Raw genomic sequence first — 44605 nt, 5'->3', positions numbered from 1 at the left:
GCTTGGGGGAGAGCGGCTTTCCGGTGTTCCAAGCAGGGCACTGGGACTGGCAACGCCCGCACTCGGTGCAGGTGGTGAAGTCCAGCCAGCCCTTCCAGGAGAAGTCTTCGATGTTTCCGGCGCCGAGAGTGTCGGTGTCGGGGTCGACGTTCTCCATCGTCAGGACTTTGCCCTTGGACATCATGGGCTTTGCCGCGCCGAGCGCGACGGTGCCGTCGTCTTCACGCTTGAAGTAGATGTTGAAGAACGCCGAGAAGCGGTGCCACGCGACGCCCCAGGTGATGTTGCGGCTGACTACGACCACCCACACCAGTGCCGCCATGAGTTTGAAGAAGGCGAATACCGACACCAGTGTTGCACTCGCGGGCAAGAGATTTGCGAGGTGCATGCTGACGAAGTCACTGGTTGCATGGTGTTCACCGGTGTATGCCAGTACCAGTGCTTTCGCACCCAGCATGCTGATGCCCTCGACAAGAACGATGGTTTCGACGAAGTAGGCAGCGGTGAAGTTGGAGCCGCCGAACCGGGACAGGCGCGCAGGCAGACGCGGGTGGTTGAGCTGACGGATGGTGATCAACGTCAGAGCACCAATAATCGTTCCGAGGGCCAACAGTTCGTCGAAGAGGTGATAGACGAAGGTGTTTCCGACCCACGGCCAGGTGAAGGTGGGGCTGAAGATCTGCCCCTGGGCTTGGAAGACGGTGACGAAGCCGATCATGAAGCCGACCATGACCAGCCAGTGCGCCCACCCGACAGTTCGGAACTTCACCATGCGGGTATGGGCGACGAATTCTTTGACCATGGTGGCCAGGCGCGGCAGGAATGGCCAGAACCGGTCCGGTGCAGGCTGCCCCAACCTGATGGTGCGCACGATAGAGCGCACTGCCAGTACGAATCCGGTCCAGGCGAAAAGGCCGACCACGACGGAGATGATGCCCAATGTCATCGAAACGGCCTGTGCGCTCACGCAATTCCCTCGTGGTGTCGTGCACTGTCTTCGGTGCCGTGTGATTGCGATGGCGGAGTATCGGATTCATGCCCGTCGCCGTGTGGAGAAGTGTCACCTGCATTCGACTGGGACAGCAGCCACACCATTGCCTTGTCCAAAACCTTTTCTCCGGTGGTGATTTCGGCGAATTGCAGACCGGCCAACACGGCGACGAACTCGCGCGCCGTGAACCTGATTCCAGTACTGGACCCTGCGGATTGAGCCAAATCCACAAACCCTGCAGATTCGGCCAATTTCGCAAATCTTGACCTATGTTCGTCCAACACCTCAGCAATCTCCGGCGAACGTACCGACTCGATCATCAACTCGAAGCGAACCAATGTCTGCGCGAGTCCGTCGCCCGACCATTGTCCGAAAACGCCTCGCGCAGCCGAATGGTCTCCCGCAGTCGACGCCAGATCGTCTAACTCGAGGTCCGCCATCCGCTGTACCACGCCGCCAATCAACTCGCCTCGTGTCCGAAAGCAGTTCGAGGTGGAACCTGGTGGCAAGCACGCCTCTGTGTCGACCGCGCGAAATGTCAAACCCCGCAATCCAGCTGCTGCGATCACGCGGATCGCCGCATCTGTCAAAACCTTCACCCGTTCACTCACACTACAAACATAGTGCCCACTACACCTGTAGTCGAGTCATTCAAGAGGGAAGCTCCAGAATTGAAGACCAACAGTGCTTCCAGTTCTGTCCGGATTTTCTCGGGGCGGGGATCGCGGCAAACCGGACCAATCTGAGCCCTTTGGGTCAAGGCCGAATGAGGGTCTTGATATTCGTTTCTAGTCAAGATGGGCGATCGTGGGCATTCCGAGGGCGGTTTGTGCTCCGCTTGTTCGTGCCGTTGAACGGTCGAGTGAGACCAGCTTCATGGTTGCCGAGGTGAGGCTGGTTTCGAGTCCGTGCACTTCGCCGAGCCATCCGTTAGTTCGCGACTCTTGAATTCGGTCGTTCAGATTCGCGATGATAGCGACAAGTCGTGGTCTGGCGCCGGGGTCGACGCGCAGCATGGGGCAACGGATGCAGGCATGTTCGTGGTTGCACGGTGTTCCGTAGGGGCGCCCGCAGGTGCCGAGTTCGAGTTTGCGGGCAGCGAAATGTTGCTCGAACTCGGTCCACTCCGCTGAGGTCGGTTCTCGATATTCCTCTACTGGGCGTAGCGCTCGACGGTCGTCGAGGTAGCGGCGGTAGGCCCGGATCACATCGTTTTGGAAGACTGCCAGGTAGGTCTGAGTGGTGGTGATACTGGAGTGTCCGAGGATTTTTGCCGCGATATGGATCGGAAGTCCGCCAGTGACGGCGTTGGTGGCAAATATTCGCCGGAAATCGTGTGGCCTGAAGTGTATGAGTTCCCCTGCCGCATCGCGAAGACCGAGTCGTTCGACTGCATTTCGGATGAGTCGGTTGACGGCGCTGGTGCCGATGACTTCGTTGCGGTGGCCGGTGCGTCTTTGGAACAGGTGTGGGAGTGTCGGTCCGGTGGTGCGTTCGTGGGTGTCGTAGCGGGCTACGAGGGGAATTTGGCCGTCTGTTCCACGAAGCCTGGAGACGACCGTGGCCAGGACACTGGCCAGTTCCGGGGTGACAAGCAGCAGACGTTCTTCGTTGCTTTTGGATGGAACGATCTGCATCAGTGGAATGGACTCACCAGTCTCGGGTACGCGGTAGGTCACGATCGCGAGGTGCGTGAGTTCGGCGAGTTCTTCGATTCGGATGCCGCTGTGATGCAGAGTTTCGATGATTGCCCACGACCAGAACGCCTCGTCCTCGTTGCGGGAGAGGTTAATTCGCTCACCGATTTGATTCTCGATGTGCACAGCCTGCGTGAGACTGGCCGCAGATCCGGTCCCATAGGTGACACGCTTGTAGCCGACCTCGTTGTGGTCGAAACGAGTTCCCGCTGCCACTGCAGATGCTTGGGTGAGCAACGTGGCTTGTTCGATTCGATACACGTCCGCACTGTCGACAAGGTCCTGGACATGCGGCAATCGTTCGCGGATCCGTTGATGCATGTTGGCTGTTCGCCGCTTGATTTTCTTGTGATAGCCAGCGGTTTCGGACTTTCGGACCGGGCTCGGGACTGCCCACTGCGCCCAACTCGGATCCGAGTGAGCCCACTCCTGCAGGTCGAGATAGAACGATCGAACGAGCATCAGCCCGTCGAGATAGTTCGCTCGCTCACGCGTAGAACCATCGCGTGCGGTCACTACCCGTAGTCGCTGCTTCCATGCTCGGGCAGTGTCCTCAGGTAGATGCAACGAATCTATTCCGGCGTTGTGTTTTTCGATGTCCGACCAAAAGGTTGCGAGCTGGTAGGCAGTGGAGTTGAAGGAGCTGTAGTCGAGGGCTGGCCGACGCTCCTCGAGGTACCGAATCAAGACGGTTCGGACGGAATCACTTTTCAGATTGAAGCGTTCGACGATTTCGGTGGCGGTGAGTTGGCCCCTGCGGGTCGCTGTTTTGAAATCGGTGTCACCGATCGAAGCGATTCCACGCACCATGTCCCAGGCGCCGTGGACTCCTCCTGGAGTCTGACCTTTGCCGGTTCGGTTGAGTTCGAGGTAGTCCTCGAAATCGTCGACCGTTAACTCGTCCAGGTTTCGTCCCGTTACGAGGACGGTTTTGCTGAGAACGATGAGGGCTGTTGTCGTCTGTTTCTCGCTCATGCCGAGATCGGCAGCCTTCAGGTTCGCTCGTTCCCACAGATCTGGGCGAAATGTTTGCCGAACCCAGCCGTAGAGATGTCGGGCGCGATATTCCCTCAAGAACGGATAGCTGACGGTGACAATGCGTCCCAGGATCAGGAGTCCGATCCCGTCGATCGCCGCTCGGTGTGAGTAGAGCGGTGCTGCGTTTTCGTCGATGTTGATGACGGAGATCCAGGAATGAAAGTTATCGCCCGCAGCTACATCCCACAATTGCTGCCAGCCTTCGCCAGGGTGGCCAGATAGCCATCGAAGGATCAGGTCGAGGGACTCGTGCGCACGACGATATTTGCAGGCGTTCGCGGGCCAGGGCCTGATTGTTTTTGCATGGAGCAATATCTCTTCGGCGGACAATGCGTCGAGAGAACCGACCCTGCCTGCTCGTTTCATGACGTAGGAGTGCGGTGTGGTTGCGTTGATGTCGTGGGTGACGGTCATGAACGATTTCTCCCGAACAGGATGTCTAGGTCGTCTGGGGCATAGCGCGATGGGGCTGTCGGCGTTGTGGCCGTCGGTGGGGGCCCGTAGGTGCTGAGGTGTTCGAGAACCTTGACCGCAGTGGCTGTATCAGCTTCGTGCAGATAGACCTCGATTGTGGTTTGGAGATTGCGGTGGCCAAGGATGGTCTGCAGATCCTGCAGGGTCAGATTCTTGTCGCGGGACATTCTCAAGGCTGCGGTGTGGCGCAGATCGTGCATAGACCAGTTGGTGCCCAATATGGTGTTTAGTCGCCGGAACACCGCTCTCAGTGCCTCGTAGGAAAGTGGGCGATGCGTCAAAGTGCTTCCACGACTGCGCTTCCGGACCGTCTGCCATACGGCATCACCCGGGGTGACGTGGTCGCGTTCATTCAGGTACAGGCGAAGCCAGATCATGGATTCAGCACTGATCGGTAGCCATTGCTCATCCCGGGATCCCTTTCGAATTACTCGAACAAGCTGTTCACCCCAGTCGATGTCTGCTCCCTTGATGCCGAGTATTTCGCTGGCACGCGCTCCATTGCTGAGTGCGATCGCGAGTATCGCTCGATCTCGATTCGAGCCGAGAGCGGCGAAAACGTCTCTCCACTGCTTGTCGTTCATTGTTCGGGGACGACGTTTGGGGAGGGGTGGGTTGTATCGGATCCGTCCCGATGGGCGGAAGTCTTCGAGCACATTGTGATGTGCGTTGGACCGGGTTCCGCTGCGTGCCAGTTGAACCGGGTTGAGTAGTGGACCCGTTCCCGTCTCTATGGTGTAGGTGTAGAAGGATCGGATGACGGCGTTGCTGTGGCGGATTGTTCGCGGGTGGTAACCGTCGCCTAGGTGCATTTTTCCTGTCACTGAATTGATAGATCCGGCGGTGTCCTTCGACAGGGTCCGTGCAGAAGATTGTGGCTTCTTCGCGGTCATCAGCCAGAGAACAAAGTTGCACAGGAGGGTGGGGTTTGCTTGATTCCATTCGCATTGGTGCAATCGAAGCCACCTCCACCAGCGCAGAAGGGCGTAGGCGTAGCTGCGGACCGTTCCGTCGCTGAAGTCTCGGGCAACCAAGTCCTCGAGATAGGACTGAATCGGCGCGATAGGGACATCATCAGCTGACATGACACACCACCGTGTGGCGCCAGTGCATGAAGCAACCCGTCCCCAGTCTGGAAGCAAAACCGGGTCGGCTGTCGGAAATTCGTCGGCCATACAGATCCTTTGCGTAGACCACAGAGAATTGCCTACGGCGCAGTTATGTCGGGGACATGCGCGGTGTGTCGTCAGTTAGTCCGGTCAACAGTCCGTACTTTCTTCACGGAGAAGGGGACCTGATCGCTATGACTGGACTCCACGATTTGTGGCCCGATCCCGAACTGCCCGAAGATGATCCGAACAAATGGGTATGGACCTGCACAGTCTTGACCCGGCCAGCTACGGACGCCACGGGACACATGCGCGACAGGTCCCCGCTGATTCTGCTCGAATCGTTCTGGGAACACTGGCTCGATCCGACACTCACCGACAAAGGTGAAGTCCAGGCCATGATCAACTCCGTTCCGGAGCCGCACCTCGAACCCTACGAAGTCTCGACCGCTGTGAACTCTCCGAGGAACAACGATCCGAGCTTGCTCGAGCCAGTGGCCGGACCGGCGTAAAGCCCAGCCGCTCTCAAACCTGTTTTTGTCGAACCTATGTTCGAGTGCCCCGGGTGTGCGGGACGTGCGCGCGGATCCAGGAAAGCGGGGCGACGATGAGCCAGCAGCCCCACTCATCAGCAACAACGGTGCTGACCAAGGCGGAAAAGCTCGAACAGCTACGCCGCAAGATGGCCTCGATCCCGGCCCGCTCGGACGGCCCGGCGGTCATGACCGCACCGCTTCCGGGGTAGCGCGGTCCTCGAGTGCCGAGTGATGCGGTTGTTGCAGGTGTCGGTCCATGTCGGCGCCAGTCTTTGCGATCGAGAGCAGCTCGGTCACGGGCGATTCGTTTCCGGCTTGGGCAGCGACAGTGAGGGCTCGATGCGCAGCATCAGGATCGCAGTGCGGCGGGACGACGAGTATCACGACTTCTCGCCCGTCGACACCGGTGACGTACACGGTGCCGTGTGGTTGAAATCTGTAGCCGTCCAACCGGACCGAACGACCTGCGAAAGGAATTCGAGTGGGGCGCGAACCCCATCCGTTCAGATCGTAGGCAACCCGATCGATCGGCCCCAGGCGTGTGATGACTGCGGTGAGCAGTTCAGGAAGCTCGGCTTCGAGGTCGGTGGAATACGGCCACCAGGCGCCGTCGACGCTACCGATCGGCACCGAGGTGGACTGACGCACCGTCGCTTGCAATTTGGGGAATACAAGTTCAGGTTGATCGCCCTCGACAAAGATCGGCGACCACCCCTGGCTCGTGAGAAACCTCGAAATATTTTCGTCATCCGTGCGGCCGAGTACGGTCGGTCCTGAAATCTTCGCCCCGTTGAGATGAAGTATCGGGAGCACCGCTCCATCGCGGCGTGCGTTCAGGAAAGCCGGCAACTTCCACGAGCCGGCGAGCGGAGCAGTTTCTGCCTCGCCATCGCCGATCACGCACGCCACTGTCAGGTCTGGATGATCGAATGCAGCCCCGGCTGCGTGCATCAACGCGTATCCGAGCTCGCCTCCCTCATGCACACTCCCTGGTGTCTGAACACTGACGTGGCTCGGTATTCCTCCGGGCGTGGAGAACTGACGGCACAGCAGGCGTATGCCTGCGCTATCGGACGAAATGCGCGGATAGACCTCGCTGTACGTGCCCTTGAGATAAATCGATGCCACAATGGCGGGCCCTCCGTGGCCAGGACCGGTCACCAAAAGCCAGTTCGAATCAGTGTTCTTGATCTGACGATTCAAAATCGCATAGATCATGGACAAGCCAGGGCTGGTGCCCCAATGCCCAAGAAGTCGCGGCTTGATGTGTTCGACTTGCAGCGGCTCCTGAAGAAGTGCATTCTCTTGCAGATAGATCTGTGCGACCGTCAAATAGTTGGCTGCAGACCACCACCGAAGATCCAAGTCCAACTCGTCAGCTGTGTACGCGAGATCTGTCGACACCGAGGTCATTCGCCGTCACCGCCGATGCCACCGGTGGTCGTACTGGGGCGATGCCCTTGCCGACACCCGCGGCTCGGGGCGGATGACCCCTTGAGGCGCGGAAACCCCTTGAATACCAAGAGGTTGAACGAAACGGTGCGCATGAGAGTCCTTTGAGTCCGAGGCGTGTGGCGTTGATTCAGCTTGGCCTGTTTTCTTCGCGGCGGTAAGGGGAGGAAGTCACCGAGATTTTCCGAAAGACCATTCGTCCGGCCATGTTCATTCACCACGAGTTTAATATCGGCCGTCGCCAGGGTGGAATGCCAGCGGCGCAGTCGCCACCTGGCGTCGATACTGGAAGACAGTTCTCACCGATATGGATGACTTCGGACCCTGCATACCAGCACGATCTGCGCATACCGTGGTGCTGAAGTGTTCATCCATCGATGAGGCGCTGCAGTGCATGATGACGAGAGCAGGACCAATGTCCATCAGATTCGCCGATCCGCAGACGCCGATTCAGGACACGGCACATACAGGCATCGATTCTGTTAGTAGAGTGCGCCTTTCGGTCCTCGATTGGAGAGGCCGTCCAGGAAACGTGGATGGCGGGTGGTGGCCCCGCACAGCGGATCTGGCGGTAGATGCAGGCCCGTTACTGTCGACGCTCCTCGTCGCCACCGGGCCCATCGAGCGGGTTATCTACAACAGTGCCGAATGGGAACCGTCGACAAACCGGCTTTCGTGTCACCAACGGCGAGTAAAGCTGGACGGCTACCACTTTCATCCCAGGCATACGATCTCGTTGATCGGATTGGATCGCACGCGATGGGTGTTCCTCGTCGTTCCCCCATCAACCGATTCCGCCATTGCGGCAGTACTGCTGGACGCTGCCTCGAACCCTTACTGCCATGGTGAGACGGTCCCCGAACTTCTAGGCCTTGTCCTTGGGGATGCAGCTCCCTTCACCGATCCACGCCGAGCCCTGCAACGATGGGACACCGACGGCGGCGCGTAAATCCCGCCACGATCTCGAAGGAAACGCGTTGTTTGTCGGAGATCGCCTACGATCAGCGCCACGGACGATTTAGCAGTGAACACGTGACCGATCGAGAGCGTAACAATTCATCTCTGGGAATTACTGTTGCAAATGAGGGGTGCGTGTTCGAGAAAATCGCATTTCACGGAATCCGTGAGCACTGTGCCCGTCGTCGTGACCGAACCTGGACGTGACTGTGTCCAGGGCGGCTGTCGGCTTTTGATCACCGTGCTCGAAAGCGGCATATCGATTGCTCGACCAGAGCATGCACCCGATGAAGGTTCTTGCGCAGAGCCACCGCGTCGGTGCGCGCCGCCGACGCCAATGCGGGAGCGACCGGACGCGGACCCCGCACCAGTCGCGACGCGGATTCGATACGCGCCGACAGTTCGTCGATCTTTGAATTCGACAGGGTCAGAAACACTCTCGGCTGCACTACATTGGACTCGTCCGCCGTTGACGTGGCCTGAGATTCTATCGGTCCGGCCTCGAGATAATCCGCAATGAGGCTTTGGGGCAGAGTTTGACGGCGCGTTGGGCGTCCGTTTCGAGTTCGGTGGGGATGTGTGGCTCGCGTCGGTGATCGTGTGGGAGTGGATATCCCCATTCGTCACGCGTCAGCAGTGTCGGCAGCAATTCTGTGCAGAGTCCTCGACCTTCACATGTAGTCCAATCGATGTGTAGGACTTTGGGCGTTCTTGCGCTCATGATGCCGCTCCCATCCGTGTGCCGACCTCGCAGGCTCCTGCAGCGTGCATTCGGAGATCGTGCTGGAAAACGCGAAGGGAACTCTTCACGAATCTCACTGTCCCGTCCGGATGTTTGCATGCCCCACGCCCTTCGATCAGATCCGCCAGATATCGGATCGACTCCTGGGTGTGGGCCGCCCCTGAGTGATAGGCAATATCGGACAACGCGCGTGCCATTCGGGGCATTCCGTTGATGCACGGTCCACACTGACGAGCGCTTTGATCGGCGAGATACTCAACGATGTCGGCTGAAGTCTTCAGACCACACCTTGCGTGACCCAGTACGTGAATGACTCCGGCGCCGGGCGAAGCACCGACCGTCGCCAAAGCCGTTGTTGTCATGTTTGTGGTCGGCAAGTCTTGCGCATCGACCCACCCTCCGTGAAACCCGCCGACGAGGACTGCTCTGATCGACGCAGTATCAGTACGCGAATACTGGGTCACCAACTGATCCAATGGAATTCCCATCGGGATCTCGACGACACCACTCACGGTCACATCGCCTGACAGGGTGATCAGGGTCGTCCCCGACGCGTCGCCCAGCCCTCGCGTGCGAAACCACTCGGGTCCGTATCGGGCGATGAGTGCGATGTGTGCCAGTGTCTCGACATTGTGAACCACGGTGGGTCGTCCGTTCAGCCCGGCCACGGTGCCGTGTACCGAGCGGTCTCGAGGAATGGGTGCTCGGCCTTCGATCGTTCCGACTACCGCGGATGTCTCGCCGCTGATAAATGTCTTCGGTGAAGCCACGAGTGTGACCGAGGACTCGGTCAGCCCGGCAGTCCTTCTTTCTTTCAACGCATTCCGTACGAATTGAAGCTGCTGAGATCCTGCGTACAGGTATGTTTCTCCGCTTCCGCACTCGTGTGCGACGAGTTGTAAGCCGTCGAGGACGAGGTGCGGCGCACGTTCGAGAAGAACTGCATCCTTGTCACTGAGCGGTTCGCCTTCGCTGCCGTTTGCGATCACCACGACACGCCGTCCAGTTACGGAACCGATTTTTCGCGCAGTGGAAAATGCCGCCCCGCCTTTCCCATGGAGACCGGCATCGGCGAGTAGGCGACTCAAGGTACCTGGTGACGAGCGTGGGTTGTGGCCGTGGAGGGCCGTGTGGGTGGCTAGATCGGATGAGCATGCGGCGAGAAGGCCGACACGGGTGGCTTCGATTGTCACGTCATGTCCTTACTGTGAGGCGCAGGGTCGAGAATTCGACGAAGTCTGTCCGGAGTCGCCAGAGAACTGCTCCGGCCACCGCGACAGCTGATCCGATGGCGATGGCGAGAAACCACGTGTGTCCTGAGTCCGTTCCGATTCCCAGTCCGTGCGCGAACGCGATCGGCCACAGGGCGTACGCGCTCCAATGAACGATTCGAAAAGTTTTGTTTCCTATGCGATTTCGCAGTAGTCCTGTCAAGGACACTGCGAACAGAACATCGAACGCGAGGGTGCCCAGTCCGAGCCAGAACGCACGATAGTTACCCAGGAAGGGGAAGACGAAGTCGACGAGTTTCAATTGTGCGTACGGATCGGCCAACAGTGCCAGCATGTGTACGACTACGAGGATCACCCCGATCAAGGCGGCGGCCCTGTGGACGTTCTGTACGCCGAATCGAGGTAGTCCCGCTAGAGCTCTCCCCGACCGTGTGACGATTCCGAGAACCATCGACATCGTCAGGAACACGAGAGCGGTGATACCTGTCCCTCGACCCAATGCCCACAGTGCTTCGTCCACGACTAAGGTTCCCTTCTGCCAGTGGCGACCGCATCTTCGGTCGGCCATCCGTTCAGTAGGCGGATCTCACCAGCACGGTCCACCAGTCGCGCCGGTAGGCCCGTGTTCAGGAGGTCCCGTGCCCCTTCGAAACCTCGGACGATGCAGGCGGTGCTCGCGAGGTTTGCCGACACACAACTGTCTGCGCCGACGGTGACCGTCTGCCATGCGGCATCAACGCTGGTGCCACTCCACGGATCGACGATGTGGTGCACGTGTCTACCGTTTTGCGACCATCGACGCTTCCGGGTGCTGGATGTAGCGATGGCTGTCCCGCCTGGAATGGCGACCGTATCGGCCGGGGCGTCGTCGCCGTCTTGGACGAGAACGATCCACCCACCGTCCGGCGCCGGTCCGGCGGTAGCGATGTCTCCGCCGAGGCACACCAGGACACCGCAGTCGAGTGACATGCTGACGGCGTGCGCACATTCGTCTGCTGCAAGTGCTTTTGCCGTTGCCCCGAGGTCGAGTTGGACGCCCGAGGGAACTGTGACCTTTTGTCCGTCGAGTTTGACCGACGTCCACTGCGGAGTAGAGACGAACGACGTCTTGATCGGTACGTCCCTGCCTTCGATCAGGGCGAAATCGCGGTCGTATCCGAGCGCGACGACAGCTGTACCGATTGTCGGGTCGACGGCTCCGTCAGTGCGCTCGGCGCCATCGAGTGCTGTCTGGATCAGCCGGGCAAGGGTGCTGCTCACTTCGACCGGTAGGCCTGTCGACTTTTCGAGAGCTCGAATCTCTGAATCGTCACGAAATCGACTGCATGCCAATTCTATTTCGAGAAGGCGCTCGTCGATGATCGACCTGGCCGATTGAATCGCCTCGGGTTTTGTCACCACGACCGTGGCTTCGAGGCCCCACACCCTCCACATGGAACTCGCGACTATCGGGGAGGTGGTCACGATCCGGCCGATCGAGCGTGGGGAGTGGAACTTCCGCTCGAGGTCTTTGGTGCCGCCGCGGGTGAGGTAGTTGTCGATTGCGAGTTCGGAGTCGAACTGCCGCCGGACGGACTGCTCGATTGCTTGGTTTCGTCTGTGGTCGCTGTGATTGCCGTGGCCTGCGTATCCGAATAGGCAAGTACTGTTCCGCCGACAACGCCCACGACTCCGAATGCCACGAGGGTCCCGGTGACGATTCGGGTGCGTCGAAATCCGTCTTCCGGTGTATCCATATGATGCCTGCTCTCGAAGATTCGATTGAGAACTCAACAATCGGCCGAGGTGCTTGTCCAGGGCTGCATGTCTGCTGTGAAGCTGCTGGGAATCGGTCGTGCCGTTGGAGAGCTCCGAGTTCCACGATCGCGCTGCAATCTTGGAGAGTTCTCAGAATAGACGTGGCAGGCTCGCAGGCATGGGCACGAAACCACGAATTCTCCTTGTCGAGGACGACCGGCAATTGGCTGGCATGCTCGCGGACCTCCTCGAGGAGGAAGGGCACGAGGTCGACGTGGCGCACGACGGACAAGTCGGTCTGCATCTGGCGTTGACTCGCACCTACGATGCTTTCGTCTTCGATCGTGGAGTACCGGTCATCGACGGCGTGGAATTGCTCAAAACCCTCCGGGCGAGGGATTGCTCAGTACCGTCGTTGATCCTCACTGCTCGCGGTTCCGTTGCCGATCGAGTGGAGGGACTCGATGCCGGTGCCGAGGACTACTTGGTCAAACCCTTCGAGATCCCCGAGTTGTTGGCTCGAATGCGTGCACTGTTGCGTCGCCGAACCTCCATAGTGCCCATCGTGGTCGGAAGGTGGGAAATCGATCGAGCGAACCGAACGGCTACCGACACCGAATCCGGATCGGTGACCTCGTTATCCGAACGCGAGAGCGAACTGCTCGGATTTCTGTGCGCATCGCCTGGGCAAGTCTTTTCTCGGACTCAGCTTCTGGGGCGTGTCTTCGGAAGTGCAGATACTCCAGGCACCGTTGACACCTATGTCCACTATCTCAGGCGGAAACTGGGCAGGAACGTCGTAGCCACCGTCCACGGCCTCGGATACCGGCTCGGATCATGATTGACCGCAGCAAAAACAAGGACAGGCAGTCATCTGGGATCGGGTTCGGTGACGAGGTGCGCCTACGGCGAGCCGGACGTTCAGCTGCAGTCCAAGCCGCCATTGCTCTCGGTGCCGTGTTGCTGATCGTCGGAGCGGTGTCCTACGTGGGGTACGCGCGGGCACAGGATCGTCAGATTCGTTCTGCACTGACCGAGGTCGCAGCCACAGCAGACGATGCGGACGATCCTCCACCCGGTATGTCGCTGGCCTTTCGTTCCAATGGTGGCGTGGAGACCGTGAGCGTGCATGCCCCCACCGGGACCGCAGAACTTTTGGATTCGCCTGCTGGGTACTCGGATTTCACCGATGGTGACAGTAACTTCAGGGCCCTCGTCTCCGACGGTGCGGAAGGTCGCGTTGTCGTGATCGCGGCACTCGAGCCCTATGAATCAGGAAGGCAGCGATTACTTCTCGCACTCGGATTTGCCGAACTCACCGGAATTGCCGCATCTGTGGGCGTGGTGGTGTTGTTGTCCCGACGTGCGATTCAGCCGCTGACGCAGGCGCTCGAGCTGCAACGTCGTTTTGTCGCCGATGCGTCGCACGAACTACGTGCGCCGTTGACCGTACTGCACACCCGTGCACAACTTTTGGCTCGACGCGGAGACTCGCTCGAGTCTTCTGAGCTTGTTTCGCAGCTCAACGGGCTGGTGGACGACACTCGGGCCCTCGGCGAAGTCATCGAGGACCTGTTGATGGCCGCATCAATGGACGACAGCGGACAACCCCGGAATCGAGTGGACATGGCGGCAGTGTGTGAGAAGGTCCGTGACAGTGTGGCCGATCATGCTCAGAAATCTGGCATTGCTGTCGACGTGAGCAAGGCCGGAACTGGAGAGCCAATGGTCTTGGGAATCGAATCGGCTTTGCGCCGAGCGGTTCTCGCACTTGTCGACAATGCGCTTGCTCACGAGCGTCCAGGAGGCCACGTCCTTCTCCGCGTCGAGCGAGATCGCGACCACGTCAGAATCCGCGTGAGCGATACGGGAATCGGAATCGAACCTGAAGCGGTTCCGATTCTGTTCGACCGATTCTCACATGGCCCGACTCAACCCGCCGGTAGCCGGCGATATGGCATCGGATTGTCCTTGGTTCGCGAGATCGCGCACGCGCACCGAGGGAAAGTCTTCGTCGAATCGACACCGGATGTCGGCTCGTCCTTCGAGATTGTGCTGCCGGTAGCTCGTTGACACCGAGCACGTTCGAGCAGGGTCCCCAGAACTCTCCAAGAAATCCTGCCTACGTTGATCGACATGGGCCTGACCACGATCGGCGGACTACCCGCTCACCCACTCCTCGTTCATTTCGTTGTCGTGTTGGTTCCGCTCTCGGCGGTTCTGGTTCTCTGCTCCGTTCTGTGGCCGAGTGCTCGGCGCAGGCTCGGGATCTTCCCACCGGCCATCGCCCTCGTCACGTTGATACTCGTACCGATCACCACCGATGCAGGTGAATGGCTCGAACACAATACGCCTCACAGCGAGTTGATCGAGATTCACGCCGAACTCGGGGATCAACTTCTGATCTGGTCCATCGCGGTGTTCGTGTTCGCGGCGACATGGTGGGTCCTGCATACCAATAGATTCACCGAGTGGCGAAGCACGCGAACTTCACTGTCCGACAGTTCGACGCTGCTCCGAGTCGTGATAGTCGCGATAGCGGCGATCGCAGTTGTCGCGGCAGTGGGTTCGATGGTCCAGGTCTATCGCATCGGTGCGAGCGGAGCGAAGGCAGTCTGGCAGGAGCAGTCGTAGACATCCACCGAGCAAGTCCACGGCAGGAGCGCAATGTGATGATTCGATTTCCCGGTGTCTATGCGCCTCAGAGCGATACCCGTCTTATTTCCGACGCAGTACGCGCCGAGAAGTTGGATGCGTCTTCTCAGGTTCTCGATCTGTGCTCCGGTAGTGGTGCGCTGAGTGTGTGTGCGGCCAAGGCCGGGGCGGGAACGGTTTTCGCCGTGGATATCTCACGACGCGCCGCGGTGTGCACCTGGATGAACGGGCGACTCCGCGGTCACAGAATCCACGCCCGTCACGGAGATCTCCTGACCCCGTTTCACGGTCGTCGATTCGACCTCGTCGTCTCGAACCCGCCTTATGTTCCTTCCGTGGACGACCGTGCGCCGCGCACCGGCCGTGCTCGTAGTTGGGACGGAGGCAACGACGGACGCCTGTTGCTCGATCGCATATGTGCGACGGCACCGGGTGTGCTGCAGAAGGAGGGCACGATATTGCTGATCCAGTCCGCACTCAGCGGCATCGATCGCACCGTCGAACTGCTCGCCGACAACGAACTCGAGCCATCGGTGGTCTCGAGGACCTCGATTCCTTTCGGCCCGGTCTTGCTGTCGCGCAGGCGATACCTGGAGTCGATCGGCGTCATCGACCCTGACCAGGTCACCGAGGAGATCGTCGTGATCCGAGCGAGACGATGACGCCGTTGACAGCCGCACAACGCTCGTTGTGGTTCGCTCAGTCCCTTGACCCGGCCTCGCCGTTTGTCATAGCTCAGTTCGTTGATCTGAACGGTGAACTGGACGCATCTCGGCTGGAATCATCGACAGTCGCCGCGCACCGTGAGTTCGGCGTTGCGGGCCTTCGTCTACGTGTGACGGAGGGAGTGCCCGAATTGGATGAAGACCCTGATCTGACACTGGTCGGCGGAAGGCTGGATTTCCGTCGATACGACGATCCCGTCCGGGCAGCGAAGACGTGGATGAATCGAGAGTGGAGCACGGCAACTCTCGATCCGGATACTGCCCTCACCGTCGCAAATCTGTTGCAGGTCGGCCCTCATCGCTGGTTCTGGTACTACCGTGCGCATCACATCGCACTCGACGGTTACTCCGCTGCACTTCTGATGCGCCGCACCACCGAGATCTATCTGTCCGCTGGTCCGGTGAGGCCGGATCAGGTCGACTCGGTTGTGGCGGATCGCGCGGCGGCGGTTGCCCGCCAGGAAAGCCGATACCGAGAATCACAACGCTGTGTCCGCGATCGAGAATTCTGGCACGAGAAACTCCGGTCAGTTCCTTCACCTCCGTCCTTGGGCACGAGTGTGATGGGCACTTCTTGGGGAAGTACGCTGCGAGCGAGTGGCACAGTGCCACTGTCCGATCTCTCGGCAGCAACCGTGATATCGGCGTTCGCGTCATACGTCGCACTGATGTGTGGTGTCGACGACCTGTGTTTGTCTCTGCCGGTATCCGGACGAGTGACTGCTGCGTCGAGATCGTTGCCAGGCGCGATGTCGAACGTGGTTCCTCTGGTACTTCACGGAGTGGGTGCATCGACCCCATCCTCGGCGGTACGCGTTGTCGAAAGCGCACTGAGCGAGGCACTTCGGCACCAACGTTACCGCCGGGAGGACATGTCCGCTCTGACTGACGGTCGACGGCAGTCAAGAGTGCAATCGTTCGGTCCGGTCGTCAACATCATGTTGTTCGACAGGACCCTGACCTTGGGCGCGGTACGAGGGCACGTCGAGATACTCACGACCGGACCGGTCGACGATATCGCGCTCAACGTCTACCCCGGTTACACAGGGAACATTCGTGTCGATCTCGAGGCCAACGGTGCGCTGTACAGCTCTGCCGAACTTTCTGCGCATCATGATCGATTCGTTCGGTTCCTCGAGGCATTCGTCGACACACCGCCGGATCATCCTGCTCCGCCCCTGTGGACGGATGCCGAGCTGGGAGCCACGACGCCGGCGCGTGGCGAGCCTTCGATCGAGCCCAGAAGTCTTGATTCTCTTCTGCGTTCCGCAGTGAACCACGCTGCCGATTCGGTTGCCATCACCGACGGTGACAGATCGTGGACCTACGGGCACCTCGATCGGATGGCGGGACTCTGGAGTCGGCATTTGAAGTCCGTCGATGTAGGCCCCGATGATGTTGTCGTCGTGACGATCCCGCGATCCATCGAATCGGTCCTGGCAATGTGGGTTGCGGCGCGTGTAGGAGCCACATACGTACCGATCGATCCGGCCCACCCCGCCGAACGGGTCGTGGACATGCTGGGTGTATGCAAACCGAAGATCGGGCTCACGACTTTCGGGCTGCGAAATTCGTTGCCGTACGACCTCGAGTGGCTGTTTTTGGACCGTGACCCCGATGCTTTCGGGCCGTCCTTCGACGCCGAGCCCTCACATGCCGATCATCGGGCTTACATGATCTTCACCTCCGGCTCCACGGGCCGGCCCAAAGCGGTGTCGGTCACTCACCGTGGCCTGGCCAATTTGGCTACCGACATTCGCAAGAAATACGAGCTCGATTCACGCTCTGTCGTAATGCATTGTGCTTCAACCAGTTTTGACACGTCTGTCGTAGAGATGCTCGCTCCCGCTCTGTTCGGCGCCTCGTCGGTGATCTGCCCACCCGAGACCGTTGGTGGTTTCGAGCTGGAAGACCTCATCTGCCGTCATGCCGTGACACATCTACTCGTAACACCTTCGGCGCTCGCAACATTGGCTCCGGAACGGGTGCCGTGTTTGAAATTCCTGATAGTCGGTGGCGAGAAATTACCGCACGAACTGATGCGCCGGTGGGCGCCGTTCGTGCGTGTTCGAAGCGCGTACGGTCCTACCGAGGCGACATGCAGTGTCACCATCACCGACGTCTTGAACGTCGACGATCGTGTGACACTCGGGCGGCTGATGCACGGAGTCGAGGCGGTGGTTCTCGACGCATCGCTCGAGCCGTTGTCCACCGGGGCCGCGGGGGAGCTCTACCTGTCGGGGCCTGGTTTGGCCAGAGGATACGAGGGCAGAGCGGGGGAGACGGCTGCGCGTTTCGTTGCGTCCACTCTTTCAGCGGGCCAGCGTATGTTCCTAAGCGGCGATCGGGTCCGATGGACAGACGACGCCCAACTCGAATTCCTCGGCCGCACAGACGATCAGGTGAAGGTGCGTGGGCGCCGAATCGAACTCGGTGAGATCGATTCCGTCCTGTACGGCCACCCGTCGGTCGAGTTCGCCACGACGTTGGTCCGCGATCTGGCCAACGGTTCGCCGGCGCTGGTGAGTTACGTGAAACTACACTCGGGAATCCTGGACTCGGATGCGAGTATCGAACGCCTTCTGACACAGAAGTTGCCGGAATACATGGTCCCGGTCGTCGTGATTCGCATCGACGCGGTTCCGCTCACCACGAACAAGAAAGTCGATCGGGGCGCGCTCCCCGCTCCTACCTTCGAGCGGAGAGAAGCGGTACGGGTCGCAACACCGATCGAGTCCCGCATCATCCGTACATTCGAGGAAGTGCTCACGGCCACCGAGATCGGCCACAGCGATTCGTTCTTCGATCTCGGGGGAGACTCATTGTCTGCAACTCGAGTGATCGGCCGCCTCAACGCTGATTTCGGCATAAACCTTGGTGTTCGTGATCTGTTCGACTCGCCGAGCGCCGCCGCGCTCGCGAGTTCCTTCGGCCAACACGGCGGACGGGTGCCACCATTGGAACAGGCCGTCGACGCCTCGCCGCCGCTGCTTTCACCCGCACAGGAATACATCGGTCGAGAACTCACCTCTCCTGCTCTGTACAACCTGCCCTTCACAATTCGCGTGCGTGGCAGACTCGACCACGACGCATTGGCTTCGGCCGTACATGACGTAATGGTCAGGCATGAAACACTTCGAACCGTATATCCGGATGTCGCGGGTTCGCCCAGCCCGCTAGTAGTGAATCCGGACCGGATTCCGCGCGGACTTACAGTGGTCGAAGGGAATTCGAGCGATGCAGAATCGATCGTTCACCAGACGCTCTCTCGGGGGTTCGATGTGCGTTCCGAGATCCCCATTCGCTTGATCGTGTGTGCATACGGTCGGGACGATCATCTGTTTGCGGCGGTTGTCCATCACATCGCGGCAGATGGATGGTCTCTCGCCATCCTCGCGCGCGACTTGTCCATCGCGTACGAGGCTCGCGCGCGGAACACGCACCCGACGTGGCCGGAGACCGCGGTGCGGTACTCGGACTACGCCATGTGGCGCACGGAAATTCTGGGAGCGCAGGAGGCGCCTACCGACCTCGCTGTCGGTCAACTCGAACATTGGGCGACGGTTCTCGACGGGGCACCGAGCGAGATTTCTCTGCCACTCGACCACACTCGACCCTCGATGTGGACATTCGGGGCCGGGCGAGTCGAATTCTTGCTTGATCCCGAGACTCATCGCGGGTTGACGACGTCTGCAAAGCGAGCCGAGACCGGGTTGTTCACCGTCGTTCACGCCGTCTTAGCGGCGACACTGAGTGCTCTGTCCGGTGACCACGACATCATCGTCGGTAGCCCGGTCGCAGGCCGCGGCCATCCGAAACTCAACGACCTCGTGGGCATGTTCGTGAACACACTCGTGCTTCGCACATACGTCGACGTTACGGCGGACTTCGACTTTCTTGTAGCCGAGTGCCGCCGAGTAGAACTGTTGGCGCACGGTCACAGTGATGTGCAGTTCGAGCGACTTGTCGACTACCTTGATCCTCCTCGTCATGCGTCGCTGCATCCGTTCTTCCAGGTGGCAATGTCGTTCGAGAATTTCCCTGCCGCAGTGCTCGAATCCGACGGGCTCACCTTCGAGGTCACGCCGCGGCCACTCGACATCGCCAAGTGTGACCTTCATTTTCACTTCGCCGAAGTGTTCGACGAAACCGGTGAACCCGCCGGGATCGAGGCGGCACTCGTCTACTCCGCCGATCTCTTCGACGCAGCCACCGCCACCCTCTTCGCCAAGACCCTGTCCGCAACCGCAGATGCTCTCGTGAAGAGTCCGGATGCGCCGCTGCTCGCGCTGGACACGAGATCGTGACGGTCAGCGTGCGGTGTGTTCCGGAATGCAGACATGCTTGTGGATCTCCCGCGAGAGTTCCGCGACGGTCTCGGTCAGTGCCGTGTTCGCCTCGATCAACTGTCGGAGCTGATTGGTGTTGTCGAGAGTGTGAACCGCAACTTCACTACTGATGGCATCCGCCCGTTTCGCCGAGATCAACAGAATTGCTCCCTGCATGCCGGCAAGCATCGACAAAAATAGATTCAGCAGAATGAAAGGGTAGGGATCGAAACCGCCATCGCCGACGGCGAACTCACCGACACTCCCACCACACACCGACACGCATGGAATCTGTGTGCCGGCACCATCGGAGCCGCTCACGCATCAGAGACCTTGCGAGAAGACGTCGACGTCGCAACCCGCATCGAAGACACAGTCACAGCGCATCTGCGCAACGCGATCACGCAAGCCTGACCCACGACCTCACACGGAGCGCAACTCCAATCCGAGCGGCATCGGCAGACCCGCCTGCTCTGATGCAATGCCGGCCGACTGGGTATTGTCGGCAATCAACTAAATTCGCAGCTTCCATCATAATTCCAGCTCAGGGCCTGTTCAGTTCCCTGTGTGGGCAAGCAATTCAATCGCGTTGCTTTCAAGGGCATCTAGAGCTGCCTTCATAGCATTGATGGACTGGTAAGAGACCACGCGATCGTCTGCCTCACTCGGACCATTGCGGTGCACAGGATCGAAGATCTTACCGGTCTCAAAACACTGCTGCGCCTCCATCGCTGGACCCACCAGCAGCGGATTGACGGTACTGAGCCGAAGTTTACGCACGTTGCGTTTTATCACCTGCGCGTCCGCAGTCATCTCTCGCCCGCTGTCGGTATTCACCCACTCGGCCATGTCGTTCTTGGTCCACGACGGGCTTGCGCTCGTTATGAGGAGGATTTGCGCCGTGGACGTCCAGCGTTTACCCGCATGTACAAGGTCCGCGATCAACTCCCTGAGCTCACTCTTCTGAGTCGCCTCACGTAAGGCCGCCGCCTCTGCCTCGGACCCACTGAGCAATCGATCCTGCAACATGTCCAACTCGATACGTGCGGCACGCTCGGTTGCCCCAACCTGCCGCACGAAAATCGCCCCCTCTGGTACCAAAGACCCTTTGGGTGCCTGATACCCCTTCTGCAGCAACCAGATACGGTCGCCATCACGAGGGGGCTCGACCACGATCACCAATATGGACTCACCGTGAAGCTCCACGGTGTGCGCGTCCCAGTACGGCCGGCCATGTCCGGTGTAACGCTGCACAGCGTTGAAGAGCTCGGCACTATCCGGAACTTTTTGTCCGGCCACAGCACCGGGTTCGACACCGACCAAAACATAACCGACACCTTCGAAGGCCGATCCGGCAACCGCCACAGCACGATTCGCCAAGCCAAGGATCGCGCGCCCGATAGCGAAAGACGCCGATGCACTGGTTATGTCGTCGTATGCAGACTTCCATTCTATGCATCGGCTTTCGTCCTCCGGTGAGGCTTCATGCACCGCCCGCGCGAGCGTGAGCAGTTGGGCCGGCGTCCGCAGCGCGCGAGAGTTGTCAATAGTCAGGGCCATGCCGCAATCCTGCCATCGGACAACAACTTCGCCAGGCGCGCTCTAAGGATCGAGCCAAATGGCTTCGGGTCAGGTCCGCTCGCGGCTCGCGATCTCATCGGATTTACCCACGACAGTGCCCAGAATCAGTTCGGTTCCTCAGAGGCTCGCAGCGACGGAGGTGTCGGTGGGCGCGGATATAGTCGGCGGCGTGTCTGTACAAATTGGTGTCCACGTGGAAATCTCCGGGTTGCGCGACGACCGGGAGCAGGTTGGCATGACGATGCTGCTGACCAAGGTCATGCGGGAACATCGAATGGATGACGAAGTATTCGTCAGCATGCGGGGCAAGGGGGCGGACCTGTCCGTGCACGCCGATTCCGGCGATCACAAGCTGATCTTCAGCGGGTTCTACCGCTGGGCGCCCGACTTCGAGAAAATGCTGACGGCGCGGGCTACCCAGCTGGTGTCGCACGCGCAGGTGCACTACGGCTGGGAGTACGAAGATGAGTTCTGATCCGCGCTTCGCCGGACCGTGGGACGACCGTCTGCCGGATCCGGTGCCTGTCGTCCACCGCGATCTCGACGTGAGCGTGGGCGGCCTAGAGCTGACGACACTGACCCGTGAGCACCTCGAGTACTGGGTGCGTTGTATCCAACTGCAGTGGGGCAACACCTTCATGGTCGTGGCCCGAGCTGACGAACCCGGTCACATCCAGACCTATCGCAACAGCGCCACCGACTTCTACCTCGAATGGTCCGACGCGCCGCCGCCAGCTCCGAGCAGACGGACTGTCGTCAACGACGAAGCACAGATCGTGGCCCTGCTGTGGGCCTGGCTCGAAGGCGATTACACCGAGCTTGACGCACCGGATTGGGAGTCGGTCGACCGCAACTGACAAGCCACGTGATCGTGCAGAGTCATTGAAGTAACGGATGTGGGAAGCCGGATTAGGACCGAATACGTCTCTGAGGTACCGACGGCAGTGCCTCAGAATCGTTCATTGGTGAGGCAGCGTCCCACCGAGACACCACAAGATAATCGGGGTCAGTCAGCACCTTTATGACAGGCTCGGATCATGCAGACCGAAGATTCCGATGAGTTGGCAGCTGGCAGCCGCCCGACCGCCGAGGATGGGCCGTTCACGCTGACAGTCGACGGAGAGATTTTCACCGTGACAATCCGCCCAGAGGCACCCGGCGACTGCGACTACGACTGGGAATCCGGGCCGAACGAAGGCTATGGGTATTCTAGTTTTCAACTCGCCTGCAGCCCATCCACAGTATTCCGGCCGAGCACGATTGGCGAGCATCGCGAGTCGATCCGCGACTTCCTCAGCCAGATCGACCCAGAGACTGGACATCTCGGAGACTAGCCATCCATAACGAAGCTGACCGAGAGTCGATCTGTGCGAGTCTCGCATATGGTCCGCTTCCGATATTTCAGTTTCACTGGCGTCTCAGTAACGTCCTTGGTCTCAACAGGTCAACGCATCACCGACGATAACGGATCAACCCCAGAAGATCGGATCGCCACCGTTTTCGATGTGATCGAGTAAATCCTGAATATGAGGGCTCGGCTCCAAGAACTGGTAGCGGTGAAATTTGAGGTCCCGGTCCCGCCAATACAACGCCCACAACCCGGTTTTCTTCGTGTAATACAGCCGGGCGATCGGGAAACGCGTCCACTCAGGGCCGAGGTCCTCCCGCCACGGCGGCCGGCATTCGCAGATCGTCAGATGACGGGGTGCGATGTCGCATTCGACCCGAATCTCATGACGCAGACGGTCGGGAACCCTACCGGCGCAATACTTCACGACCCGCGCGACATCGAGTTCGGGAAGTCCGGTGGCAGCCATGCCCCCATCATGCCAACCGTCATCGGCGGCCGGCTTCGCTATCCGGTTGCGCAGGAACCGAGCACTCGTTCTTCTCGTTGGCGTGGACTGTCCCAGCCGAGCACACGCCGAGGACGATCGTTGAGTCTGGTCGCGACCCTATTCAGGTCATCTTGGGTGAAACTGCGCAGGTCAGCGTTCCTATGCAGGTACTGCCGCAGCAACCCGTTTGCGTTTTCGTTCGTCCCTCGTTGCCACGGATGGTGCGGGGCGCAAAAGTAGACGGGTATGTCGAGCGCTGCGGTGATGCGCTCGTGTTCGGCCATTTCCCGTCCCCGATCCCAGGTCAGCGAACGACGTAGGTGCGCAGGCAACCTGCTCAGGTAAGTGATCAAAGCGTCCGCTACCGTCTCAGCCCGGTACCCGTCCGGCAATGCCACCACATGCACCGCGCGTGATTGCCGATCTACCAGCGTCGCGACCGCTGACGGGCGGATTCCGAACACGAGGTCACCCTCCAGGTGCCCGGGCTCACTACGATCGTTTGCCGCAGCTCCTCGAAGATCGATCGAGACCATATTTCGTATCCGCCCACGACCGTGGGAGCGTTTCTTCCCGCGTGGTCGACGTATCGGTCGATCGGTACGCAGTTCGTGAAATGCAGTGCTGTCGAATACTTTCCGTGACGGTATGTAGAGGCATCGGTAGATCGTTTCGTGTGAGACCCACATCTGTGGATCGCCTGGGTGCTCGCGCCGAAGCCAGACGGAGATCTGTTGCGGTGACCACTGCTCATGGAGTTTGTCCGTGATGACTGTCCGCAGAATCGGCCGCACACTCAGGGTCGACATTTTGGGGCGGCGAGCGCGGACATAAGCGGCGGTATCGGCGTCTATCGCCCGGTAGTTCTCGCGCCCACCGTTGCGGGCGATTTCGCGTGCAATCGTGGACGGTGATCTTCCGAGTTTCTCGGCGATCGTCCGAGCACTGTCACCGGCGGCGATTCCTCGCGAAACTTCTTCTCGTTCACCTGCGGTGATGTGGCCGGCCCGCCGTGCTCGTGGGACCGGACGGATACCTCCGGACTCCCGTAGGAAACGACGAATTCAGGGCATCGTTTCCCCGAGGACCCGCTCGATTTCTCGTATCGATTCTCCACGGCGATGCAGATCCCAGATCAGGTTCTCCTGCTCCACAGTGAATCCCAATGCCTTACTGCCCATCCATGCCTCCACGATCGCGCATCATCTCATCAGTAGTGATGCGTTGACCTGTTGAGACCAAGAACGATTAGGAGACAGGGCTGCAGAGGGAAGTCTGTCCCGTCCTGGTCGCAACTGCAGAGCGCGTTTGTCGTCAAGACCCGCGGCGGCAAACTCGAAACATTGCGGTGTACGTATGAGCGATTCGAAACTTACCCGGTTACGCAAGTCCACCGCAGCAAAACATCTAGAGTGCTGACGGCCGCCAAAACGATTCACAAAGGAACATAGGAAACGATGAACCTAGTCGTCGATCCGATATTGCAGTCCTAGGTCGGCAATCAATCGAAAGTATGAGTTTCCAAATACAACCACCTAAAGGTTGAAAGATTGTCGATCCAACGCTTGGAATTGACTCAAACACGTCAACTGTATTTCGTTATCGAAATGTTACGGACTTTTCTCGATTTAGTATGAGACCATTCAGTACGTTAGCAATCCATCGAGAACATGAAACCTCGAAGACGTGACTGATTCGCCACAGAGGGATTTCAGATCGCCGCCGAATTCGTAGGCGCGCTATTTTCAGCGCCGCGCATATAGTTCCATGTTTGATTTCCAGCGCCTGAACGTGAAAAGGCATGTCAATCGATACCCTTTTGAGGAGACACCGTGAACAAACTGAATCGAAAGATGACTCTGTGGACCAAGGGGATGGTGATCTCGGCGGCCACGATTCTCGCGGTAGGTACCGGTACCGTTATCGCCGCCGCAGCACCACAAGTACCAGTAAAGCCCACTGATTCCTCGCAAATTTCGGAGGCACCACCGATTCCCACCGACCCTGCCGAGATGGAAATCGAAACGACAGTATCCATCGACCCCGAGGTCGAAGCGACGGAGCCGGCAGACCCCACAGATCCGACTGTGATCGCGCCACGAGCGGGCGGGCGCAACGGATGCACGAACCTCGATGTGCTCGGCGGTCCGCAGAGTTGGTCGGCCTCGGCATATGTTTACGAATGCAAGGGTTTCTTCGGGCATATTCATATCTGGGGGCCAGGAATCGACATCAACTCCCCGACATTGGGAGCACCCTACCTGGCAGTATCCGGCCGAGGAGCCGGCGTTGTCTGCGCCGAAGCGTGGGCTCACGTCAACGGCGGTTATCAATCCTGGGGGCGTCCCTGCCTGACCGTGCACGTCTAGCGGTCATGTCCATTAGACATAACACGAACTAGCGTAGAACCATGTTCGTGACCAGGCTTTTCGAAGTCTGCCTTGACTGCGCAGAACATTGGCCGTCCCGGGAGCGGAAGTCACCCCGCTCTTCGGGACGTGTCACTGGCGAAACACGCCTGGACGAAGTTCAGCGCAAAATTGTCGAACTGGTGACCGCTGCTGGATCTATCCCCGTATATATAGGTGCTGATGCCTCCACTATCGACGGATCATCGGTGGAAGTTATTGCGAGGTATGCAAACATTTCCACTGTTGAATCCGCGCGAGAAGCGCTCGACATTCTTCTGATAGAACATCGTTTACAGCTCCAACCCGTCACTGCGGAAAAGTGGATCGAATTCTCCCAACTAGGGATCCCACGCCAAGCCGTATGCGAATTGCGTGCCAGTGAGGTCTAATGCCTAGAGGCAAAAGTATTTTAGGTACCACTCGTTATCCGATTGCGGCGGCACTTTCAATCGAATTGCTCCAAATTTCAATCAGATGGGCTCCGACCATTTGAAACCAGGCACTGAACTATGCACTGTGTTCAATCCCCGTCCGCAACACGTCAACAGCGATCGCCGCGGATAAGCTTCCGCCAGCGGGACGGCGTGATGGCGATGCTGCACGTTTTGAATGAGGCCGATACGTTCTGCGACGTTACGCCCACGGTAAATGGCGGGCGGTCGTTCTCTGCGTGGATCAGACGCTTGCGGCGGCGAGGAATCGTATGAAGATGAAGTAAGCGGGCGGCGCTACGTTCAGTCACTCTGCTCCGACGGCGACTTTCACCCAACGTCACCGATGCGGGCGGAACCAACAGCGTCGAAATCGGCATGCTCGTCACTGCAGACGCCATCACCGAAGCGCCGGCCACCTAGACCGGGAACATGTACGAATCTCCGAGCTGCCGGTTCCGTCACTGAAACAGTGGGGTGGTGACGAGCTTCAACTTGTAGTCCTGGACCTGTTGAATATCGCCGTAATCGTCCTGGGCCATGATTGTGAAGGACTTCGCCCGTCCACCTTCCATCCGCGAGTAGATGGCGAAGGTCATGAAGAGGTGCCGGGGGTCCACGCCAGGATCCTTGAGGGTCCAGGTCGCAGTTCCCACCGTCGCGTCCCATCCGCTGGCGTTGGTCTTCTTCTTCTCGACCAGTGTGAAGTCGTTCAGCCGAGTCAGGCTCTGGTACGCCTGTACGGTGGCCTGCTCCTCGTCCTTGGCGTACTTTTTCTCCCAGTTGTCGAAAGCGATTGCTCCGGTAGCGATGCTGCCCTCAGGAAGACCTGTCAGGTTGGAGAGAACGGGTCCCTCTGCGTCATCGGTTTCCTCATCCATATTGGAGAGGAATTGCCAACCGTCCACGAGGGGCATGAGGATCTGGGTGTCGGTTCCGGGCCATTCGAACCGCTGATAGTCCACTCCAGGAAGCGGAACCAGGGTGGTCTTGTACTCGGTTGACGTGGGGGCAACGGTCGTGGCGACCGGAGCGCCGGAGACCGTCTCGGTGCAGCCCGAAAGGAGCAGCACGGAGGCCAGCGCTGCCGATGCAACCAGTTGGCTGTTTTTTGGCTTCATGTCGGCGGTTTTCCCTTGTCAGTGCAGGGCGGGAAGCAACGCGCTCACCCCGCCCTGGACGTACAAAATGGACCTGGTCACCACTCCTGGACGATGTCGACGGTGCTCGTCCAGATCGCGGGGTTGTTCACGCTGAACGAGACCTGACCTTGGTGGTTGGCGGTCTCGTCGACCAGCTGACCGATAGTGGCGCGGACGATGGTTCCGTTGTTGTAGATCGAGCCATCGCCGGAATACACGCCCCAGTATTCGCCGGGGATGGCGTTGAGGAAATCAGCGGCGTTGGTGTCGGCGAGGAAACGCGTCTCGTTCTGATCGAACCGAACACCGACATAACCATCTCCGGAATACGGCGTAGCGGCAGAAGCGGCACCCGCCCCGAGGAGAGCGACAGCACCGGCCGCGACCGGTACCAACAGCGCAGCTACTGCCATACGTGAACGGGACATGGAAACCTCCTGTGACGCGAAGGCTGCATCGGCCGCAACCAACTTTGATGTAACTGACGGTATCGCAAAAAGTGGTAACCGAACATTTGCGACAAGATGACCTCGATCACGTTCGAGCGGAGGGGAACTGCCACCGAAGGTTGCGCTAGTGCGAATTGACTAGGCCAAAGGTCACAGGTGCGGCGAAAATCCGCGATGCATCCGTGCGGCCCCCGCTGGATTGGTTGCTCTCCAGTGAATGCTGGGCACTCAATCCGGCCGGTCGGGTCGTGCCTCGTCTGGCGATGACACTTATTGTCGAGGTGCTGCGGAATAGCGCGCAGGTGACTGCGTGAAACTTACCTCTGAACTGCAGAAACAAAAGTGTGTACCCCCCTTTGCTTGATTCGTGTAGGGGGGTACACATATTCTTTTGGCGAAGCGAACGGAACTTCTCAAAGAGATACGAGCATTCGCCAAGGAGGCGGGGCTCGGGATCGATGAGACCGAAGCGGAAATCACACCTAAGTGGTGGTCGGGGGACGGCGCACCGTTGTCGCCCGGCACTCGGAAATCCCCGAGTTGACCGTCAAGGCAATTCGCAAGCAGCTCGGGATGACCGAGGCACGGAAGGGGAAGAAATGAAGGTCACAGCACACGCAGTCCGATCCGGAGACTGGTGGTCGGTGGACGTTCCCGAGGTCGACGGGCTGTTTACCCAGGCCCGGCGTCTCGATCAAATCCCGGCGATGGTCGCAGACGCAGGAGAGTTGCTCACCGACATTCCTGCAGCCGAGTTCGAGGTCACCCTCGACTACGACTTCGATCCGGCCGCACGCCGCGAGATCGAGGAAGTCAAGCAGCTCAACGCAGCCGCTCAGCGAGCGGTCGACGAAGCCTCGCGCCAGTCGCGTGCAGTCGTTCACGACCTTCGGCAGCGGGGTCTGTCTGTCCGCGAGATCGGCGTCATGCTGGGCATCACCCCCTCGCGGGTCTCGCAGCTCGGTAAGGACAAGGCCACGGCCTGAACCATCCATGTGTGGCGTTGCTCGCGCAGGTTGTCGAAGTGGGTGGTTTCACGGGTTCGTGAGAGTGGCAGGGACCTGCGCCCAGACAGCTCTGTGTCGTCGCGGAGTGCGGGCTTTCCTTGCTGCGTTGATCCATTCGATGGCGTCAACAGGCACTGCGCGTGTTCGAGTGGGTCGCGGCGGGGCGTCTGCCTGTCTTCTGTGCCGCCAACAAAGGGCCGTGATGACTGCTGTTGCGACGAGGATGACGGTGGGTGCAGTCAGGTCCTCGGACCTGGCCGTGGCGATCATGGCGGCTATAACGCCGGCCAGCGTTGCGATGAGCGCGGCCGTTGCCCAGTGATTCTTTACTCGGGCGGTGCCGCTGGCGTGTAGTTCGTTGAGGAAGGCGCCGCGCCATTCCTTCGCGTGTGAGGAGTTCACCGCGTTCATTTGTTCGAGTTCGCGGCAGCGTTCACGTTGCGCGTCGAGTTGTGTTTGTGCGCTTGCGGTTTGTGAGGCGGGCGCAGGCACTGTTGCGGCGCGTGGCTTTCGCGCCCCGTTCCTTGCGAACAGCTTGCGGACGAGTTCGTGTCCGAAAGCTGTTGGAGTCGAGAAGTGATCTACTGCAAGACGTTCCGCGTTGCTTGTGTGATCGGCGGCGTGTCCGATCGCAACCATGACCGGTACCGGGCATTGGTGTATGGCACGAGCGAGTTCCGGATCGTTGAATGACCAGAGATCGGTCCAGTGGCCTCCGCCGCGAGTGATCAGGATGAGGTCGGCGCTTCCTTGGTCTATAGCTGCGAGGGCCTTGACGAGCTTTTCTGCAACAGTGTGGCGGTTCATCGAGACGGGTACATGCGTGAACTTTGGGAGTTGGATGGTTCCTTTGCCCTTGTTTTCGATGACCGCTTGAATGTCGGTGACTGCTTTAGAGTTGTCGGGAGACAGGACTGTGACACGTTCGAGCTTCTCGGGCCATGAACCCTTGGGAATGTCGCCGCGATGGGTCAGCTGTTGCACGGCGGTGAGGTGCAGCGTCTCGGCGGCACTCACTGGGCCTTGAATTGTTTTCTCGGGTTGAGCCTGCCGTGCCTGCAACACCAGTCTGTGAGTTGCGGGATGGTAAGTGAGGTCGCCGGCGATGGTTACTCCGGCTCCTACGGTGAAGTGCTGGAGAAAGTTTCGCTGTCTGTGACGGTATAAGGTACTTGCCTACGGCGTCTGTCGTTGGGCGGTCGAACTGAACGGGGATGCTGACTACGGCTCAGTCAACGGGGACTGCGAGTTCCATGGTCCACCCGGACTTTAGTGGCTTCAGTTCGCGGCACTCGCCGGTGATGACCACCCTCATTTTCGAGCTCGAGGCGAGATGTGAACGTACGAGTTCGCCTGCCTCTGTAATGGCAATCAAGGGCCCACGCTTTTCGGCCCACTGCTCCAAGTTTTCCATCCCCCGCCTACTTCCCCTGTGAATTCGATCTTGGGTACGAGCCTGTCAGAGGCCTCCGACAGGTTCGCCGTCGAGGTGCAGGAGGCAGACAGAGCGCGAGGTAGCGAGACGAATCTCGAACATTGCCGCTCAGTTCGTGCGTCCACCAAGGGAGATCGAGCGGTCGGTCGTTGTGGGTACTCGACGGACAGGTGTCTGAGCTGCTCGGAAGGTTCGAACGATTTCGATTCGCGTTGTTTCCGTCGCTCTGCTCGCATCGCGCTTGCGGAATTCTGCGCGTCGTTGGGATTGTTCCGAGCGTCGAAAGTGATCGTGTTCGAGCCTTCGTTCCGTCGGCGAGATGACGGTCCAATCTAGTTGGGTCATTCGCCAGCGTAGGAATTCGCTTGGTCGTGGGATGTGGTTGGGCCATGTCCAGCCTCGTTGTTGGGTGTCTGTGGTGAGTTGGTGTGCGATGTCGCGGCCGGTCCATCGGGTGGTGTCGATTCCGGTTTGTTGGAGGGTGTCGCAGATTGTTCCGATGTGGCCGGCTGGTTTCAGTGTTGGTGCGTGGGCGATGAGTTCGGCTGCTGCGCGTTGGAGGTGGAGGGGTCGGGGTGTGGTTGTTGGTTGGTGTGTTGTCTTGCCCGCGTGCGTTTGTGCGCGCGTTGGTGAGATCTTGAAAGCAAGAGCTTTAAGTGCAAATCCCCCGGAGGGGGATAGGGGGTCACGGTGACCGGATTGTGGATGGTTCCGTGTGGTAGTTCTGAATCGGTATGCGTTGGTGCGCAGTGTGGCTCGGGAGGGTTTTCTGGGTTTTGTGAAGGGAGGGGTGACGGTCGTTGCTACCGGGCGGGGTGTGGTGAGCGTCCAGGTGGAGGCTGCGCGGAATTGGCGGTGGCCGTGGTGCGATTCTGCGGCCATAGCTTCCAGGCGGCTGAGGTAGCGGCCGCGGACGAGTTCTACTGCGACTCCGAGGGCTGTGAGGACTCGTCGGGCGCGTTTGACGGAGGAGGTGCTCACTCCTGCACGGCGGGCGATGGTCTCGCGTGAGGCGGTCACTGATCGTCCGGTTGCGCTTTCGGCGAGGGAGGCGTGGGTGACGGCGACGGCGAAGACGGCTTCGGTGCTGATGGTGTGTTTTGTGCAGAGTTTCGTGCCGGTGGGGGAGTTGAGGAGTGTGCGGACTTGGTGTTGCCAGTGTGTGCGGCTGGTCCAGGTGGGGGTACGGCTGTAGGCGCCGTCGGGGATGGGGAGGGACCAGGAGTTTCCGCGTTGGTTGCTCGTCCGGTTGAGTGTTTCGATGCGGGTGACGTTTTCGGTGGCTTGTTGTACGGCGTGGGCCCATTCGTCGTCGGAGACTGGGGCGTGGCGCGTTGATGGTGAGCCGTCGAGGATTGTGTTGTGTGGAAGTGTTGAAGCTGGTTCAGGGTGTGCGTTACCCTGAGATGTACCTGTCACAGGTAAATCCCTTCAGTGAGTGAAGTAGTGCAGTACAGAAGGCGGAGTGGTTACTTCGGCTTCATCAGTGACAGCGAGCCGGGCATGGCTTTGCTGTTGATTTGGCTCAGTGTGTGGCGAACCCCCGTAAGGGGGTTTCGTCGTTTCTGGACTGCGTCTATGGAGTTGTGTCAAGGTCTTTCGGATGTCACGCTGGGTGGTGGCGGGGCTCCCTTTTTTGGCGGTGTTCGGGTCAGGCCGGGTGTTTATCGAGTGCAGTTGCCGCTGGCGGTCTGTGACGGACACCGGCCCCCGACGTGCGGATCTGTCGCGTGTCGAATGTCAGGAACGTGTGGTGCGAAGCGAAAACACCGCTCCCACAACACCCGCACTCCCCAACGCGACAGCGAGAACGAGCGCAATCACGAATGATTCGCTCGAACGGGGATGTGCAGATCCAGAAGCCCGCGCAGCGCAACCGCAACCTCGTGAATCTGATCGACCGACGCAGTTTCCGGATCGGAGGCAACGAGATCTGCCACGTCGATGAGGTTGTCGCGCAACCCGACCGACAACTCGCGAGGTCCTGCCAGTGCGTCGACGGTGTCCCGGACGATCGTTTCGGCGAGTTGGCGTACCTCGGCCATCTTGGCGTCGGTGGGGAAGGTGATGCCTACTTCTTTCAGGAGCGCTGTGGAGGCGGTGCTGATCATGGATTCGATCAGCGGCGATCGATGCGGTGTTGTTGTCATGATGCTGCCCCCAACTGTGTGGAAGCTGATGATGTGGTGGTGCTTGTGGGATGAATCCAGTGTTCGACGGCCGCAGTGATAGTCGTGCGGGCGGTGGCAGGGTCCTGTGCGGTGATGATGGCGGTGAATGCTGAGGTGACTGCTTCGATCGCGGAGGTCTCGAGTCCGTTGCAGTGGTCGAGTCCGTCGGTGATCAGCTCCAGTGCGGTGTTGAGGACTTCCCAGTGACCGTCCTCGTGCGGTGTATGCGCTGCGATGAGTTCGGTGGTGGGGAGTTGTTCTGCGGCCCACAGTTCTCGCACGTTGAGGGGGTGGATGGGGTGGGCGGTGAGTTGGCACAGTCGGGCGACGGGGGCGCAGACGTGGTCGAGTCCGTCGACGATTGGGGTCATTCCCCAGTGCGGGTGGGTGAGGAGGTCCGCGAGCCATTGCCATCGTTCGGCGGTAAGGCCGGTCGAGGCAGGGGAGGGGAGGGCCCCGGTACTGATCCCGTAGATGATGTCGGGGAGGGGGCGGTGGGGGTTGTTCAGTTCCTTAAGCAGAGGGTGTGTTGTCATGTGGGGCAGTCCAATCGGGTGACGTCGAACGAGGCTTGTGACGTGCAGGTGGGAAGGTCCGCGGAATCCGTCGTACCAGTACGGATAGGTGCGAGGACCGCGGCATGGGAGGGGTCGACCCTCAACGGGCCGTGGGCGTCGATCAGATCGCGGGCATGAAGAACCGCGCGGGAGTCCACATCGATCAACCCGTACAGATCCGGTGAGTCACCGATGTCCGGCTGATCGTGAATGAAGGCGCGGCGACTACGCAGGCGGCCGGCGACTTCGACGAGGATCCACAACCGGTCGTAGCGGTCCCGTACCGGGACATGGCCGTGCGTGTCGGCGAGGATTCCGTACACAGACCACGCTGATTCGAATGACCTCAAGATCAGCGCCGGGAGCTCTTCCGATGCCGGTGTGTTGAGCGATCGGGTGAAGACCGGATCGAACGCCCCCACTATCGAGCTCACGCAGCGCTCCCACGCGAAGTGCCGCGATGCCCGTCGACCCGCCGGTAGTACGAACGCAACACCGCATCCGAGGTAATCGGCCGGCCACGATGACTGAACGGCACACCCGCCCAAATCATCGACCGAGGCGGAGTACCCGCCGCCACCATCGACGACAACTCCTTCCGGCAATCCGCCAAACGCGGGCATCGGAAACACTCAGCCTGCGCATCCACACCCGCGCGATACGAGCCCTCATCCAAATCCCACGATTGAGGATCGACCGCGCACGCCAACACAGTCGGCGGCGGCACCGCGGCCCTCACGCGGCCACCTCCGCATTCCCACGACGGCGCGTTGCTGTCGTCAACGACTCGTACAGGCCCAAGCGTTCACCGTCGACGAGATTGCCGTGACTGTCATACGCATTGCCCGCCATGATCATTCGCTGCGGACCATCCCCACGTTCCACCGACGCGGCCGCATCTATACGGCACTGCGCCAACAACGGGCACACCTCACACGAGGAGATCGCGCGGCGCCACTGCACCACCGTGCGGCCATCCATCTCCCACGACCGCGACTTCCCCGCGCACAAACCCTTACCCGGCTCGGCACCCACAATCGGCACCACGCCCCGAACCTCCAACTCCACACGAACAGCTCGCACAGTCGGGCACACATCGCACTCCGACGAGAAAACGAACCCGCACCGCGCGCACCGACCAACCCGATCAGGATGATGCGAAGCAGCAACCCGAAGAAGATCGTCAGTACTGAACTGCGGCAACACGACCGCAGATGATCCGCGGCCCTCACGGTGCGTCAACTCACGCAACGCGGCCGCAGCCTCCGGGCACAACGGAACAAGCTCCGAACCACTGAAACCGCAACCATCGCAACGCCCGCCGATCGACGAATGCCGCGCAACAAGCCGACGAAGGGCAAGTGTGGAGAGAGCCGCATACCGATTGCGGAACACGTCATCCGGACCTGAGGGGTCCACTAAGATAGACATCGCAGAATCCTTTCTGCATCTGAAGAAAATGCTGGACGGGCGCCAACCCGTTCGGTGCCGTCCCCTGGTCGTTCGCAGCGGTCAGGGGACTTCTGAAGTACTAAATCGTCCGGTGTAGATAAATCTGCGCGTATCCTTCGTGCCTTTCACCTCCCTGAACTGCAGTGTTTGTGGCTCGAACGTCGCGATGTGATTGACTTCATTCTAAACTAGCAGTCTAAACATAGCATGCAAACTGTCGTAATGTGCTTTGAGGCAAGGTGAGGTGGCACGGTGTCTATTCATGGCGATCGACCGAGTCGAAAAGTGAGGCGCGAGCTGCGGGGATTCGACCCCGAGCGGCTTCGGATCGCCCGCTTATCAGCGCGGCTGAGTAAGTCCGAACTCGCTAGGTTATCGCGCGTTGCCGTGAGCACTTACAACCAGTGGGAGTCTGGGAAGTCCAGCCCTCGGGTCGATGCGCTCGCCCGTTGCGCCAATCGGCTCGGGTTGGAAATAACGGATCTCGTCGTGGTTGACATGGCCATGGCTTTTTTAGGGGATTTGCGCGTATCGAGAGGTCTGATCCAATCTGAGCTTGCCCAAGAGATGGGTGTGTCAACGCAATTGGTCGGGTTGTTGGAGCGTGGGCAGGGGGCATTGACCCCGGAGATGGCAACTAAATTCGCTGTCGCCCTAGGCTATTCGCAGGACGAAGTTGTTTCTGCGTACGAGCGAGCTCGTGATCGGCCGCCTCATATGACCCCCTAGTGATTAATGTCGACTGAACGTAATTCAGAATCACACGTAGGCTCATATTGCGCTAGCCATTGAGGTGCTACTCCATAGTAGTATCGCCAAACCGTTGCGAACGGAATCGCATTGGTGTACGGCAGCAAGATTGGGGGAAACGCCAATGTCAAGGGCGAGGCCACCGAGTCTCGGTGACTACATTCGCGTTCTGAGGGAACGCGGCACTGAAGTCGGCGGAGGTATGACGCGGCAGATGTTAGCGACGGCAATGCATACCAGTGTGGCGTACGTGGCCAAGTTGGAAGCAGGACGCGCCAAATCTCCGAGCGTTAGTGTTTTGCAAGCTATTTCAGAGACATTTGAACTGACTCCGCACGAAGTGCGTCATCTCTACAACCTAGCGCGGCAGACCCCGACTGAGCGAGAGTCGGAGCCTGTCACCGACGGTGTTGGCACCCAGATATTCGAGCTCAGGGAGCGCCGTGCGCTGGATGCGCTGAACCCGCATCCTGCAAGCTATCTGGACGAACGGTGGAACCTAATCGCGTGCAACAGCGCTTACGATGAACTCTTTCCTGGCTTGGTTGAGAATGGAAATGTATTGCGCTGGTTCTTTTTCGGTGATCAATCGAGGTCAATTATGGTGGATTGGACCGACGAAGCCAAGCTCACAGTTGCGTGGTTTCGTGCGCTGATGGGTCGGTACTACTATGCAGATTGGGCCCAAAGTCTCCTTTCGGAACTGAATGAAGTCCCGATTTTTAGGGAATTTTGGTCCTTGGGGGAGGTGTCATTCGGGAGAGATAATCCTTTGATGAAAGTGCGGCACCCTGAAACTCGTGAAGTGACAACACTTCACGTTCGTGTCTATACCCATATAGATGGGTATGGCGGTGCTGGCCAGTTCTATCTGGGAGTGAAGTTGCCCAACCGTTGATTTGTTCGTCGCAGAAAACTCTCGATGGCGACATTCACTGGCTCTGCGTGAGTCCAGTTAACTGCGTGCCCAGCACCCGGAATGTCTTCAATGCCTGTCGAGTTCACCAGGGCGCGATGGAGAAGTTCTGCGTGGGCCCTTCTGAAGGACTGGTCGTCTTCGCCGCGAATGATAGTTACAGGGCAATTGATCTCGCCCAAGCGATGCACGACGGAGTCGCGATCCATCAGACACTTGGCTGATGCCCGAATGCGATTTCGATCACTCGTCATCCATCGTTCGATCCAAAGTTCCTGGTCGTGGGATGTGCCGCCGATCAACTGAGGTGCGAGAGACTCCGCGATGGGTCTGAGTGGAAGGTCGCTCATCCACGATTCGAAAAGGGCCTTGTACCCTGTGTTTTCCTCGGTGGTGCTCGAGCATGCGGTGGTGGCTATCAAAATCAACGACTGGACACGTGAAGGAGCGAGGAGAGCGGCTCGCAAGGCGATGAATCCACCCTGCGACATACCGCCAACCGAGGCTTGATCGACGCCTGCGGCGTCGAGAACAGCCAAGAGGTCCGCAGCCTGATCCCAGTAGTCAAAGTCGGTGTGGGTCGAGTACTCGCGTGTTGCGCCGTGGCCCCTTGCGTCATATTGGAGGATTCGGTTGCCCTGGGCGAGATGCTCCCGTTGCTTGTCAAACATCGAACTATCCATCAGGAAGCCATGGGAGAGAATGAGTGCGGGCCCTGGGCCGCCGCTATCCGTAAAGTAGATCTCGGCATCATTGGCGCTGGCGTATGGCATATGCACCTTCCATGCGTGGGTTAGTGAGTACATCAACCACTACACGACGCCGGGTGCTTTGCGAAGTTCGGAGCAACACGAATTGCTAGTTTGGAACGGCGGTTTAGGGTAACCAGCTGTATCGTTCGGAGAGCTACTCGCCACCACAGCTGACGTGCAGATCGATGGTGACTTTCTCTCGTGCTTTCACCAACCAGTGTGGCGGCGTCTTCTGATTTAACTGAACCTCTACGTCACCTGTTTGGGGTACGTCCCAGGTCACACCCGATAGATACTGTTTGTCGCTGCCGAACTTGTTGTTCCATTCGATGTCGTAGTCGAGTGAGCTTTGCGGGGTGGTGAATTCTTGCGCGGCGTAGCTCAGTTGAGTGTTTTCGATGGTGACGGTTTGGGATCCGTGGGTGAGGACTGCATGCCAGCCGTTGGGTGCGGTGATGTCGACGGTGAGGTTGTCGCCTTCGCCTGTGCACTGTGCTTGGACCTGGTTGGCGGCGGGGAGGGTGATCTTGTCGTTGGCTTGTTGGTCGCCGACTCCGATTACCAGGTTTCCTCGCCAGGAGGAGGTTTCAGCTGGTGTGACGGTGCCGGTGCGACCATTGCTTGCGCTGGTGGTGGAGCTGCCGCCCTTGTCGTTGGTGGGTGTCGAGTCCGAGCACGCGGTCAGGATCAGTGGTGCGGCAAGGATCCCAGTGACTGCGATGGCGGTGGTGGTGGTGCGCTTCATGTGTGTTCCCCTCCAATGTGGGTTCGCGGGTCTGTTCGGGTCTGTTGTCCCTGAAACCTTTTGTGCCTGTGTCTCGTTCGGCGCCCTGTTGGTTACGAACCTAGTCGATCGGCGCGAATCCTTTGTCGTGCAGTCACGGTGGGGATTGGTGGTCAGTAGTGGATGGTGTCGAGTCGCCATTGGTCACCACCTTTGGTGAGGGTCGCCCAGACCGTGGTATCGGGTGTGACAGTGTTGGTTTCGTTTTCGGTGATTGCGGTTTGGTGGATGCTGGCGACTCGCTGGATGAGGGCGTCGGTGTCGGGTGGGCAGCCGGAGCATCCCAGGGTCACGTCGGCGACGACTTTGGCGTTGTCGGAGGCCCATTGGTTCCATTGCGCTCCTGGCCCTCGTTCGGTGTGCGTGTCGACGAGCAGGGTCTGTGCCAGGGGGTCGGTGAACCATTCCTGGGCGCGCATGTATCCGTCGGTGGGGCTACGGTCCGTTGCCGGGTACCAGGTAAAGGCGACGGAAAGTGCCTGGCGAGCGATATTTTCAGCCACCTCCGTATCCGGATCCGCGGTGACGTCGATTGTTGTCGGAGCCGGCGAAGTCGAAATGGTCAGCGGCGCCGGTGCTGGGGCGATCTGTTCGGCTGTCTCGGTTTCCGTCTCGTTGCCCCGACCGGAGAGGAAGTACACCAGCCCGCCGACGAGGAGGACAGCGACGGCGAGCAGAACCAGCTTGCGTGCGTTGCTCACAGAACCCTCCTGGCTTTCATATCGCTCTGCAGTGGAGCTTGTTTGACGACGTCCCCGGTGGTGGGGGCGTGGATCATCTGGCCTCCGCCGATCGCGATGCCGACGTGGCCAGGACCTGTTCCGGCCCACGAACCGAACACCAGATCCCCGGCTTGTGCTTGGTCGATCGGGATCTCGACTCCGACGTTCCACTGCTGTTCGGACGTCCGGGGCAGGGTGATCTTGTTTCCGCTGCCCTTGTAGATGGCGTAGCTGGTCAGTCCGGAGCAGTCGAATCCACCGCCGGTCGTGCCGTTGATGTTGCCGCCGCCCCAGACGTACGGGGTGCCGAGGAATTGGCGGGCAGCTTCGACGACCTGCGATCCGGACGCCGAACCGGGCGAGACCACGAGTTCGCCGCTACCGCCGGGGGACGCGAACTCTGCTTCGTATGCAAGGACTTTCGCGACGTAGGGCTGTGTCTGGGTGGTGTAGTCGCCGCCGCTGGGCATTCCGCCGGCATTCTTCACCGCGCCTTCGCCCGCGTTGTAGGAAGCGATGTAGAGCGATTTGGGATCCCCTTTGACTGATCCATCGGCGATCCATCCGTCGACCTGGGCCGCGATGGCGCAGAAGTATCGGCCTTGAGCCATGATCGCATCCCCGTCGTCCCAGATCGAGATCTTGCCGTTGCCGTCGTCGTCCTGGCCGTAAGAACCAAATGTTCTAGGCATGAACTGCGTGATACCTTGCGCTCCGCTGCCGGAGGTCAGTCCACGGACCAGGCCGGATTCGGCTTTCGCGTCTGCCGCCAGCAGCGAGGGCTTGATCTGGGGGCAGATCGATCCGGCTTTGCGGAACCACGGCTCCATTTCCAGAGGAACGGAACCGGCTTTGAGATCGCCACCACCTGCCACGCCGAAGCCGCCGCAGTCGATCGACGATGACGAGGCGGCCAGCTCGATGGCAGGAGAATCACTGCCCGCTTCGCCGGCGGGGGAGGGCACTCCGCCGAGCTTGGTCATCGGATCGACGGCGGTTCCGCCCTGCAGTCGTCCCCCGTCCCAGTATTCGAAATGCAAGTGTGCGCCGGTGGATTGGCCGTTGTTTCCGATGTTCGCGATGTGGTCGCCGGCCTTGACCTGCTGGCCTTCCGTGACGAGGACACCGTCGTCGAACATGTGGCCGTAGACGGTGCTCACAGGTTTGCCGTTGACGAGCGAGTCGAGCACGATCCAGTTCCCGAACCCGGATGCGGGCCCGGCCTTGACCGCGACGCCGTCGAGTGCCGCGTAGATCGGTGTCCCGACGGGGCCAGCGAAGTCGACGCCTTTGTGTTCGGTTCCCCAGCGAGGCCCGAACGGGGACGTGAACGTCGTCGTTCCGTCCTTGGTTGGCTGGGTGATCGGCCCCGATGCTTTCAGTTCGGTGTTGCCGGGCGCCGAGGTGGCTTTGTCGTCCCCCTCGCTCGACGAGTTTCCGCCGCAACGGTTGTGGGGGATCACCGGCTGCTGGGTGCATCCGGACAGCCCCAGGATCGCAGCGGTGGCAGCGGTGAAGATCAGGGCCACCGCCTCACAGCGGCGACTCACAGCGTTCCTGGGAGCGGTGTGTCGAGGTCGGGAATCGGGATGGGGCCGGGAACAGGAACAGGTGCCGGTTCGAGGTCCGCCGAGGGAACAGCGACCGAGGTGGTCGCGGTCGGCGTCGTGGTCGAGGTAGCGCTCGGCGAGGTCGTCGACTTCGGAGCCGTGGTGGTTGTGGGAGCTTCCGAGGTCGGTGCGCTCGCGAGGGAAGGTGCGCCTAGCTTGTCGATCTCGCTGCGGTCCAGGGTGGGCAATGGATTCTGGACCTGCCATGTCGAACCCTTGTCGGTGCCCGACACTTTGAGCGTGATCCGCAGATTCCCCGCCTGTGTCGGGACGATGACCTGCACGGCGCTCTCACCGCCGGTGCCGGCCACGATCTCACTGCGCGTCGGGCCGGTGATCGCGACCGGTACGAGCGGGCGGGCATTGACCACCGTCACTCCGGGCGCTTCTGCGGTGTGCACGCCCAGCTTGGTCTTCCATTCGCTGTTCGAGAGTGACTGATCGATGTAGACGTGCGCGTAGGCCATCGCTGTCGCCGGTGCGCTCTCGGCTACCGAAGCGATCGACTTGCCGGCAATGGAGGATTCGGTCACTTCGATCAACTCGTAGCTCAGATCACCCGGGGTCGCGGACGCTGCTCCTGTCGTTGATGCGGTGGAGGCTGGGATCTTCGAGGCAGTGTTCGACGGGGTCGGGGATTGGCCGAACACTGCTCCCGCCACGAACAGCACACCGAACGCAGAGACGATCGTGATCGTCAGGTTGGTGCGCGAGTACAGCACCCACCGTCGGATCGGTGCGAGTACGGGATTGGCTGCGCTGGAGGGCATCAGCTGAACCTGTCGGTCGAATCGGGCGAAGTACCTGCGGAGGTCAACGACGGTGTCCACAGTCGGGCGGTGGACCGCGGAGGCGTCGACGCGTTCGAGCGCGTCGCACCCGAACGGGGTGTCGTCGACCCGGTGGAGACATCCCGCGAGGTCGGTGTGAACACCTTCATCGGCGCGATACTCGACCGCGGGCCTCCGTCCCATGTCTCACTCACCGACGAAGAGCCGCGCGGCGAACCGACTTCGGTTCCGACCAACTGGCGAGCGAGTGCCTGGCCTCGATTGGCGGCGGTACCTGCGGTTTGCGGCTGATCGGCGACGGGCCGCTTGAGGCCCGTAGAACTCTTCGCGGTACCGGCCAGGCTTCGGCGGCGCACATCGTTTTTGCGTGAATCCGTCAGACGCTGTTGACGATCCATCGTCTTACGCGCATCGACGCGCGACTTGTCGACCTCGTGGCGACGTCGCTGATTCAACTCACGTCCTTCTGGACGCACTGGTGTCACCGAATCCTTGTCGAGGTCACCACCGCGATTGGTCGCCTTCCGAAGCGCCCCGACACCTTCCTCGACCATCGACGCCGCGGGACCGCCCACGACGGCGCTCCCGGCCTTGAAGAACTTCTGCTTCATCGACGTCTGCGCGTGACGAGCCTTGCGATTGAGTGCGCCCGCCTGGTTCTGGGTGAAGGTCTGAGTCATCCGCTTGAACGGACGCATGATGAACCAGCACACCGCAGTCAAGATGACCATGAACCACAGCCGCCACGTACCGTCGACGAGACCGTTGTCGGTGTCGTACAGCTTGACCAGCGCCATCAGATACAGCGCGATGATGACCGCGCCAGCCACGCCCCACATGTAGGCGGTGGCGATCATGCGGCACACGCGAGAGAGGGTGCCGCCGTGTGCGGCGGCGATCGGAACCCAGATCGGTGCGAAGAGAATTGCGAGTCGAATAGCCAGTAGCGCAGTGAGTTTGAGTATGGATGCGCCGATCCAAAGGATGGAAGGCATGGCGAGTTTGATCATCGCCATGAACCCTGTGCCGGTGCGTCCGGAGTCCTTGCCCTGGAACTGGCCGTACGAGAGGTTCAATCCGTCGAGTTTATCGATGATCTCGTCGTCGAACTTGGCTGCTTTCTCTTCGGCAAGCTTGCTCGCGGCTTCGTTGTCGCCGGCCACTTCTCGCTGCTCCGCGTACGAAAACGCGAGGGTATCGCGGAGCTTCGGTCCGAGTTGCAGTTCCTGGTCGTTGAAGTTCGTGCCGAACCATCCTTTGCGCCAGTCGTCGAGGAAGATCTTGTCGATCAGCACATTGCGGGGGTCTCCGGTGTTTCCGGACACGGACAGCATCTGACCTTGTGTGTCGGTGATGATCGAGCCAAAGGTGTCGTCGGCGGCCTGGATGGCTTTTTGCGGTGCGCCGACGAACAGTGCTCCGATGGCCATTGCAGCGCCGGCGATCGCGACGGTGCGGGTCACGGCCGCGGCGTTTGATTTGAGGGCGTTCCAGATGATGATCGTCGCGGCCACCATCAATGCCACACCCAGCCACGTTCCGTAGACGCCGAGCATTCCGTTGGAGATCGAGGCGACGATCTGATCGAACTGCACCATGGCCGGGGCGATCCCGGCCTCTTCTGCAGCTGGCCCGGTCTTTGTCTGGTCGTCGAGCCAGAACGCGGCAGCTGCGAACCCCTTGCCGATTGCGAGGAATGTGTTGCCTAGGGTGGTGTCCGCGACTGCGTCGGGTGCGCGGACCAGGTCGTTGCCGCAGCCGAGGTCGTAGGTGTACCAGCGCAATCCGGCCCATCCGTAGGTTTCGTAGCCGGTGCCGCCCTGTTTTGGTTCGCGGTCTTTGCTCGAGGAATCGAACTCGGCAGCCATGACCGAGTTCGGGAACTCGGGGGAGGGGACGTCTTTGCAGTCGAATCCGCCGGCAGATGCGATCGGCCCACCCGGGGCGACCAGGGGCACCAGCGCCAACGCTAGAACAGCGAGAACCCGCGCCAGATTGACGGTCAGCGCCCGAACGCGCGATCGGTGAGGGATTGCCTCATCCAGCTCTGCCGAGGGCGCTCTGAGCCCTCCGCGGGTATTCATGCGGCGCCGCCGAGCGCGTTCTTCGCCGACGAGGAATTCAGCGCCGCGAACACATGCGCGAGATGCACGTAGTGAATCCAGCTCGAACGCACCAGCTCCACGTCGTCGGCCATCCGGATCATCCAGCGCCGCGCTTCGTCCTGATAGGAGGTGTCGGTGTCCTCGTCGAGAGTGTCCTCGCCGCCGCTGCCCAGTTCAGCGAGGAACTGCTCGAACCCTTTCCCGGTGGGAAGTTTGAGCAGTTTCAGAGCACCTTCGATTGCATGCGGATCACCGCCGACGTCACCGACGAACACCTCGTAGGTCAGGGCGGTCTTGTCGTCGCTGCCGTCCAATCCGAGGAAATCATCCGGAAGCTGCGAGCAGACCAGGGCGCGGACCTTGAATTTTCGTGAGTCGCGCGCAATTCGAAGGTTGAGGGTGCGGCCGGCACCGGTGGATTCGAGATATTTGTTCTCGTCGAGGAAGAGCACCTTGCGCACGTGGCGAGGCTTTTCGTAGACGAGTCTGTTCGCCAGCCACGCGGCCATGTGCATCAATGGCGCCGTCATCCGTTGCTGTGGTGTCCACTGCGAGGACGGCGTGCCTTCGGGCGGTAGCTGCAGGCCCGGCATTGTCAGGATCGTCAGTCGGATGTCGGCGTCGAATGCATCCGCTCCACTGCCGATCGTGCCCGCTTCCGGGAATAGCACACGCGCTTCGGTCAGTTCCGACATCAAACTGAGCTGCTGGTACAGCCCGTTCGCGCAGGTTTTGACGGCTTGGTCCGGATCGCTCACTCCGATGGATTGGATCGCGGCCAACACTTCTCGGAGGTTGTGGTTGCTGTCGCCGCCTACCATGTTCGCGGCCATGTGCAGCACGGGTTCGGTGTGTTCGAGATGCAGATGCCGTTCGGTGAGCATCATCTTGAGCACCGAGACGGCGACTTCGACACGCTCGGCGGCGGCTGCACGCATATCCGCATCGAACTTCGACTGCGCCGCCGCGAACGGATCTGCATCCCGGGCGTACTCGACGTTGTGGGCGTCGTACTCGGGATCGTCGCGACGTGGATCGGTGATCACGCGGTACGGGTTCAAGGCGCCAGCGCGTGAATCGCGACCGGTGAGGGCGTAGACGCGGGCGATGTCGCGAAACTCCGGTAGTCCGGCCAACGCTGCGAGCGGACCGGAGGGGTCGAGGACGACGCCGTACGCGCCGGCTCTGACGGCTTGGTAGACGATCATGCCGGCCAGGAATGTCTTACCCGAACCGGGTACGGCGACGATCGGTGTCAGCCCGGACTTGTGCTTGATCTCGTGCGCGGCGAACAGGTCCCAGATCACCGGGCGCGGCGAGATGGATCCGGTCTCGCCAAGGACGACACCGCGGCGGTCACCGATCCGGTCACTGACGGTCGCCATCCCGGCGGCGACTGCTTCGACGTCCATGTGTCGTTTGTTGGCGATGTTGGCTTGCGGCTCACCGGGTAAGAACTCGCGCAGCAACTGGTATTGGCCGTGCTCTTGTTCGAGCGCGATGTGAGGGGAGTACATCTCCTGCAGATCGGAGACTTTCTGCCGCGCATCGTCGGGGTCGGTGCCGACCACCGCGAGGCGGTACCACCCGGTGGTTCGAGTCGAGAGTCCGGAATGGTCTTCTTCGACGTCGGAGATCACGTCCTGTGCGCGGGCGTGCTGCTCCGCCAACTCTTTCGGCGGGACCTGATCGTGTTCGACGGTGTAGTGGTCGAACTGCGATTCGATCTTGCCGGTCAGCGAGCGCATGGTGCGGATTGTTTTCGCTTTGTCGTGTAGCTCGATGCGATCGGACCATTCGAGAGGTTCACCGGACGGATCGCCGATGATCTGCCACGGCAGCATTCGTTCCGGAATCGGTAGGGGAGCCATGCGGCCGATCGTCAGCACGATCACCACGCCGGTGTACTTGCGGCCGTCGACGACGCCGGAGACGGTGGTGTACCCGTCGCCTGGGGTGAGGGAGAGGTCGGTGAGGTCTTCGAGGGCGGCGACGTCGGTTTCTTCCCAGTCTCCGGCTCCGGCGATC

At 60.1% G+C, this 44605-nt stretch carries 40 protein-coding genes and 3 pseudogenes (1 of these 43 running past the window's edge); 14 read left to right on the top strand and 29 right to left on the bottom strand.

Translation table 11 applies throughout. The features are described 5' to 3' along the window. From AC1DVN_RS12810 to AC1DVN_RS12795, 4 genes and pseudogenes are all read right to left on the bottom strand, one after another. Positions 1-946 (bottom strand): annotated as a pseudogene (locus AC1DVN_RS12810) (Fe-S oxidoreductase); the annotation flags it as partial. A gap of 17 nt (positions 947-963) precedes the next feature. Continuing rightward, positions 964-1431, bottom strand: a complete 468-nt coding sequence (locus AC1DVN_RS12805) for a hypothetical protein (protein ID WP_387482777.1) — start codon at positions 1429-1431, stop codon at positions 964-966. Positions 1432-1779: 348 nt separating this feature from the next. Next, a complete protein-coding gene (locus AC1DVN_RS12800) occupies positions 1780-4140 on the bottom strand; it encodes a tyrosine-type recombinase/integrase (protein ID WP_477993873.1) in 2361 nt (786 codons plus the stop codon). Next, positions 4137-5285: a tyrosine-type recombinase/integrase gene (locus tag AC1DVN_RS12795; protein ID WP_477993872.1), complete on the bottom strand. Its 1149-nt coding sequence runs from the start codon at positions 5283-5285 to the stop codon at positions 4137-4139. The genes AC1DVN_RS12800 and AC1DVN_RS12795 overlap by 4 nt, the downstream gene beginning before the upstream one ends. 182 nt (positions 5286-5467) lie before the next feature. Between AC1DVN_RS12795 and AC1DVN_RS12790 the strand changes: the two are divergent. Continuing rightward, a pseudogene (locus AC1DVN_RS12790) lies at positions 5468-5821 on the top strand (SOS response-associated peptidase family protein); the annotation flags it as partial. A 207-nt stretch (positions 5822-6028) separates the two neighbouring features. On the opposite strand, the gene AC1DVN_RS12785 reads toward AC1DVN_RS12790, so the two are convergent. Beyond that, positions 6029-7258: a DUF5994 family protein gene (locus AC1DVN_RS12785; RefSeq protein ID WP_477993871.1), complete on the bottom strand. Its 1230-nt coding sequence runs from the start codon at positions 7256-7258 to the stop codon at positions 6029-6031. A 346-nt stretch (positions 7259-7604) separates the two neighbouring features. Between AC1DVN_RS12785 and AC1DVN_RS12780 the strand changes: the two genes are divergently transcribed. Continuing rightward, complete coding sequence (locus tag AC1DVN_RS12780) at positions 7605-8246, top strand: DUF5994 family protein (protein ID WP_346772473.1); 642 nt, start codon at positions 7605-7607, stop codon at positions 8244-8246. Positions 8247-8490: 244 nt separating this feature from the next. Here AC1DVN_RS12780 and AC1DVN_RS12775 read toward each other — a convergent pair whose 3' ends face one another. The 6 genes from AC1DVN_RS12775 to AC1DVN_RS12750 are packed head-to-tail and all read right to left on the bottom strand — an operon-like array spanning position 8491 to position 11964. Continuing rightward, positions 8491-8691: a hypothetical protein gene (locus AC1DVN_RS12775; protein ID WP_283552511.1), complete on the bottom strand. Its 201-nt coding sequence runs from the start codon at positions 8689-8691 to the stop codon at positions 8491-8493. A 50-nt stretch (positions 8692-8741) separates the two neighbouring features. Further along, positions 8742-8975: a ferredoxin gene (locus tag AC1DVN_RS12770; protein ID WP_283552510.1), complete on the bottom strand. Its 234-nt coding sequence runs from the start codon at positions 8973-8975 to the stop codon at positions 8742-8744. Next, positions 8972-10189, bottom strand: coding sequence for an NADH-ubiquinone oxidoreductase-F iron-sulfur binding region domain-containing protein (locus AC1DVN_RS12765; RefSeq protein WP_477993870.1), 1218 nt, complete (start codon positions 10187-10189; stop codon positions 8972-8974). Before AC1DVN_RS12765 ends, AC1DVN_RS12770 begins: the two co-directional genes overlap by 4 nt. A gap of 1 nt (position 10190) precedes the next feature. Beyond that, positions 10191-10748: a ferric reductase-like transmembrane domain-containing protein gene (locus tag AC1DVN_RS12760; RefSeq protein WP_477993869.1), complete on the bottom strand. Its 558-nt coding sequence runs from the start codon at positions 10746-10748 to the stop codon at positions 10191-10193. Positions 10749-10750: 2 nt separating this feature from the next. Beyond that, entirely contained in the window at positions 10751-11692 is a 942-nt protein-coding gene (locus AC1DVN_RS12755; protein WP_477993868.1) for an FAD:protein FMN transferase, read from the bottom strand. Further along, positions 11689-11964, bottom strand: a complete 276-nt coding sequence (locus AC1DVN_RS12750; RefSeq protein ID WP_477993867.1) for a hypothetical protein — start codon at positions 11962-11964, stop codon at positions 11689-11691. Before AC1DVN_RS12750 ends, AC1DVN_RS12755 begins: the two co-directional genes overlap by 4 nt. A 179-nt stretch (positions 11965-12143) precedes the next feature. On the opposite strand from AC1DVN_RS12750, the gene AC1DVN_RS12745 reads away from it, so the two are divergent. The 5 genes from AC1DVN_RS12745 (at position 12144) to AC1DVN_RS12725 (ending at position 19652) form a co-directional block, all read left to right on the top strand. Next, positions 12144-12806 carry a response regulator transcription factor gene (locus AC1DVN_RS12745; RefSeq protein WP_195791359.1) on the top strand — a complete coding sequence of 221 codons (663 nt, stop codon included), beginning with the start codon at positions 12144-12146 and terminating at the stop codon, positions 12804-12806. Continuing rightward, complete coding sequence (locus AC1DVN_RS12740; RefSeq protein ID WP_477993866.1) at positions 12803-14038, top strand: sensor histidine kinase; 1236 nt, start codon at positions 12803-12805, stop codon at positions 14036-14038. The genes AC1DVN_RS12745 and AC1DVN_RS12740 overlap by 4 nt, the downstream gene beginning before the upstream one ends. Positions 14039-14101: 63 nt before the next feature. Further along, entirely contained in the window at positions 14102-14599 is a 498-nt protein-coding gene (locus AC1DVN_RS12735; RefSeq protein WP_477993865.1) for a DUF2231 domain-containing protein, read from the top strand. Positions 14600-14634: 35 nt separating this feature from the next. Further along, positions 14635-15282 carry a HemK2/MTQ2 family protein methyltransferase gene (locus AC1DVN_RS12730; protein ID WP_477993864.1) on the top strand — a complete coding sequence of 216 codons (648 nt, stop codon included), beginning with the start codon at positions 14635-14637 and terminating at the stop codon, positions 15280-15282. Further along, positions 15279-19652 carry an amino acid adenylation domain-containing protein gene (locus AC1DVN_RS12725; protein WP_477993863.1) on the top strand — a complete coding sequence of 1458 codons (4374 nt, stop codon included), beginning with the start codon at positions 15279-15281 and terminating at the stop codon, positions 19650-19652. The genes AC1DVN_RS12730 and AC1DVN_RS12725 overlap by 4 nt, the downstream gene beginning before the upstream one ends. Before the next feature lie 3 nt (positions 19653-19655). Here AC1DVN_RS12725 and AC1DVN_RS12720 read toward each other — a convergent pair whose 3' ends face one another. Together AC1DVN_RS12720 and AC1DVN_RS12715 are read right to left on the bottom strand one after the other, a co-directional pair. Beyond that, positions 19656-19862: a hypothetical protein gene (locus tag AC1DVN_RS12720; RefSeq protein WP_477993875.1), complete on the bottom strand. Its 207-nt coding sequence runs from the start codon at positions 19860-19862 to the stop codon at positions 19656-19658. Between the two features lie 366 nt (positions 19863-20228). Further along, positions 20229-21233 (bottom strand): RNA-binding domain-containing protein, encoded by a 1005-nt coding sequence (locus tag AC1DVN_RS12715; RefSeq protein WP_477993862.1) that lies wholly within the window; start codon positions 21231-21233, stop codon positions 20229-20231. Positions 21234-21423: 190 nt separating this feature from the next. On the opposite strand from AC1DVN_RS12715, the gene AC1DVN_RS12710 reads away from it, so the two are divergent. The 3 genes from AC1DVN_RS12710 to AC1DVN_RS12700 all read left to right on the top strand — a co-directional run bounded on the left by AC1DVN_RS12710 (position 21424) and on the right by AC1DVN_RS12700 (position 22588). Further along, positions 21424-21729, top strand: a complete 306-nt coding sequence (locus AC1DVN_RS12710; RefSeq protein WP_144440173.1) for a hypothetical protein — start codon at positions 21424-21426, stop codon at positions 21727-21729. Next, positions 21719-22111 carry a hypothetical protein gene (locus AC1DVN_RS12705; RefSeq protein WP_477993861.1) on the top strand — a complete coding sequence of 131 codons (393 nt, stop codon included), beginning with the start codon at positions 21719-21721 and terminating at the stop codon, positions 22109-22111. Before AC1DVN_RS12710 ends, AC1DVN_RS12705 begins: the two co-directional genes overlap by 11 nt. Positions 22112-22291: 180 nt before the next feature. Continuing rightward, complete coding sequence (locus AC1DVN_RS12700) at positions 22292-22588, top strand: hypothetical protein (RefSeq protein ID WP_477993860.1); 297 nt, start codon at positions 22292-22294, stop codon at positions 22586-22588. A gap of 135 nt (positions 22589-22723) precedes the next feature. On the opposite strand, the gene AC1DVN_RS12695 is transcribed toward AC1DVN_RS12700, so the two are convergent. Then, on the bottom strand, positions 22724-23071 hold the full coding sequence (locus AC1DVN_RS12695) for a DUF3024 domain-containing protein (protein ID WP_279219285.1): 348 nt from the start codon (positions 23069-23071) through the stop codon (positions 22724-22726). A 38-nt stretch (positions 23072-23109) separates the two neighbouring features. Next, positions 23110-24273, bottom strand: a pseudogene (locus AC1DVN_RS12690) (IS30 family transposase). Positions 24274-24924: 651 nt separating this feature from the next. Between AC1DVN_RS12690 and AC1DVN_RS12685 the strand changes: the two are divergent. Beyond that, complete coding sequence (locus tag AC1DVN_RS12685) at positions 24925-25461, top strand: hypothetical protein (protein WP_477993859.1); 537 nt, start codon at positions 24925-24927, stop codon at positions 25459-25461. 934 nt (positions 25462-26395) lie between these two features. On the opposite strand, the gene AC1DVN_RS12680 is transcribed toward AC1DVN_RS12685, so the two are convergent. Then, positions 26396-27055: a hypothetical protein gene (locus AC1DVN_RS12680; RefSeq protein WP_113683847.1), complete on the bottom strand. Its 660-nt coding sequence runs from the start codon at positions 27053-27055 to the stop codon at positions 26396-26398. Between the two features lie 77 nt (positions 27056-27132). Further along, a complete protein-coding gene (locus tag AC1DVN_RS12675; protein WP_143173106.1) occupies positions 27133-27504 on the bottom strand; it encodes a hypothetical protein in 372 nt (123 codons plus the stop codon). A gap of 620 nt (positions 27505-28124) precedes the next feature. Between AC1DVN_RS12675 and AC1DVN_RS12670 the strand changes: the two genes are divergently transcribed. Beyond that, entirely contained in the window at positions 28125-28511 is a 387-nt protein-coding gene (locus AC1DVN_RS12670) for a hypothetical protein (RefSeq protein WP_042921978.1), read from the top strand. Positions 28512-28559: 48 nt separating this feature from the next. Here the strand turns inward: AC1DVN_RS12670 and AC1DVN_RS12665 are convergent, their stop codons facing one another. From AC1DVN_RS12665 to AC1DVN_RS12645, 5 genes are all read right to left on the bottom strand, one after another. Further along, complete coding sequence (locus AC1DVN_RS12665) at positions 28560-29549, bottom strand: exodeoxyribonuclease VII large subunit (protein ID WP_477993858.1); 990 nt, start codon at positions 29547-29549, stop codon at positions 28560-28562. A 2238-nt stretch (positions 29550-31787) separates the two neighbouring features. Beyond that, entirely contained in the window at positions 31788-32117 is a 330-nt protein-coding gene (locus AC1DVN_RS12660; RefSeq protein ID WP_477993857.1) for a hypothetical protein, read from the bottom strand. Beyond that, positions 32114-32674 (bottom strand): hypothetical protein, encoded by a 561-nt coding sequence (locus tag AC1DVN_RS12655; RefSeq protein ID WP_477993856.1) that lies wholly within the window; start codon positions 32672-32674, stop codon positions 32114-32116. Before AC1DVN_RS12655 ends, AC1DVN_RS12660 begins: the two co-directional genes overlap by 4 nt. Continuing rightward, positions 32671-33318 (bottom strand): hypothetical protein, encoded by a 648-nt coding sequence (locus tag AC1DVN_RS12650; protein ID WP_477993855.1) that lies wholly within the window; start codon positions 33316-33318, stop codon positions 32671-32673. The genes AC1DVN_RS12655 and AC1DVN_RS12650 overlap by 4 nt, the downstream gene beginning before the upstream one ends. Positions 33319-33430: 112 nt before the next feature. Beyond that, complete coding sequence (locus AC1DVN_RS12645; RefSeq protein ID WP_477993854.1) at positions 33431-34126, bottom strand: hypothetical protein; 696 nt, start codon at positions 34124-34126, stop codon at positions 33431-33433. A 273-nt stretch (positions 34127-34399) separates the two neighbouring features. Here AC1DVN_RS12645 and AC1DVN_RS12640 point away from each other — a divergent pair, with 273 nt between their 5' ends. Both AC1DVN_RS12640 and AC1DVN_RS12635 read left to right on the top strand, forming a co-directional pair. After that, positions 34400-34876 carry a helix-turn-helix transcriptional regulator gene (locus AC1DVN_RS12640; protein WP_477993853.1) on the top strand — a complete coding sequence of 159 codons (477 nt, stop codon included), beginning with the start codon at positions 34400-34402 and terminating at the stop codon, positions 34874-34876. Between the two features lie 145 nt (positions 34877-35021). After that, positions 35022-35795 carry a helix-turn-helix transcriptional regulator gene (locus tag AC1DVN_RS12635; RefSeq protein ID WP_477993852.1) on the top strand — a complete coding sequence of 258 codons (774 nt, stop codon included), beginning with the start codon at positions 35022-35024 and terminating at the stop codon, positions 35793-35795. On the opposite strand, the gene AC1DVN_RS12630 is transcribed toward AC1DVN_RS12635, so the two are convergent. The 7 genes from AC1DVN_RS12630 to AC1DVN_RS12600 all read right to left on the bottom strand — a co-directional run. Next, a complete protein-coding gene (locus AC1DVN_RS12630) occupies positions 35765-36586 on the bottom strand; it encodes an alpha/beta fold hydrolase (protein ID WP_070386232.1) in 822 nt (273 codons plus the stop codon). The genes AC1DVN_RS12635 and AC1DVN_RS12630 overlap by 31 nt on opposite strands. A 133-nt stretch (positions 36587-36719) precedes the next feature. Next, positions 36720-37310, bottom strand: coding sequence for a hypothetical protein (locus AC1DVN_RS12625; RefSeq protein WP_070386195.1), 591 nt, complete (start codon positions 37308-37310; stop codon positions 36720-36722). A 152-nt stretch (positions 37311-37462) separates the two neighbouring features. Further along, positions 37463-38050, bottom strand: coding sequence for a hypothetical protein (locus AC1DVN_RS12620; protein WP_070386196.1), 588 nt, complete (start codon positions 38048-38050; stop codon positions 37463-37465). Beyond that, positions 38047-39621, bottom strand: a complete 1575-nt coding sequence (locus AC1DVN_RS12615; RefSeq protein ID WP_477993851.1) for a peptidoglycan DD-metalloendopeptidase family protein — start codon at positions 39619-39621, stop codon at positions 38047-38049. Before AC1DVN_RS12615 ends, AC1DVN_RS12620 begins: the two co-directional genes overlap by 4 nt. Then, positions 39618-40451 carry a hypothetical protein gene (locus AC1DVN_RS12610; RefSeq protein WP_064689686.1) on the bottom strand — a complete coding sequence of 278 codons (834 nt, stop codon included), beginning with the start codon at positions 40449-40451 and terminating at the stop codon, positions 39618-39620. Before AC1DVN_RS12610 ends, AC1DVN_RS12615 begins: the two co-directional genes overlap by 4 nt. Continuing rightward, entirely contained in the window at positions 40451-42556 is a 2106-nt protein-coding gene (locus tag AC1DVN_RS12605; protein ID WP_477993850.1) for a hypothetical protein, read from the bottom strand. The genes AC1DVN_RS12610 and AC1DVN_RS12605 overlap by 1 nt, the downstream gene beginning before the upstream one ends. Then, a protein-coding gene (locus AC1DVN_RS12600) for an ATP-binding protein (RefSeq protein WP_477993849.1) crosses the window boundary here: on the bottom strand, positions 42553-44605 show its 3' portion. It continues 995 nt past the right edge of the window; the window shows 2053 of its 3048 coding nt (coding positions 996-3048); the start codon falls outside the window, past its right edge — the gene reads right to left on this strand; its stop codon occupies positions 42553-42555. Before AC1DVN_RS12600 ends, AC1DVN_RS12605 begins: the two co-directional genes overlap by 4 nt.

Source organism: Rhodococcus sp. P4_E4, from assembly GCF_056401575.1.
This window is presented reverse-complemented; position numbering and strand designations above follow the sequence as displayed.

Excerpts from the sequence above, each read along its gene's own strand:
- AC1DVN_RS12680 (WP_113683847.1), bottom strand. The coding sequence starts at position 27,055 with ATGAAGCCAAAAAACAGCCAACTGGTTGCATCGGCAGCGCTGGCCTCC.
- AC1DVN_RS12740 (WP_477993866.1), top strand. The coding sequence starts at position 12,803 with ATGATTGACCGCAGCAAAAACAAGGACAGGCAGTCATCTGGGATCGGG.
- AC1DVN_RS12745 (WP_195791359.1), top strand. The coding sequence starts at position 12,144 with ATGGGCACGAAACCACGAATTCTCCTTGTCGAGGACGACCGGCAATTG.
- AC1DVN_RS12770 (WP_283552510.1), bottom strand. The coding sequence starts at position 8,975 with ATGAGCGCAAGAACGCCCAAAGTCCTACACATCGATTGGACTACATGT.
- AC1DVN_RS12750 (WP_477993867.1), bottom strand. The coding sequence starts at position 11,964 with ATGGATACACCGGAAGACGGATTTCGACGCACCCGAATCGTCACCGGG.
- AC1DVN_RS12805 (WP_387482777.1), bottom strand. The coding sequence starts at position 1,431 with ATGGCGGACCTCGAGTTAGACGATCTGGCGTCGACTGCGGGAGACCAT.
- AC1DVN_RS12655 (WP_477993856.1), bottom strand. The coding sequence starts at position 32,674 with ATGACAACACACCCTCTGCTTAAGGAACTGAACAACCCCCACCGCCCC.
- AC1DVN_RS12695 (WP_279219285.1), bottom strand. The coding sequence starts at position 23,071 with ATGGCTGCCACCGGACTTCCCGAACTCGATGTCGCGCGGGTCGTGAAG.
- AC1DVN_RS12715 (WP_477993862.1), bottom strand. The coding sequence starts at position 21,233 with ATGGCCCTGACTATTGACAACTCTCGCGCGCTGCGGACGCCGGCCCAA.
- AC1DVN_RS12610 (WP_064689686.1), bottom strand. The coding sequence starts at position 40,451 with ATGCCCTCCAGCGCAGCCAATCCCGTACTCGCACCGATCCGACGGTGG.
- AC1DVN_RS12705 (WP_477993861.1), top strand. The coding sequence starts at position 21,719 with ATGAGTTCTGATCCGCGCTTCGCCGGACCGTGGGACGACCGTCTGCCG.
- AC1DVN_RS12700 (WP_477993860.1), top strand. The coding sequence starts at position 22,292 with ATGCAGACCGAAGATTCCGATGAGTTGGCAGCTGGCAGCCGCCCGACC.
- AC1DVN_RS12735 (WP_477993865.1), top strand. The coding sequence starts at position 14,102 with ATGGGCCTGACCACGATCGGCGGACTACCCGCTCACCCACTCCTCGTT.
- AC1DVN_RS12785 (WP_477993871.1), bottom strand. The coding sequence starts at position 7,258 with ATGACCTCGGTGTCGACAGATCTCGCGTACACAGCTGACGAGTTGGAC.
- AC1DVN_RS12670 (WP_042921978.1), top strand. The coding sequence starts at position 28,125 with ATGAAGGTCACAGCACACGCAGTCCGATCCGGAGACTGGTGGTCGGTG.
- AC1DVN_RS12605 (WP_477993850.1), bottom strand. The coding sequence starts at position 42,556 with ATGAATACCCGCGGAGGGCTCAGAGCGCCCTCGGCAGAGCTGGATGAG.
- AC1DVN_RS12660 (WP_477993857.1), bottom strand. The coding sequence starts at position 32,117 with ATGACAACAACACCGCATCGATCGCCGCTGATCGAATCCATGATCAGC.
- AC1DVN_RS12780 (WP_346772473.1), top strand. The coding sequence starts at position 7,605 with ATGGATGACTTCGGACCCTGCATACCAGCACGATCTGCGCATACCGTG.
- AC1DVN_RS12795 (WP_477993872.1), bottom strand. The coding sequence starts at position 5,285 with ATGTCAGCTGATGATGTCCCTATCGCGCCGATTCAGTCCTATCTCGAG.
- AC1DVN_RS12635 (WP_477993852.1), top strand. The coding sequence starts at position 35,022 with ATGTCAAGGGCGAGGCCACCGAGTCTCGGTGACTACATTCGCGTTCTG.
- AC1DVN_RS12630 (WP_070386232.1), bottom strand. The coding sequence starts at position 36,586 with ATGCCATACGCCAGCGCCAATGATGCCGAGATCTACTTTACGGATAGC.
- AC1DVN_RS12725 (WP_477993863.1), top strand. The coding sequence starts at position 15,279 with ATGACGCCGTTGACAGCCGCACAACGCTCGTTGTGGTTCGCTCAGTCC.
- AC1DVN_RS12675 (WP_143173106.1), bottom strand. The coding sequence starts at position 27,504 with ATGTCCCGTTCACGTATGGCAGTAGCTGCGCTGTTGGTACCGGTCGCG.
- AC1DVN_RS12720 (WP_477993875.1), bottom strand. The coding sequence starts at position 19,862 with ATGCTTGCCGGCATGCAGGGAGCAATTCTGTTGATCTCGGCGAAACGG.
- AC1DVN_RS12800 (WP_477993873.1), bottom strand. The coding sequence starts at position 4,140 with ATGACCGTCACCCACGACATCAACGCAACCACACCGCACTCCTACGTC.
- AC1DVN_RS12645 (WP_477993854.1), bottom strand. The coding sequence starts at position 34,126 with ATGTCTATCTTAGTGGACCCCTCAGGTCCGGATGACGTGTTCCGCAAT.
- AC1DVN_RS12625 (WP_070386195.1), bottom strand. The coding sequence starts at position 37,310 with ATGAAGCGCACCACCACCACCGCCATCGCAGTCACTGGGATCCTTGCC.
- AC1DVN_RS12650 (WP_477993855.1), bottom strand. The coding sequence starts at position 33,318 with ATGCCCGCGTTTGGCGGATTGCCGGAAGGAGTTGTCGTCGATGGTGGC.